Source organism: Cryobacterium glucosi (genome assembly GCF_004402235.1).
GTDB classification, from domain to species: Bacteria; Actinomycetota; Actinomycetes; order Actinomycetales; family Microbacteriaceae; genus Cryobacterium; species Cryobacterium glucosi.
The window spans coordinates 1-56644 of record NZ_SOFS01000017.1; the positions used below are offsets into that span (position 1 = coordinate 1).

General features: G+C 64.4%; 54 protein-coding genes and 1 pseudogene (1 of these 55 cut by a window edge). 37 read left to right on the forward strand and 18 right to left on the reverse strand.

The window, feature by feature from the left end; genetic code table 11:
- Positions 1–701 precede the first annotated feature (701 nt).
- Positions 702–1130: an SRPBCC domain-containing protein gene (locus tag E3O46_RS07350; protein ID WP_166788317.1), complete on the forward strand. Its 429-nt coding sequence runs from the start codon at positions 702–704 to the stop codon at positions 1128–1130.
- Between the two features lie 441 nt (positions 1131–1571).
- Positions 1572–1727, forward strand: a pseudogene (locus E3O46_RS07355) (IS110 family transposase); the annotation flags it as partial.
- Between the two features lie 21 nt (positions 1728–1748).
- On the opposite strand, the gene E3O46_RS07360 reads toward E3O46_RS07355, so the two are convergent.
- Positions 1749–2579 (reverse strand): aldo/keto reductase, encoded by an 831-nt coding sequence (locus E3O46_RS07360; protein ID WP_134446308.1) that lies wholly within the window; start codon positions 2577–2579, stop codon positions 1749–1751.
- Positions 2580–3007: 428 nt separating this feature from the next.
- Between E3O46_RS07360 and E3O46_RS07365 the strand changes: the two genes are divergently transcribed.
- The 4 genes from E3O46_RS07365 (at position 3008) to E3O46_RS07380 (ending at position 8886) form a co-directional block, all read left to right on the forward strand.
- Positions 3008–4330, forward strand: a complete 1323-nt coding sequence (locus tag E3O46_RS07365; protein WP_241987361.1) for an ABC transporter substrate-binding protein — start codon at positions 3008–3010, stop codon at positions 4328–4330.
- Between the two features lie 103 nt (positions 4331–4433).
- Positions 4434–5318: a carbohydrate ABC transporter permease gene (locus tag E3O46_RS07370; protein ID WP_134561431.1), complete on the forward strand. Its 885-nt coding sequence runs from the start codon at positions 4434–4436 to the stop codon at positions 5316–5318.
- 5 nt (positions 5319–5323) lie between these two features.
- On the forward strand, positions 5324–6232 hold the full coding sequence (locus tag E3O46_RS07375) for a carbohydrate ABC transporter permease (protein ID WP_134561432.1): 909 nt from the start codon (positions 5324–5326) through the stop codon (positions 6230–6232).
- 5 nt (positions 6233–6237) lie between these two features.
- Entirely contained in the window at positions 6238–8886 is a 2649-nt protein-coding gene (locus E3O46_RS07380) for an alpha-L-rhamnosidase (RefSeq protein WP_134561433.1), read from the forward strand.
- A 67-nt stretch (positions 8887–8953) separates the two neighbouring features.
- Here the strand turns inward: E3O46_RS07380 and E3O46_RS07385 are convergent, their stop codons facing one another.
- Complete coding sequence (locus E3O46_RS07385) at positions 8954–10006, reverse strand: LacI family DNA-binding transcriptional regulator (RefSeq protein WP_134561434.1); 1053 nt, start codon at positions 10004–10006, stop codon at positions 8954–8956.
- A gap of 103 nt (positions 10007–10109) precedes the next feature.
- Positions 10110–11108 carry a LacI family DNA-binding transcriptional regulator gene (locus E3O46_RS07390; protein ID WP_134561435.1) on the reverse strand — a complete coding sequence of 333 codons (999 nt, stop codon included), beginning with the start codon at positions 11106–11108 and terminating at the stop codon, positions 10110–10112.
- A gap of 127 nt (positions 11109–11235) precedes the next feature.
- Between E3O46_RS07390 and E3O46_RS07395 the strand changes: the two genes are divergently transcribed.
- The 6 genes from E3O46_RS07395 (at position 11236) to E3O46_RS07420 (ending at position 17770) form a co-directional block, all read left to right on the forward strand.
- Positions 11236–12288, forward strand: a complete 1053-nt coding sequence (locus E3O46_RS07395) for a family 43 glycosylhydrolase (protein ID WP_134561436.1) — start codon at positions 11236–11238, stop codon at positions 12286–12288.
- 400 nt (positions 12289–12688) lie between these two features.
- Entirely contained in the window at positions 12689–13372 is a 684-nt protein-coding gene (locus E3O46_RS07400; protein ID WP_134561437.1) for a TetR/AcrR family transcriptional regulator, read from the forward strand.
- 11 nt (positions 13373–13383) lie between these two features.
- The gene (locus tag E3O46_RS07405; protein WP_134561438.1) at positions 13384–15147 is read left to right on the forward strand and encodes an oleate hydratase; all 1764 of its coding nucleotides are present in this window, start codon (positions 13384–13386) and stop codon (positions 15145–15147) included.
- Positions 15148–15387: 240 nt separating this feature from the next.
- Positions 15388–16578 (forward strand): CE1758 family FMN-dependent luciferase-like monooxygenase, encoded by a 1191-nt coding sequence (locus E3O46_RS07410; RefSeq protein WP_134561439.1) that lies wholly within the window; start codon positions 15388–15390, stop codon positions 16576–16578.
- Entirely contained in the window at positions 16575–17051 is a 477-nt protein-coding gene (locus tag E3O46_RS07415) for a MarR family winged helix-turn-helix transcriptional regulator (RefSeq protein WP_241975547.1), read from the forward strand. The genes E3O46_RS07410 and E3O46_RS07415 overlap by 4 nt, the downstream gene beginning before the upstream one ends.
- Complete coding sequence (locus E3O46_RS07420) at positions 17048–17770, forward strand: CE1759 family FMN reductase (protein WP_134446313.1); 723 nt, start codon at positions 17048–17050, stop codon at positions 17768–17770. Before E3O46_RS07415 ends, E3O46_RS07420 begins: the two co-directional genes overlap by 4 nt.
- Positions 17771–17854: 84 nt before the next feature.
- Here the strand turns inward: E3O46_RS07420 and E3O46_RS07425 are convergent, their stop codons facing one another.
- From E3O46_RS07425 to E3O46_RS07435, 3 genes are all read right to left on the reverse strand, one after another.
- Positions 17855–19459 carry a M1 family metallopeptidase gene (locus E3O46_RS07425; RefSeq protein ID WP_134561440.1) on the reverse strand — a complete coding sequence of 535 codons (1605 nt, stop codon included), beginning with the start codon at positions 19457–19459 and terminating at the stop codon, positions 17855–17857.
- Positions 19460–19592: 133 nt separating this feature from the next.
- Positions 19593–20879 carry a DJ-1/PfpI family protein gene (locus E3O46_RS07430; RefSeq protein WP_166787251.1) on the reverse strand — a complete coding sequence of 429 codons (1287 nt, stop codon included), beginning with the start codon at positions 20877–20879 and terminating at the stop codon, positions 19593–19595.
- 23 nt (positions 20880–20902) lie between these two features.
- Positions 20903–21847 (reverse strand): alpha/beta fold hydrolase, encoded by a 945-nt coding sequence (locus tag E3O46_RS07435; RefSeq protein ID WP_166787252.1) that lies wholly within the window; start codon positions 21845–21847, stop codon positions 20903–20905.
- 145 nt (positions 21848–21992) lie between these two features.
- On the opposite strand from E3O46_RS07435, the gene E3O46_RS07440 reads away from it, so the two are divergent.
- The 3 genes from E3O46_RS07440 (at position 21993) to E3O46_RS07450 (ending at position 24089) form a co-directional block, all read left to right on the forward strand.
- The gene (locus E3O46_RS07440; protein WP_198413699.1) at positions 21993–22952 is read left to right on the forward strand and encodes a GlxA family transcriptional regulator; all 960 of its coding nucleotides are present in this window, start codon (positions 21993–21995) and stop codon (positions 22950–22952) included.
- Positions 22953–23054: 102 nt separating this feature from the next.
- Entirely contained in the window at positions 23055–23513 is a 459-nt protein-coding gene (locus E3O46_RS07445) for a DoxX family protein (RefSeq protein WP_134561449.1), read from the forward strand.
- A gap of 3 nt (positions 23514–23516) precedes the next feature.
- Positions 23517–24089 carry a TetR/AcrR family transcriptional regulator gene (locus E3O46_RS07450; protein ID WP_134561442.1) on the forward strand — a complete coding sequence of 191 codons (573 nt, stop codon included), beginning with the start codon at positions 23517–23519 and terminating at the stop codon, positions 24087–24089.
- 106 nt (positions 24090–24195) lie between these two features.
- Here E3O46_RS07450 and araA read toward each other — a convergent pair whose 3' ends face one another.
- The 3 genes from araA to E3O46_RS07465 all read right to left on the reverse strand — a co-directional run bounded on the left by araA (position 24196) and on the right by E3O46_RS07465 (position 28468).
- A complete protein-coding gene (gene araA / locus E3O46_RS07455; protein ID WP_134561443.1) occupies positions 24196–25716 on the reverse strand; it encodes an L-arabinose isomerase in 1521 nt (506 codons plus the stop codon).
- Positions 25713–27353, reverse strand: coding sequence for a xylulokinase (locus tag E3O46_RS07460; RefSeq protein ID WP_134446320.1), 1641 nt, complete (start codon positions 27351–27353; stop codon positions 25713–25715). The genes araA and E3O46_RS07460 overlap by 4 nt, the downstream gene beginning before the upstream one ends.
- Positions 27354–27436: 83 nt before the next feature.
- Positions 27437–28468: a LacI family DNA-binding transcriptional regulator gene (locus tag E3O46_RS07465; protein WP_134446321.1), complete on the reverse strand. Its 1032-nt coding sequence runs from the start codon at positions 28466–28468 to the stop codon at positions 27437–27439.
- Positions 28469–28603: 135 nt separating this feature from the next.
- Here E3O46_RS07465 and E3O46_RS07470 point away from each other — a divergent pair, with 135 nt between their 5' ends.
- Positions 28604–29449 carry a sugar phosphate isomerase/epimerase family protein gene (locus tag E3O46_RS07470; protein WP_134446322.1) on the forward strand — a complete coding sequence of 282 codons (846 nt, stop codon included), beginning with the start codon at positions 28604–28606 and terminating at the stop codon, positions 29447–29449.
- On the opposite strand, the gene E3O46_RS07475 is transcribed toward E3O46_RS07470, so the two are convergent.
- On the reverse strand, positions 29422–30306 hold the full coding sequence (locus tag E3O46_RS07475; protein WP_134446323.1) for an AraC family transcriptional regulator: 885 nt from the start codon (positions 30304–30306) through the stop codon (positions 29422–29424). The two genes, E3O46_RS07470 and E3O46_RS07475, sit on opposite strands and share 28 nt — an antisense overlap.
- A 165-nt stretch (positions 30307–30471) precedes the next feature.
- Between E3O46_RS07475 and bglB the strand changes: the two genes are divergently transcribed.
- The 8 genes from bglB to E3O46_RS07515 all read left to right on the forward strand — a co-directional run bounded on the left by bglB (position 30472) and on the right by E3O46_RS07515 (position 38481).
- Positions 30472–31572: a beta-galactosidase BglB gene (gene bglB / locus E3O46_RS07480; protein ID WP_134560816.1), complete on the forward strand. Its 1101-nt coding sequence runs from the start codon at positions 30472–30474 to the stop codon at positions 31570–31572.
- 33 nt (positions 31573–31605) lie between these two features.
- Positions 31606–32418 (forward strand): gluconate 5-dehydrogenase, encoded by an 813-nt coding sequence (locus E3O46_RS07485; protein ID WP_134446325.1) that lies wholly within the window; start codon positions 31606–31608, stop codon positions 32416–32418.
- Positions 32419–32475: 57 nt separating this feature from the next.
- Entirely contained in the window at positions 32476–33114 is a 639-nt protein-coding gene (locus E3O46_RS07490) for an RpiB/LacA/LacB family sugar-phosphate isomerase (protein WP_134446326.1), read from the forward strand.
- Between the two features lie 72 nt (positions 33115–33186).
- Complete coding sequence (locus E3O46_RS07495; RefSeq protein ID WP_134446327.1) at positions 33187–34521, forward strand: MFS transporter; 1335 nt, start codon at positions 33187–33189, stop codon at positions 34519–34521.
- Positions 34522–34738: 217 nt separating this feature from the next.
- Positions 34739–35575 carry a DUF1684 domain-containing protein gene (locus E3O46_RS07500; protein WP_134446328.1) on the forward strand — a complete coding sequence of 279 codons (837 nt, stop codon included), beginning with the start codon at positions 34739–34741 and terminating at the stop codon, positions 35573–35575.
- Between the two features lie 95 nt (positions 35576–35670).
- Positions 35671–36141: a MarR family winged helix-turn-helix transcriptional regulator gene (locus E3O46_RS07505; RefSeq protein ID WP_134446329.1), complete on the forward strand. Its 471-nt coding sequence runs from the start codon at positions 35671–35673 to the stop codon at positions 36139–36141.
- Positions 36142–36292: 151 nt separating this feature from the next.
- Positions 36293–36766, forward strand: coding sequence for a peroxiredoxin family protein (locus E3O46_RS07510; RefSeq protein WP_134446330.1), 474 nt, complete (start codon positions 36293–36295; stop codon positions 36764–36766).
- 254 nt (positions 36767–37020) lie between these two features.
- A complete protein-coding gene (locus E3O46_RS07515) occupies positions 37021–38481 on the forward strand; it encodes a glycoside-pentoside-hexuronide (GPH):cation symporter (RefSeq protein ID WP_134446331.1) in 1461 nt (486 codons plus the stop codon).
- 88 nt (positions 38482–38569) lie between these two features.
- Here the strand turns inward: E3O46_RS07515 and nrdG are convergent, their stop codons facing one another.
- Together nrdG and nrdD are read right to left on the reverse strand one after the other, a co-directional pair.
- Entirely contained in the window at positions 38570–39172 is a 603-nt protein-coding gene (gene nrdG / locus E3O46_RS07520; protein WP_134446332.1) for an anaerobic ribonucleoside-triphosphate reductase activating protein, read from the reverse strand.
- Positions 39165–41348, reverse strand: coding sequence for an anaerobic ribonucleoside-triphosphate reductase (nrdD, locus tag E3O46_RS07525; protein WP_241987362.1), 2184 nt, complete (start codon positions 41346–41348; stop codon positions 39165–39167). Before nrdD ends, nrdG begins: the two co-directional genes overlap by 8 nt.
- A 325-nt stretch (positions 41349–41673) precedes the next feature.
- Between nrdD and E3O46_RS07530 the strand changes: the two genes are divergently transcribed.
- The 5 genes from E3O46_RS07530 (at position 41674) to E3O46_RS07550 (ending at position 45128) form a co-directional block, all read left to right on the forward strand.
- Positions 41674–42177 carry an anthrone oxygenase family protein gene (locus tag E3O46_RS07530; protein WP_198413380.1) on the forward strand — a complete coding sequence of 168 codons (504 nt, stop codon included), beginning with the start codon at positions 41674–41676 and terminating at the stop codon, positions 42175–42177.
- 282 nt (positions 42178–42459) lie between these two features.
- The gene (locus E3O46_RS07535) at positions 42460–42954 is read left to right on the forward strand and encodes a hypothetical protein (RefSeq protein WP_134446333.1); all 495 of its coding nucleotides are present in this window, start codon (positions 42460–42462) and stop codon (positions 42952–42954) included.
- Positions 42954–43967, forward strand: a complete 1014-nt coding sequence (locus E3O46_RS07540; RefSeq protein WP_134446334.1) for an MAB_1171c family putative transporter — start codon at positions 42954–42956, stop codon at positions 43965–43967. The genes E3O46_RS07535 and E3O46_RS07540 overlap by 1 nt, the downstream gene beginning before the upstream one ends.
- 31 nt (positions 43968–43998) lie before the next feature.
- Positions 43999–44454, forward strand: coding sequence for a hypothetical protein (locus E3O46_RS07545; RefSeq protein WP_241975549.1), 456 nt, complete (start codon positions 43999–44001; stop codon positions 44452–44454).
- Positions 44451–45128 (forward strand): 5' nucleotidase, NT5C type, encoded by a 678-nt coding sequence (locus E3O46_RS07550; RefSeq protein WP_134446335.1) that lies wholly within the window; start codon positions 44451–44453, stop codon positions 45126–45128. The genes E3O46_RS07545 and E3O46_RS07550 overlap by 4 nt, the downstream gene beginning before the upstream one ends.
- Before the next feature lie 90 nt (positions 45129–45218).
- Here E3O46_RS07550 and E3O46_RS07555 read toward each other — a convergent pair whose 3' ends face one another.
- The gene (locus E3O46_RS07555; protein ID WP_134446336.1) at positions 45219–45605 is read right to left on the reverse strand and encodes a DUF1304 domain-containing protein; all 387 of its coding nucleotides are present in this window, start codon (positions 45603–45605) and stop codon (positions 45219–45221) included.
- Positions 45606–45767: 162 nt separating this feature from the next.
- On the opposite strand from E3O46_RS07555, the gene E3O46_RS07560 reads away from it, so the two are divergent.
- On the forward strand, positions 45768–46751 hold the full coding sequence (locus E3O46_RS07560) for a GGDEF domain-containing protein (protein ID WP_134446337.1): 984 nt from the start codon (positions 45768–45770) through the stop codon (positions 46749–46751).
- Positions 46752–46798: 47 nt separating this feature from the next.
- Here the strand turns inward: E3O46_RS07560 and E3O46_RS07565 are convergent, their stop codons facing one another.
- From E3O46_RS07565 to E3O46_RS07575, 3 genes are read right to left on the reverse strand one after another with little or no spacing between them, the layout of a single operon-like run.
- Positions 46799–47128, reverse strand: a complete 330-nt coding sequence (locus tag E3O46_RS07565) for a hypothetical protein (protein ID WP_134446338.1) — start codon at positions 47126–47128, stop codon at positions 46799–46801.
- Entirely contained in the window at positions 47121–47780 is a 660-nt protein-coding gene (locus E3O46_RS07570) for an Asp23/Gls24 family envelope stress response protein (protein WP_134446339.1), read from the reverse strand. The genes E3O46_RS07565 and E3O46_RS07570 overlap by 8 nt, the downstream gene beginning before the upstream one ends.
- Positions 47777–48352 (reverse strand): RNA polymerase sigma factor, encoded by a 576-nt coding sequence (locus E3O46_RS07575; RefSeq protein ID WP_134446340.1) that lies wholly within the window; start codon positions 48350–48352, stop codon positions 47777–47779. Before E3O46_RS07575 ends, E3O46_RS07570 begins: the two co-directional genes overlap by 4 nt.
- Positions 48353–48486: 134 nt before the next feature.
- Between E3O46_RS07575 and E3O46_RS18475 the strand changes: the two genes are divergently transcribed.
- The 3 genes from E3O46_RS18475 to E3O46_RS07590 all read left to right on the forward strand — a co-directional run bounded on the left by E3O46_RS18475 (position 48487) and on the right by E3O46_RS07590 (position 51564).
- Entirely contained in the window at positions 48487–49143 is a 657-nt protein-coding gene (locus tag E3O46_RS18475) for an Asp23/Gls24 family envelope stress response protein (protein ID WP_134446341.1), read from the forward strand.
- A gap of 107 nt (positions 49144–49250) precedes the next feature.
- Positions 49251–49517 (forward strand): GlsB/YeaQ/YmgE family stress response membrane protein, encoded by a 267-nt coding sequence (locus E3O46_RS07585; RefSeq protein ID WP_134446342.1) that lies wholly within the window; start codon positions 49251–49253, stop codon positions 49515–49517.
- A gap of 148 nt (positions 49518–49665) precedes the next feature.
- A complete protein-coding gene (locus tag E3O46_RS07590) occupies positions 49666–51564 on the forward strand; it encodes a polysaccharide deacetylase family protein (RefSeq protein WP_134561444.1) in 1899 nt (632 codons plus the stop codon).
- A gap of 78 nt (positions 51565–51642) precedes the next feature.
- Here the strand turns inward: E3O46_RS07590 and E3O46_RS07595 are convergent, their stop codons facing one another.
- Entirely contained in the window at positions 51643–52620 is a 978-nt protein-coding gene (locus E3O46_RS07595; protein WP_134446344.1) for a magnesium transporter CorA family protein, read from the reverse strand.
- 237 nt (positions 52621–52857) lie between these two features.
- Between E3O46_RS07595 and E3O46_RS07600 the strand changes: the two genes are divergently transcribed.
- Positions 52858–53958, forward strand: a complete 1101-nt coding sequence (locus tag E3O46_RS07600; protein WP_241975550.1) for an ABC transporter substrate-binding protein — start codon at positions 52858–52860, stop codon at positions 53956–53958.
- 90 nt (positions 53959–54048) lie between these two features.
- On the opposite strand, the gene E3O46_RS07605 is transcribed toward E3O46_RS07600, so the two are convergent.
- Positions 54049–54960, reverse strand: a complete 912-nt coding sequence (locus tag E3O46_RS07605; RefSeq protein WP_241987363.1) for a COG4705 family protein — start codon at positions 54958–54960, stop codon at positions 54049–54051.
- Between the two features lie 76 nt (positions 54961–55036).
- Here E3O46_RS07605 and E3O46_RS07610 point away from each other — a divergent pair, with 76 nt between their 5' ends.
- The 3 genes from E3O46_RS07610 to E3O46_RS07620 all read left to right on the forward strand — a co-directional run.
- Positions 55037–55219, forward strand: coding sequence for a hypothetical protein (locus E3O46_RS07610; protein WP_174774837.1), 183 nt, complete (start codon positions 55037–55039; stop codon positions 55217–55219).
- Positions 55220–55293: 74 nt separating this feature from the next.
- Positions 55294–56163, forward strand: coding sequence for a TetR/AcrR family transcriptional regulator (locus E3O46_RS07615; RefSeq protein WP_134561445.1), 870 nt, complete (start codon positions 55294–55296; stop codon positions 56161–56163).
- 62 nt (positions 56164–56225) lie between these two features.
- On the forward strand, positions 56226–56644 hold the beginning of the coding sequence (locus tag E3O46_RS07620; protein WP_134446346.1) for an acyl-CoA dehydrogenase family protein. 763 nt of this gene lie beyond the right edge of the window; only the first 419 of its 1182 coding nucleotides appear in the window; it begins with the start codon at positions 56226–56228; its stop codon lies off the right edge, out of view.

Sequence of the window (56644 nt, forward strand, 5' to 3'; positions counted from 1 at the left end):
ACCGCGCGGACGGCGACCGAAAACTATCTAACTGTCACCGATGTCCTGATACAGGAAGTGTTACCGATGTCCTGATACAGAACTGTCACCCATGTCCAGATACATCACAGAACCTGCTCCCCGCGCCCGTGGCAACATTTTGGCAACATCTGATGGAAATCCGGGTGGACTCGGGCACGTCACTGTGATCGAAAAACGTTGAAATTACGCGGAAGTTGACCTCGATCCGGGCGGCCATTGAGCGCGAGTTTGAGTTCAAATCCCACCGGTACCGCCACAGGGTTGCTCCTGGAACTGCGTGATTCTGTTCCAAGAAATGGTCCCAAAACGAATGGCCTCCGAGGTTTTGGAGGCCATTCGTCGTTTCCGAGGTGGGCTGGGCGCTGATTCGCTCTCGTGGCGGCCGGTGAGTGCGGGTTTGATGAGAACGCGCGGCCACGGATGCCTGAGCGGCCGGTCTTTTGCGCTCGCTACTTGATTCCCCGAGTTCCGGAGATCCCCACGGAGGGAACTCTGATGAGTTGCAGCTCGCGTTCACGCGGTTCTCCCGCCCGTGAACCGATACGCAATCATGGGTACGCTCGATGAGGTGCGTTTGCAGAACTCAGTGACGTGCCGCTCGGCGGCCAATGTCCCGTCGCGCTGGGCTCGAACGTGAAGGAAACACCGTGTCCGATCAAGCAAGAATCAAGGGCCACACTGTGACCCGCACCGTTCGCATCGAGGCTTCGCGCGCGAGCGTCTGGAAGGCGCTGACCGACCCCGAGGTAATGGTCAAGTGGTTCGGAGACGGTGTGGCGTTCGCAGCGCTCGAGCCCGGTGCTACCGGCAGCATCGACTGGGATGACTACGGCAGCTTCCCGATCGAAATCACCGAGGTGGTGCCCGACAGCGCGTTCAGCTTCCGGTGGTCGGGAATCCCTGCCGAAAAGCTCGACGAGTACTCGACGCACGTGCGCTTCACCATCGCCGATGCGGGGACCGGGACGGATGTCACGGTGATCGAATCGGGCTTCGACACACTCCCCGGCGGAACCCTCTACCGTCGCGAACGTCTTGAGCAGAACCGAGAGGGCTGGGACGTCGAACTCGACGAGCTCGCAAACCTACTCGAGGGCGTCACCCAGTAGTCCACGATTACGGGGGAGTCGCTTGACGAGTTGCCCACGTTGCTCGGTCGGTAGAGGATTATTTGGCAGAGCACAGAGGATGTGCCAGAAAACACCGCGAATCTGCCTAGTCATTCAGCAGTCTGTGGGTTGTAGGAACAACCCGCCACAGTCAAACCCTCTGAATCCCTTGGAAACGCTGGGAAGCAGGGTTTTCACTGCCCGGAAATGCTCCGAAATGGCCCCGTGCCCATATTTTGCTCGTTACTTTGTTTGGGTGCCATCAGGTGGGAGCCTGGTGGTGGTGGTGGCCTGCTGTGTCTGGCATGACTAATCTGCTCTGTCATCACTGATCGAATGTGTGTCGCCGCCAGGCACGGGTGGCAGTGTGTGATCGCTTGTAAGGACTAAATCCGGGCCTGTCGCGAGGTCGCCGTAACGTGGCCGTCGAGGCTTACCGCTATTGGTCAGGCCGCCCGCACACTCCCGCACGCGTTGCGGTCCGTTCAACTCGCCGATGAGAAAATCGCCGAGCTGTCGCTTCTCTGTGGCTTCGATGATGATCTGGCCACGCAGGTGAACGCAACCGTGAACCGGGTCCGCGGCCTCCTGACCCAGTCGATGTTGGCTCGACCGGCGCTAGTGGCCCTCAAAGTCAGAGTCAACTCCAGCGCCCTGACTTCCGTCCAGCGCTGAAATTGCGGCTACTTCAGCGAACTCAAGAACGAATTCGAAGACGTCTAGATTTTGCTGCAGCCGTCCAACATTGGCGGATTTCGGGATTGCGATTAGGCCGAGTTCAACATGCCACCGGAGCACGATTTGTGCGGTGGTCTTGTGATACTTTTCCGCCAGAGCCACAATGACGGATTCGGCGAGGAGCGAATTTCCTTGCCCGAGTGGGCTCCACGACGTTGTTGCGATCCCGTGGGTCGCATCATATCTGCGCTCTTCTATTCGGGCGATGTAGGGGTTGAGCTGGATCTGGTTCACCGCTGGGATGACATCAGTTTCCTGACGCAGACGCTCCAGGTGGCTCGCCTTGAAATTCGATACGCCGATGGAACGTGCTAATCCGGAAGCCATGATGTGCTCAAACGTCTTCCACGTCGAGACAAACAGGTCTTCTTCGGGACATGGCCAGTGGATGAGCAATAGGTCCACGTAGTCGGTACCGAGGCGACCAAGCGAATCAGAAATCCCTCTGAGGGCTCGATCGTCGCCCTGATACGTTCCGTCGAGTTTGGTCGTGATGAATAGTTGGTCGCGAGGAAGACCGCAGCTGCGCACGCCATCTCCAACTCCGGTCTCATTGCCGTACTTGAACGCGGTGTCGATGTGCCGATAGCCCAGCTCAACCGCAGCAACGATAACGGGAACGACAGACTCGTCGGTGAGGGGCCAGGTTCCGAGACCCAACTGCGGAATCGTGTGACCGCTGCTGAGCGTCAACAACGGCGCTGTCACGATGCAACCTCCCCTATCTCAATAGTCCTGACGGTATGAGTTCGGTGAGCCAGACGGTGGTGCGCGGTCCTAGCCGAGCAATGGATTGGATTCTCGGGTAAGGCAAGACCTTCGTCGCGATGGTCGAACGATTGTGCCAGCGAACTCGTTTCAATGGCGTCCATGGTTGCTCCTGTCCTGTCCTGATCAGATCTCGCCGAAGCGGGGGTCGAGTTCCCACTCATCATCGGCAGTGCACGCCCGCATTCACCACGAGGATTTGTTGGGGGAGAGTCAATATTGAATCGCTTCAATTTTCCTGTCGGGAGCAATGATGGACCAATCACATGCGGACTGCAATTCGCTCGAACATTGACTTGACGGGCGTTACGCCGGTGATCTAGAGTTCCGTGAAGCGCTTCAAAAGAGGCGTCGCACTTCAAGGAGGAATTGTGATCACAGCATCGATGCGAGCCAAACGGCTTGTGACAACCATTGCGATTGTCGGAGCGGGGGCGCTCGCGTTGAGTGCTTGCTCATCAGGCGGCACTACGGCTGCTGCCGGCGGCCCGGGAAGTGCGACGTTCTCGTACCTGTCCCAGGACACCAACACAACGATCTCGAGCATTCTCACCACCCTGTCCACGAGTGAATGCTCGGCCGCGAACAAGGCCGCCCCCTACTCATTTGAAACGACGCCCGGTGCGGCCATGGATCAGAAGCTTCAGCTCCTTGCCGGACAGGATGCGCTCCCGAGTGCTTTCATGGCTCCCGGAACGCCAGCCCTTGTCCAGCAGTTCATCAAGGGCGGGCAGCTTCAGGAGCTCGGCGCCACACTCAAGACGGCCGGCCTCGACGGCGACATTCTCCCCGCCGCTCGGTCTACGCTCCAGGCGCTGTACAGCACGGACGGGTTGTATGCCCTGCCCACTGAGTTCAACATCGAGGGCATCTGGTACAACAAGAAACTCTTCGCAGACAACAACATCACGGTGCCCGCCACCTGGGATGAGCTGCTGTCGGCGACGGAGACCCTCAAGAGCGCCGGCGTCATCCCGATCTCCGCCGACGGAAAGGACGGCTGGAACGTCAGTCGCTACATCGGTGACTACATCTTCCGCGATCTCGGACCGGACGCGCTGCAGAAGGTGGCCGACGGTACAGCGAAGCTGACCGACCCGGAATACGTGAAGGCCGCCGATGCAGTTGCAGCCCTCGGAAAGAGTGGTGCCTTCGGCGACTCCGTTGGCTCCATCGACTACGACAACTCGTTGAACCAGTTTCTCTCGGGCAAAGCGGCGATGCTCTATATGGGTAGCTGGGCGCTCGCCAATTTCAATGATCCGAAACAGAACACGATTGGAGTCGACAACGTCGGCTTCATGCCTTTCCCCGCTGTGGCAGGCGGGAAAGGAAGCATCGACCAGATCCCCTCAAATGTCGGGGTTCCACTGACTTTCGCGACCAAGGGCTTCGGCACCAACATCGAGGCCTGGCTGAACTGCATCGCTCCGAACTATGGCAACCAGGTACTCAAGGACAAGGGTGTCATCTCGGGGTTCAAGACGACCGAGACTCCAGCAGACCTCCCGGCGCTGACCAAGGGCGTGCAGGACACAATCGCCAACAGCCCCAGCAGCGTCCTCTGGTTTGAGGCTCTGTTCTCGGCTAAGGGCACTTCGGTAGCTCAGACCAACGCCGCCCAACTCGCGACCGGTGGAATGAGCGGTGCGGACTACATGAAGATCGTCCAGGCCGCAAACGAAACGAAGTAGTTTCACACCGGCAGTCACGCATCGGATGTTGCAGGGCCCGGTCGATCCGAGCCCTGCACATCTGCATTTCAACTTCGCCAGAAAGTAAGTTTAAGGACCTCCCATGAACTCCGTCCTCGGAGACAAACGGGCGATCGCCATCCTCTTGGGGCCGGCCTTGCTCGTGTACACCCTTGTCATGCTCGTGCCGATTATCTGGTCCACGGGGTACACCCTGTTCTCCGGCAATGCAGTCACAGGCTTCGAATTCGTCGGAATATCGAATTTCGTGACGTTCTTCACCGATCCCGCGGCTTTTGACGCCGTTGTTTTCACGCTCAAATACGCGATTGTCCTCACGATCGGCCAGATCGCGATCGGCTACCTCCTCTCGCTGCTCTACGTCTTCTGGCTGAAGCGCGCATCCGGCGTTATCCGAACCCTGGTGTTCTTTCCTGTTGTCTTGCCAACCGTGGCCGTCTCGCTGCTCTTCCAACGGCTCTTCGAATCGGCGCCGGCCATCGGACCTGTCAACACGTTTCTGGAAGCGGTGGGGTTGCATTCCGTGGACTGGTTCGGTTCCGCTGGAACCGCATTCTGGGTCATCGTCATGATGGACATCTGGCGCTCCGCCGGCTTCTACGCGGTCTTGTTGTACGCCGGAATCATCGACATCCCGGACGAAATCCTCGAGTCGGCGCGAATTGACGGGGCGACTGGCTGGCAGCTCGTGCGTCAGATCGTGCTCCCCCTGTCTCTCCCGGTCTTGCTGTCTTCGATCATCTTCAGTATCAACGGCACGCTCAAAGTCTTCGATTCCGTGCTCGCCCTGACCAATGGTGGACCCGGCAGTGGAACCACACCTCTCACTTTGTACATGTTTCGCACATCATTCACCTACGCCGACTACGGCTATGGCAGCACGATCGCTTTCATGCTCACGCTCATCTGCCTTGTGGTCACGATATTCATCTTCCGGTCCACGCGCCGCGACGTCACGAAAGGCTGATTGTAATGACCACTACTACAGTCGCACCGGCTCCGATCCGGCAACACGAACCTTCGCGCGTCCGGCGTTCCCCGTCACGTGGTGTCTCCCGTGCGCTCAGGCGTCTTCCCATCCAGATACTGATCGGCCTCCTTCTCGTCGTCGAGATCTACCCGATTGTCTGGCTCGCCATCGGCTCATTCCGCACCCAGTCCGAATTCCTCAATGAACCCTTCTGGGCGTTGCCGGCGAACTTCAACCTCGACAACTACGTGGCGGTGTTCACCACCGGCAACTTCGGGCAGTTCATCCTCAACAGCATCACCGCAGTGTTTCCCGCACTTGCACTCATCATCGTGTTCGGCGTGGCCGCAGGCTTTGCCCTTGAGGTGATGGTGTGGAAAGGACGCGGCGGGGTGCTCCTGCTCTTCCTCGCGGGCATCATGGTGCCGGCGCAGATGATCCTGCTCCCACTGTTCACCGTGTACTACCGCACCAATCTCATGGGCTCACTCTGGCCACTGATCATCACGTACACCGCTATCGGCTTGCCATTGACGGTGTTCATGATGGCAACGTATTTCCGGGCAATCCCACGGGAGATGTTCGAGGCGGCGACCCTTGACGGTGCCAGTGTCCTGCGTTCCTTCTGGTCCGTTGGTTTCCCGATGGTTCGCAATGCGATCTTCACGGTCGGCCTCGTCCAGTTCTTTTTCATCTGGAACGACCTGCTCATCGCGATTACCTTCACGAACAGCAGCAAGCTGCAGACAATCCAGGCAGGACTACTCAACTTCACCGGTGAATACGGTGCTGTCCAATACGGTCCAACTTTTGCGGCGATCTGTGTCAGCGTATTCGGCACACTCGTCATCTATTTGGTACTCAACCAGAGAATTATGCGCGGCCTGTCTGCCGGCAGTGTGAAGGGTTAGTCGACGTGTCAGCAACAATCAGCCAGTTCCGTGCCGAACACCAGCATCGTGCACTCTCACTCGGCACAGCCTCGCCTCGACTTTCCTGGCAGTTGAAGGCTCAGGACGGCGACGCTCAAGAGAGCTACGAAATCCTGATCGTTCGTGCCCACGGCGAGCAGTTCACTACAGGACGTGTCGAAAGCCCCGAGTCGGTCCTTATCGCGTGGCCGGGCGAACCGCTGGCGTCTCGCGAAACGGCTCAAGCCCGGGTGCGCGTATGGACCGAATCGGGTCAAGCCTCCGAGTGGAGCGAGGCGCTTCCTCTCGAAGCGTCCCTGCTCGATCCTCTCGACTGGCGGGTCGATTTCATCAGCCCCTCCGTGACTGCCGACGCCGGTATTCCTCGGCCGGCTTACCTGTTGAGGGCAGAATTCGACGCCCCAGAGGGTGTCGCGCGCGCCAGGATATACGCGACAGCGCATGGTGTCTACGAACTGGAGCTCAATGGCGCTGCGGTCGGCACGGAGCTCTTTGCGCCTGGCTGGACGAGCTACAACCATCGCCTCCGTTTCCAGACGTACGACGTGAGCGCATCAGTGGTGCCCGGTCGAAATGCTCTCGGAGCGTGGCTCGCCGACGGCTGGTACCGCGGTCGGCTGGGCTTCAACGGTGGGTTATGGGACAACTACGGGTCGGATGTTTCCCTCCTTGCGCAGGTAGAGCTCACACTCGAGGACGGCTCCGTGCAGATCGTCCCACTCCAAGAGGCATGGCGATTCACCGAGAGCCCCATCACGGCAGTTGGGCTGTATGAGGGGGAACACTACGATGCGCGCCGTGAGGCCAGCGGCTTCAGCGCGGCGGGATTTGTTGATGACGCCTGGGAACACCCGATCGTCCTCCCCTTGGCGCTCTTTGCAGCAACGCTCGAATCGCCGACCGGCCCACCCGTTCGCGTAACGGAAGAACTTGTTCCCGTATCGACCGACCAACGGACTGATGGTCGCTTGCGGTTCGATTTCGGCCAGAATATTGCCGGCCGGCTCGCGATCCGCGCGTCGGCGGCCCGGGGCACAACCATTACCCTTCACCATGCTGAGGTACTCGCGGACGATGAGCTCGCCACCCGGCCGCTCCGAACGGCGACCGCGGTCGACCGGTATACCTTCAAGGGCGACGGCGTTGAGGAATGGACTCCTCGCTTCACCTACCACGGCTTCCGATTTGCGGAGATCGGCGGATGGGTGGGCGATGCTGAGGGCATTGATGTCCGCGCGCAGGTGACGCATTCGGATATGGAGCGTCGTGGATGGTTTGACTCATCCCACGCGATGCTCAACAAGCTGCACGAGAACACGGTGTGGGGCATGCGCGACAATTTCGTCGACGTGCCAACCGATTGCCCGCAGCGCGATGAGCGGCTCGGGTGGACGGGAGACATTCAAGTCTTCGCTCCCGCGGCATCCTTCCTCTTTGAGACAACGGGTACCCTTTCTGGCTGGCTGAGAGACGTGTGGGCCGAACAAGGCGAAGGCGGTGCGGTCCCGAACTTCGTTCCCTGGATCGAATGTGGTTTCCCAGCGCCGCCCTCGGCGGCATGGGGCGACGCTGCAGTGATCGTCCCGTGGGTGCTCTATGAGCGCACCGGTGACACCAAAGTTCTCTGTGATCAATACCCGAGTATGAAGGCCTGGGTCGACATGATCGAGCGTCTCAGCGGCGGTACAGGACTCTGGAATACCGGATTCCAGCTCGGTGACTGGCTTGATCCTGCCGCGCCCCCGGAGAACCCCGGCGATTCCAAAACAGACAAGTACCTCGTCTCGACCGCGTATTTCGCGCGTTCGACCGATCTGCTCTCAAGGGTTGCCCTGGTGCTCGGTGACACGGACGGGCACCGGGTCTATTCGGCGCTGCACCGAAAGGTCAAGGCTGCTTTCCAAAGGGAATTTGTTTCGGCCTCAGGGCGTGTCGTCAGCGACACTCAAACCGCCATCTCGTTGGCCCTGGTGTTCGATCTGCTCGAGGACAGTGCCCAACGTGAACGGGCAGGAGATCGTCTGGCCGAGCTGGTCGTTGCGGGTGACCATCGAATCCAAACGGGATTCGTCGGTACTCCGATTGTCTGCGATGCGCTGGTGCAGACGGGATCTCTCGATACCGCCTACCATCTGCTGCTTCAGGACAAGTTCCCGTCGTGGCTGTATCCCGTGACAATGGGCGCAACGACTGTGTGGGAGCGCTGGGACAGCCTGCTGCCGTCCGGCGAGCTCAACCCGGGTGAGATGACGTCGTTCAATCACTATGCGCTGGGGGCCGTGATTGATTTCATGCATCGAGTTGTCGCCGGGCTGGCGCCGGCGGCGCCCGGCTATCGGAAGATACTCGTAGCGCCTCAACCTGGCGGCGGTCTGATGAATGCGTCGGCCGTGCACGACACTCCGTACGGGCGAGCGTCCGTGAGCTGGCGGCGCGATGACGGTCGTCTTGTCGTTGTCGCCGAAATACCCAATGGCGTCACAGCGGTCATCCGGTTGCCTCAAGCCGGGTGGATTGATCGTGAAGTCGGTGGCGGGACCCACGTGTTCGACATTGCGTTTCCGGAGCCCCAATTCGATGCCGAACAGCCACGCGTAATCAACCCGCATGCAAACGAAGCAGAGGCGGCCTGACCGAAATTCAGGACCGGTAGCAGGGCGGCGGCCGAGGGCCCGAGTCCCGCTACCGGTCGCTTGGGGGCTATCGACCGATTGTGCTCTCGCGGGCAATCAGCGACGGTTCGAGGATGATCCGTCGATGAGTGTGCGTCTCCGGAGAACGGATTTCCTCAAGCAGGAGCTGCGTCGCCACTCGTCCCATCTCGAATCCCGGCTGACTGAGCGTCGAGATCGGAATATGGCTGTCCCAGGCGGAACGGTTGTTGTCATAGCCGATGAGGGCGATCTGTTCGGGTACTCGAATGTCCGTCTCTGACAAGATCGATTGCATGATCCCGAGAGCGAGAAGGTCGGCCGCTGCAATGATCCCGTCAGGAATCCGAGCACGCGATCGGGAACTGATTGCGTGACCGATTCGACGTCCATCGACGACGGTGACTTCACGTGTCGGAAGGTACTCGAGCCGGACAGCCCCATTGGTTTCAGCGACAGCTCGCTTCGCACCCATGTGCCTGTCATGCACGGGCGTAAGGGTGTCCGGACCGCCCGCGAATACCAGGTTCCGGCGGCCGAGGTCGATCAGATGCTTCGCCGCAAGATAACCACCGTGCTCGTTGTTGGCCATCACGCAACATGAGTCAGCTGCCTCGAGAGAGTCGTTGAGGAGCACCACCCGTCGGTTGTGCGCCTTGGCCGAATCGATCACGAGGAAGCTGTTCGGGATCGGGGCGAGCAAGATGCCGGCGACCCGATCTTCGCTGAATAGGTTCATGTATACGGTCTGCTTCGAATCCTTCAGATCGGAATTGGCCAACAGGACAGTCATTCCCGCTTTCTCCGCTTCGTCCTCAGCGCCGCGGGCCATGTCCAGGAAGAAGGAGTTGCTGAGGTCGATGATGACGAAGCCAATAGTGTTGCTCGTCCCCGCAGCGAGGGCTCGAGCGGCTCGATTCCTGACGAACCCCAACTCATCGATCGCGGCCTGAACCTTGACCCTGGTAGCTTCAGTGACCTTATGCGGCTGGTTGAGCACGTTCGAGACGGTGCCGATAGCGACGCCCGCTCTCTCGGCGACATCACTGATATTCGGCACCGTCGAACGGCCGCCTGGGCCACGGGCATTCTCCGTTGACATGGTGCCCTTTCCGACTTGAGCGACTCCTGACTACAAATTTAGGCCATTGACCAGTCGGCTATATCGCTCGTTGGCCCGTGTCCGGGTGCGCGGCCGGCGAGCACTACGTGCTGGAGCGTCGGATGACCTGATGGGTGGTGGGGAGGCGCAGAACCATCGAAGGACCTCGACCGGCGATGATGCTCACTAGGTTGACAACGGTCTCTCGGACGAAATCACCTAGGTCGGCGTCTACGGACGTCAGCGCGGGGACGCTGAATTGACCCGCTCCTGCATTGTCTGCACCAATCACCGCTACACGAGCGGGTACCGGGACGTTGCGATCGTGAAGAGCCCCGAGCATTGCCAATGCCACATCGTCGTTGAACGCGCAAACCCCCACGCGAGAACTGGACAGAGCTAGGAGCTCATCGACAGCAGCGCGTCCCCCGCTTCGTTCGGCCGGCCATGTAATCGTTGTCGGGGTGCGCGCCCCGGCTGAGCGTGCCGCATGAAGTAAACGTTCCGATCGAAGATGCGAGATGCGCGAGAGCGCAAGCTCCGCGGGAGCTGCATAGACCAGCTCTGTGAAGCCCCGGGCCAGAAGGTGATTGACCTGCGCTGTAGCGACGGCGCTCAGATATTCGTCTCGACCCGGCAGAAGCGGAAGGACCGGAACCGAGAAACCGGATGCGAGAACGTCGAATTCCAGATCATCCACTGTCGGTGCCGTCAGGACGGCGGCGGGAGTGAGCTCACCGACGGGTCGGGCCGTTCCGGCGATCGCCAGCTGCCACACCAGGCTGAATCCTTGAAAAGCCAGTTCAACGGCCAAGTTCTCTACCAGGGTCGCCATTCGCGCATTGGAGCCGCTCGCAGCCGAGGAAAGCAACAGAATCGTCTTGCTCTTGCCGCCGCGGAGGCTACGCGCAGCGGCAGATGGTTGATACCCCAAGCGCTTCGACACCTGAATGACCAATTGCCGAGTGGCAGCAGCAACGGGCGCAGACGGATCCCCATTCAACGCCAGACTGACCGTAGCTCGTGACACGCCGGCCTCGCGTGCAACATCCACGGTGGTAACGCGCCCGCGAGACATGCGCCCGCCCCTGACCTCTTCCATAGCTCGAGGATACCGGCACAAGCCGAGACCGTTTGACACGTGTAGATCTTACCCTCTAGAGTACCAATTGAAACGCTTCACATATTGTGAAGCTGACTTGGCCGCGACAACGAAGGGCGCCCACGCAATGAAGTTCTCTGAGGATGTAATCCGGCCGGGCCGACCGTGGCTCGACACGTCCGGCAACCGGATCCAGGCTCACGGCGGCTCTGTCATTGCAGTCGACGGTGTGTTCTATTGGTACGGCGAGAACAAAGAGTTCACCGTCAATGGCGGCAGCATCTGGCACTGGGGCGTGCGCTGCTACTCGTCGACCGACTTGCATAACTGGGAAGATCGAGGGCTCATCATCCCTCCCGTCGAAGATGATGCAGACTCACCCCTGCATCCGTCGCAGTACCTGGACCGGCCCCACATCATTTACAACGAACAAACCAAGAAGTTCGTGTGCTGGGTCAAGGTAATGACCAAGGGATCAGTCCAGCGCTCCACTGTTCTCGTCGCCGACTCGATCCTCGGCCCCTACGAGATCGTTCGCACGTGGCTGCGCCCGCTGAGCATGAATGCCGGCGACTTCGACCTTGTCGTAGACCCTCACGACGGGAAGGCCTATTGCTACTTTGAGCGCGTGCACTCAGAAATGATTGTCGCCGATCTCACGGACGACTACACCGACGTCACCGGTTACTACTCCACGCATTTTCCTCAACCACAGCCCCCGTTCGTGCGTGAAGCCCCCTCCCACTTTCGGCGAGGGGGGAAGCACTACCTGATTACATCCGGGACGACCGGGTATTACCCGAATCCCTCGGAGGTGGCCGTTGCCCCGAGCTACCACGGGCCGTACTCGATTCTTGGCGATCCGCACCCGTCTGATGAGAGTCACACTTCGTTTCACGCCCAGATTTCGTCAGTCTTCAAGCATCCGGGGAAGAAGGATCTCTACATCGCGCTCGGAGACCGTTGGCTCCCGGGCTACCTGGACGACAGCTCGCGCGCGGTCACCGAATTCACGAAGCACTTCGCTCCTGGAAACGACGGCGACAAGCCAATGGACGAGTTTGCCATGGTCGATACCGCCATCGCCGATTACGTCTGGCTTCCGCTTCGATTCGAAGGCGAGAAGGCCTTCATCGACTGGCGGGATGAATGGAGCGTCGACGAGTTTGAGGACATGTAGTCGGAACGCGGTCTTCTCGTGCGGTCACGCGTGAAGCGTGTGTCGCTCGAATCGCGCAACCGATCGCGTCCACATCTGTCGTGACCGCCACAGTCAAACCCCCTGAATCCCTTGTAGCAACTGGGAATCAGGGGGTTTTTATTGCCTGGATTCGGGGTTTGCCCACATCTGAAGCCTTCTTTGCCTGATTGAGCGCGATTCCCTCATTCACATGAGGCGACGAGTTAAAGCCCACTCGGCCACCCTGATCACCCCCCCCTCGCGGTGTGCGAGTGCGGGGGCCGGGGAGCGTCTCGCGCCGGCTTCAGTGGGCGACGTCGGGGCGCTGGGGGTCCGGCGCGGAGTTGCGCCCGCGCATAAATGAGCGTAGTCATTAATGAGTCAACTCATTGGAGGCGTCATGGTCGGTCTGCCGGAGTACACGGACGCGAAACGTACCCCTTTCCGAGGCCGCCGCGAACGAAGCATGCAGGACAAGCAGTTGCGGATCTTCGCGGCCGCAGCCGCTCTCTTCGCCGAGCGCGGGTTCGACGCGGTGGGGACGCAGGAGATCGCCGAACGCGCCGACGTGGCTGTCGGCACGGTGTTCCGGTACGCCTCGTCCAAGGCTGAGCTGCTGCTCATGGTCTACAACGGCGAACTGCGCGATGCGATCAACACCGGCGTGCGGGCCGCGGCCGTGGCCGCAGACCCGGTCGAATCGGTGAACGCGCTCGTCCAGGCCGTGCTGGAGAGCTCGGCGTGCAACCCTGCCACCGTCGTCGCCTACCAGCGTGAGCTGCTGTTCGGTTCGGCCACCGACGAGCACCGGACCGCGGGCCTCGCGCTCGTCGGCGAGCTCGAGGACGCGATCGCGTCCCGCCTCGCTACGGCGGCCCGGTCAGCCGGGGTCGATGGCGAGCCGGTCCTGCGCGAGGGACAGCGCGCCGCCCGCACAGTCTTCGCGGCGCTGTCGCTCCTGCTCGCTGGGCCGTCCACGGGCGCGCATCCCGGAGCGGACCCCGTCGAAGAGCTTCGAGGGCAGGTCACGCAGATCGTGCGCGGCTTCCTCGCCACGTTGCCATCAACCATCGAAACATACTAAGGAGACTGACTATGTATTACAGCAGCGGCACTATGGAGGCGTTCGCGCGTCCCCGCAAGCCTGAAGGGGTCGAGAACAAGACCGCGTGGTTCGTCGGCGCCGGCCTGGCGTCGATGGCCTCGGCGGCGTTCATGATCCGCGACGGACAGATGGACGGGTCGAAGATCACCATCCTCGAACGGCTGAAGCTGCCCGGCGGGGCTCTGGACGGGATCGATGAGCCCAAGAAGGGCTTCGTGATCCGCGGCGGCCGTGAGGTGGACGACCACTACGAGTGCCTGTGGGACCTGTACCGCTCGATCCCCTCGATCGAGGTCGACGGCGCTTCTGTGCTCGACGAGTTCTACTGGCTGAACAAGGACGACCCGAACTTCTCGCTGCAGCGGGCCACCGTCGAGCAGGGCAAGGACGCCGGCACCGGCACCCTCTTCACTCTCTCGAAGCAGGCGCAGAAGGAGCTCACCGGGCTCTTCCTGGCCACCCGTGAGTCGCTGGAGAACAAGCGGATCAACGAGGTCTTCGGCACGGAGTTCTTCGCCAGCAACTTCTGGATGTACTGGCGCACCATGTTCGCCTTCGAGGAGTGGCACTCTGCGCTGGAGATGAAGTTGTACGTGCACCGCTTCGTCCACCACATCAGCGGCATGCCGGACTTCGCCAACGTGCGGTTCTTCAAGTACAACCAGTACGAGTCGATGGTGCTGCCGCTGTACCGATGGCTGCTCGACCAGGGAGTGACGTTCCAGTTCGACACCGAGGTCACCGACATCGACTTCGCGATCACGGCCGACCGAAAGCAGGCCACCGCGATCCACTGGATCCGCGAGGGTGTCGTCGGTGGCGTCGAGCTCGGCGAGAACGACCTGGTGCTCGCCACCATCGGCTCTCTCACCGAGAACTCCGACAACGGCGACCAGCACACCGCGGCGAAGCTCGACGAGGGACCGGCCCCGGCCTGGGACCTCTGGCGGCGGTTGGCCGCCAAGGACCCGTCATTCGGGCACCCGGACGTGTTCGGCGCACACATCCAGGAGAGCAAGTGGCAGTCGGCCACCGTCACCACGCTCGACACGCGCATCCCCGCCTACATCGAGAAGATCGCCAAGCGTTCGCCGTTCGGCGGCAAGACCGTCACCGGAGGGATCGTCACGGCCCAGGACTCCGCCTGGCTGCTCAGCTGGACAGTCAACCGCCAGCCGCACTTCAAGAAGCAACCCGAGGACCAGATTGTGGTCTGGGTGTACTCGCTATTGGTCGACGTCCCCGGCGACTACGTGAAGAAGTCGATGCAGGAATGCACCGGCGAGGAGATCACCCAGGAGTGGCTTTACCACATGGGTGTCCCCGTGGCCGACATCCCCGAGCTCGCGGCGAATGGTGCCACCTGCGTGCCGGTGATGATGCCCTACGTCACGGCGTTCTTCATGCCCCGGCAGGCGGGTGACCGGCCCGACGTGGTCCCGGCCGGCGCCGTCAACTTCGCGTTCCTCGGCCAGTTCGCCGAGACACCCTCCCGGGACACGATCTTCACCATCGAGTACTCGGTGCGCACCGCGATGGAGGCGACCTACCAACTGCTCGGCATCGACAGAGGCGTGCCGGAGGTCTTCAACTCCACCTACGACGTGCGTACGCTGCTCGCCGCCGCCAGCCTGCTGCGTGACGGCAAGGAGATCGAGGTGCCCGGCTCAGCCATGGTCCGTGATCTGCTGATGAAGCAGATCAAGAACACCGAGATCGGCGAGCTGCTGAAGGAGTACGGCCTGCTGACCTGACCGAGCCGGCGAACCATGCGCGGGGCCCGGGACACGACGTCCCGGGCCCCGTCGCGTTGGCCGATCTGGGGCTCATTGACGAGCACGAGTTCGTTGTTCAGCCGGTCCGTGCGCACCCAAGATACACAACTGGGAATGTATTTGGCGGATGAGCGGTTACAGTCATCGTTACGCAGAACATACATAACCAGTCATGCAGTCAAACCGCTCGGCTCCCCGGGCAGAGGAAAGGAACCGACGATGCAGTTCGGCATCTTCGCGGTCAGCGATATCACCCAGGATCCCACCACCGGATACACGCCCAGCGAGGCCGAGCGCATCGAAGCGTCGGTGAAGATCGCCGTCAAGGCTGAGGAAGTCGGCCTCGACGTCTTCGCGATGGGCGAGCACCACAACGCCCCGTTCTTCTCCTCATCGCCCGTGACCCTGCTCGCTCACATCGCGGCGCTCACCCACCGGATCATCCTGTCGACGTCGACGACCCTGATCACGACCAACGACCCGGTGCGCATCGCCGAGGAATACGCGATGGCCCAGCATCTGGCCAAGGGCCGTCTGGACATCACCCTCGGCCGCGGCAACACCGTCCCCGTCTACCCGTGGTTCGGCAAGGACATTCGTCAGGGATTGCCGCTTGCCCTGGAAAACTACAACCTGTTGCACCGCCTGTGGTCCGAGGACGTCGTCGACTGGGAGGGAACGTTCCGCACTCCGCTCCAGGGATTCACCTCGACCCCGCGGCCTCTGGATGACGTGGCCCCGTTCGTCTGGCACGGCTCCATTCGCACCCCCGAGATCGCGGAGCAGGCGGCGTACTACGGCAATGGCTTCTTCGCGAACAACCTGTTCGCGCCCAACGGCCATTTCAAGCCGCTCGTCGACTTCTACCGCAAGCGCTTCGCCCACTACGGCCACGGCACGGAGGAACAGGCCATCGTCGGTCTCGGCGGTCAGGCCTTCATCGCCCACCGCTCCCAGGACGCCTTCGACGCCTACCGTCCCTACTTCAACAGCGCTCCCGTCTACGATCACAGCAACTCCCTCGAGCAGTGGGCCGAGGCTTCACCGCTCAGTGTCGGCAGCCCGCAGCAGATCATCGACAAGACGCTCGAGTTCCGTGACATGTTCGGCGACTACCAGCGCCAGTTGTGGCTGATGGACCACGCCGGGCTCCCGTTGGGGATGGTGCTCGACCAGCTCGAACTCCTCGGTTCCGAAGTCGTCCCCGTGCTCCGCAAGGAAATGGCCGCACGCCGGTCTCCCGGCGCCGCAGAGGCGCCCACCCACGAGAGCCGGGTCCGGGCGAAGTACGGCGATGCCGAACCGCGCCAGCCCCGCCCGAACGCCAACCGCGGCGACAACGTCACCGGCACGTCGCCCTACCAGGACAGCGACCCCGAGCGTCCCGCCAACTACCCTGTGCTGCTGTGAGCAGCGAGACCCGGTTGGCCAACGAAGCCTGGGAAGCGATGTTTCGGGCCCAGGTGGCGCTCCTCCGCACATTCGGCGCAGACGACGTCTGGATCGAGGTCTCCCAGAACGAATACGACGTGCTCTATACCCTGTCCAAGTCGGCCAACGGGATGAGCATGGTCGAGATCAACCGCGGCATCCTGATGACCCAGGCCGGCATCTCCCGCCTCGTCGCCCGACTCGAGACACGCGGACTTCTCGAACGCTGCGCGGACGATCACGATCGCCGGGCCGTCCGGATGATCCTCACACCCGAAGGCGCCCGCATTCAGAAAGTCGTCGGCCGTCGCCACGCGTCGGCCATCACATCAACCATGACCCGAGCCCTCAGCCGCGAGCAGCTGGAGCAGCTGCGCGACATCTCGCGCACGATCACGTCCGTGATCCACCCCACGCACACCGACCACGAAAGCCCGCGAATCCACGCATGAGCACCACAGCCCAGAACCTCTCCGATACCCCTGATGAGCCGCGGCGCATCGTCATCGTCAACGCAGGCACCAGCGACCCTTCCTCGTCACGGATGCTCGCAGATCGGATTGCGCAGAAGACCATCGATCAACTTGGTGCCCAGGGCATCCCGGCATCGGTCAGGCTGATCGATCTCGGCCCACTCGCCGGGGAGGTCGCGCACGCCATCGTGTCCGGGTTTCCCGAGGGCAAGCTCCTCGACGCCGTGCACCAGCTCGCCGCTGCCGACGGAGTGATCGTGGCCACGCCTGTCTACAAGGCCGGGATGAGTGGCCTGCTCAAGTCGTTCGTTGACATCCTCGACAACGACCTCCTGATCGCCAAGCCCCTCGTGCTCTCCGCAACAGCGGGCACGGCGCGCCACGCCCTCGTCATCGACGACCAGCTGCGCTCCCTGTTCGCGTTCATGCGATCGCTCACGACGCCGACCTCGGTCTTCGCAGCACCGGAGGACTGGGCAGACCCCTCTCTGCTCGGCAGGATCGAACGGGCGGCGAACGAACTGTCCGCCATGATCGCGACCGGCATCAGCGCCGCCATCACCGGCAAGATCTGGGACAAGTATCAGCATTCCTTCGGCAGCAATGCCCGCCCCGATGGAGCTGCTGCCGAGTTCAATTTCGACACCGACCTGATGCGCCTCGCGACCGGCGGCAGCTCAATCGCGGCACGCAGCTGACGGCGTGGGCCCGTGACGCGCGCCGAGAGCACTACGCGGCACCGGCGCACGGATAGGGTCAGGGCGAGGAATCACTCTCGTTGGTCAACGAGCGTCTTTGTGACCATTCTTGAGGTCGGATGCGGCGGGCCCCTGGTACGCGTTGTTCGGGCCCGCCGAGGGCTCTGCCTGCAGTTGCGCCGTTGCCGGGCGGACGCCTTGACGCAGCCACTCGTTGAAGAAGGTGGTGAGCGATTGGCCTGACGTCTTCTCCATCACGGCTTCGAAGTCTGCCGTGGTCGCCGTGGAGCCCTTGTACCGGTTCAACCACAAGCGGGCGCCCGCGAAGAACGCCTTGTCGCCGACCTTCGCGCGCAACGCCTGCAGTGCGGCCGCTCCCCGCAGGTACACCGGTGCCGCGAAGAGTTCGTCGCGACCGGGGTCTGCGATGTTGAGCGTCCAGCCGTTGTTCGCGTCCAGGTATGACACCGCGTCGGCAAACTGCGCAGGAATCGTTGCGGTGCCTTGATGTTCAGCCCACAGCCATTCGATGTAGGTGGCCCAGCCTTCGTTGAGCCAGATGTCCTTCCAATCGGAGGGCGTCACCGAATCGCCGAACCATTGGTGTCCGAGTTCATGGACCACTGTGGATTCGTCCGCGACCTGTGAGTAGACGGGCCGGGTTTGAGTCTCCAGGGCGTAGTCGACTGAATCGTCGTCGACAATCGCGCCGAACGACTCGAACGGGTACCGCCCGAACGTGCCATCGAGGAAGGCGATCATCTGGGGCTGAAGCGCGAGTGACGCCTTCGTCTCCGCGAGGCCCGGGCCCGTTACGCCGGTGTCGATGGCATTGACGATCGGGAGTCCGTGTGGGCCCTTATCGGTGGCCAGGGTGAAGTCGCCGACCGTTGCCGTCGACAGGTAGCTGGACATCGGGTCCGTAGCTTCCCACGACCAGGTGGTCCACCCGGCTTTGGTCCGTGGCCGGCCGTCGGTCAGACCATTCGCAATGGCCGTCTTTCCGGCCGGCACCGTGATGTGGAACGAATACGTGGCCTTGTCTTGAGGGTCGTCGTTCACGGGATACCAGGTCGAGGCTCCATCGGGCTCGTTGACCACCATCGCGCCATCCGCAGTCGTGACCCACCCATAGAGGGCCCCGGTCGTGTCGAGCGGACGCCCCGTGCTTCCCCCGTACTCGACGATGATCGTTGTGGACTGTCCCTCCCTGAGCTTCGGCAGCAGACCGACGGTGAGCTCCCAGTACCGATTCGCGTCGTCCTGCTTCTGTGACCACTCGGCGCTGCCGGTGCCCGGCGATTTCCCGTGCGCCGCCGCCTTGCCGTCCACGCGGACCGACGTGACGTCGAGACCGCGCAAATCGAAGTTGAGCGACTGCAGGTTCTGCTTCGCGCGGAGTGTGATGGTCGCGACGCCACTGAGCTTTCCCACGAGTGCAGCGGGGTCCGTCGGCGGCGCATAGCGCAGGGCGAGGTCGTAGTGCAGCACGTCGTAGCCGCCGTTGCCGTCGTAAGGAAAGTACGGGTCGCCGCTCCCGGGAGCCCCGGCCGTGTAGGCGACGCCGTCTGTGCTTGCTGTGCCCGGGTGCGTACTGAGGGCCGCAGCGCTTCCCGCCCCGATGGAAGTGAGTGCCAGCACGGACAGCCCCGCGACGGCGGCGGTGTGGAGCCTTCTGAATGACTGCACGGAACATCTCCTTTGATGGACGGACCAGCGGCGCTCACGTGTCAACCTACTTCGGTCGCGCACAAGCGGCTAGCGTGATTCACCGGAATGGCCGGTCGCTCCGGCTGTGCATCGTCAGGCGCGCTGTGGAATATCAGGCGAGAGCCCTCCTGCGGCGTCGGACGAAGCCGAGGATGATGGCGGGCAGCATTCCGACGCCGAGCGCAAGCAGGAGGCCGAGAACCAGTAGCAGGGAAGTGCGTGCTTGCGCGATCAGCGGTGCCCTCTCCTGTCTGACCCGATCGAGGGGGTACTCGATCATCTTGGACACGGACTGGACGACCGACGAACTGCTGCTCCTCGACAGTTGTTCGAAGGCGGCGTCGAAGCCCTGCGGGCTTCCTGGTGCACCGAGTTCGCCGGCAACCACCGTGCTCGTCGCGCCATCGAGAACCGAGGTCTTCACGACGAGGCCGTGCTTGGTCGTGACGAACCCTTTCGCCGACAGGGCGGAGGTGGTGGCACCTTGCGAGTAGCCATAGACCTCGAAGAGTGCAGCAGCATCGATCTCCTCGACGCCGTCTTTCAGCTCGACGGCAACCCTCGGTCGCCCCCACGGGAAGGCCGTGTTCATGAGGAAGGCAGCGTCTTCGAACCCAAAATTCTTGACGGGCATCTCCGTCGGGCCACCCAATTTCCAGCCTGGGTAGCCGATGGATTCGCCGACCCGGTTGGCTTCCGTGTCACCTGCCATGTCGGCGATGACTTTGAGAGAGCCGGGGATGCCGGAGGTCACGCCACCGGTAGTGGTCACGCGGCCGTCCTGGACGTAGCGCTGTCCGGTGACCCAGGAAACTTCGGGGTTCGAAGTCCTGAGCGCGGCGATTCGGGACCAATGGGACGTCGCGCGAAGCCCATCGAGGACTCCGGAGGCGGCGAGCAGCCGGGAGCCCGCACAAATTCCGAGGATGCGGGCGCCCGCGTTGTACTGGTTGACGATGAACTCGCGCGCCGCGGCCTCCTCGGGCCCGGCAGGACTATTCACGGCCGGCACCACGACCAGGTCAGGCGTGGGTGCGGCACCCGCCGCCACCTCGCCAAAAGTGTGGGTCGGCACGACCCATATACCGCCGTCGACGACCGCCGGGGCGGCGGAGGCGGCAATCGTGTAGACGAAGAAGTCGGGTGAACTGGCCAGAACGTCATAGGGCGCGAGAACGTCGGCAGTGTCGGATCCGGACCGGCCGAGAACGACCGCAACGACGAACTGACCAGGGAGCGGCACGGCGCCAGGCCCAGGGGGTGGCGCCCCGATGCTTGCCGCGGAGGCCGTCTCAGCGCCCGATTGGGACAACCCGGTGACCGCGATGGCCGCGAAGGCGGTGATAGTGAGGGTGGTGGCGAGTGTGATGCTGCCGATTCGGCGGGCGATTCGTGACACGACGATCTCCTGGTGAGCGGGGGTTAGCGGCTGAGGTGGGAAAGGAACTCGGAGATGATCCGGGCAAGCGCCGGGGACTGTGTCCAATGCAAGTAGTGGCTTCCTTCGAGCACGGTGATTTCGTGTGTGGTGACGTTCTCGAGTTCGGCCTCGTGGTTCGGCAACCACTGGGGCATCGTCCGAACGCTGTCGCTCGAGAGGATCTCGAGCACCGGCAGGTCCGTGGCGAACGGCTGCATCGCGGCTTTGGTCGAGTTGGCGCCGATGCGGCTCCATTCGTCGGAGACCGACGCGTTGCCGTAGTTCCAGTTGGTCATCACGGCGATGCGGTGCCGCTCCTCCGCCGTATAGGCAGACCCTGGAGGCTGAACCAGGTCGGGGGCGATCGTCGTGACGAGGCGGAAGAGCCCGGTCGCGGCCTGCATGCTCTCGACGGTCGAGGGTGCACCCTCATCAAGAGACGACGACAGGGCGGGGGTGGGGTCGACGCCAACGATCGCCATCACCTCGTCCGGGTAGGCGTTCGCGTAGAAGCGGGCGTAGATGCCGCCGACTGAATGGCCGACCAGGATCACCGGCTCATCTACCCGAAGCTTGGCCAGGACCTCGTGCAGCTCGCGGGTGATGTTCTCGACGGTGCGATCGCTGACGTTGAGGTCGCTGTAGCCGTAGCCGAAGCCCTCGACCACGATGACGTTGAACGCGTTCAGCTGGCGGATGAGCGGGGCGAAGTCGATTGCCGGTGCCGGCGTCCCATACCCGCTGAGGAGCACCATCGTCGGCCCGGTCCCGCCGTTGCGGTAGACATTGATGTCGCCGGCGTCGATGGCGACCTTTTCCCCATACGGCACGAGGTCGGCGTGTTCCGAGGTATTGAGTGCCCCATTGACGGTCGTCGAGACGGCCGTGAGAGCCAGGACGACAGCGAGGCCGATGCCGGCGGCGCGTGCGATTCTGGGGAAGTTCATGTCAGGCTCCATTCGGATTCGGGAGGTAGGGGAGTCGCGGATTCGCCGCGCCCACGTCGTGTTTGTGGATATGACTTCACGGTAGGGTTCGGTTGTCGGCCCACCTAGGACACGCTGTTGACGATCTCGGCCACGGAGGAAGACAGTGAGCGAACCACGCATCGTGATCGTCGGGTTCCCGTCCGTACAGATCCTCGACGTGACCGGGCCTCTTGAGGTGTTTTCCACCGCCTCACGATTCCTGCCGATCGTTCGGTACGCCACGGAACTCGTGAGTACCGATGGCGGGCCGGTGCTATCGACGAGCGGCCTCGAATTCGCGACGGGACCGATCGATGCAGTGGCCGGAAACATCGACACTCTCGTGGTCGCCGGAGGCCGGGACATGGAGGAAGCCGCAGGCGATCCGAGGCTGGTCGACAGCATCCGGCGGCTGGCGTTGGTCTCGCGGCGGGTCGCATCCGTGTGCTCAGGCGCGTTTCTGCTCGGTGCCGCGGGCCTTCTGGACGGTCGCCGCGCGACCACCCACTGGGCCGAGTGCGAGGTGCTTGGGCGGGCCTACCCGGAGGTCACGGTCGACCCCGATGCCATCTATGTGCAGGACGGCAACGTCTGGACCTCGGCCGGCGTCACGGCCGGAATCGACCTGGCCTTGGCGTTGGTTGCCGACGACCATGGCCGCAAGGCCGCTGCGACCGTAGCGCGGCGCCTTGTCGTGTACCTCCGCCGCTCGGGCGGCCAGGCGCAGTTCTCAGCGCTGCTGGCCGCACAGTCCGCGAACGACGAGCCCATCCGTGACGTGTTGGCATGGCTCCCTGACAACCTCACCGCCGATCTCTCCATCTCCGGTATGGCCACTCGCGCCCACCTCTCGGAGCGCCAGTTCAGTCGTGTGTTCAAGTCCGAGGTAGGCGTCACGCCGGCCGAGCATGTCGAGGCGATACGGATGGAGGCAGCGTGCAGCCTCCTCGAGACGACGATGCTGACAGTGGAGGAGATCGCGCGAGCATGCGGATTCGGCACCCCTGAAACCATGAATCGAGCGTTCCGGCGCCGCCTCAACACCACCCCTACCAACCATCGAGATCACTTCGGGTCAGACTGACCGTGCCAGGTCGCTTACATTGACCGAGTGGTCATTGACCGCGCGATCAATGTAGAGTCGGAGCATCGCTTCTCCCTCGCACGTCCCCACGAAAGCCGCAGCATGAACCTCCTCGCACCTCAGAAGAAGCGCACGACCGTGCTTCGCACCGTCTTCAGGATGGCGCTGGGAGCCTTCCTCCTGCTCGCGGGCATCAGCCATCTCACCGTGAACCGGGAGGCCTTCCTCGCCCAGGTGCCCACCTGGCTGCCGATCGCAGGGGACTTCGTTGTCCTGGCTTCTGGCGTCGTCGAGATCGTCCTCGGCGCTTCCCTGCTGGCCCTCGGCCGGTACCGGGTGCAGGTCGGTTGGATCGTAGCGGCGTTCTTCGTCGTCATCTTCCCGGGAAACATCTCGCAGCTGGCGACGCACACCGATTCCTTCGGGCTGAACACCGATCTCGAGCGCAGCGTCCGGCTGCTGTTCCAGCCCGTGCTGGTGTTGTGGGCGCTCTGGTCCTCTGGATCCTGGCTGGCGTTGCGTCGGTATCGCGCCTCCCGGCGCACCGGGGAAGACGCCTGATCGATGGGCGGCCCCAAGAAGCCCGAACAGGAGCGCTGCGACGCGATCCTTGCCGCGGCGTATGAGATCGCCCTCGCCGAGGGTCTCGATGCCGTCACCGCACGTCGGGTGGCCACCGCGGCCGGCATCTCGACGGGCCTCGTGTTCTTCCACTTCCAGTCGAAAGACGGTCTGCTGGAGGCGTTGCTCGGCGTGCTGCTCGACGGCACGCTCGACGCCCTGTCCGACTCCGGCCTGGCCCGGCTGGAGCCGTGGGACCGCCTGGAGCGGATGATCCGGGTCGAGCTGGAGCGACTGGTGGAGTACCACGATGCGGTCGAACTGATCTTCGCTTTCTACTTCTCCCGACGTGACGACTTGTTCCGCGCCCGCATCGAATCAAGCTTCGGACGCTACCTCGCGGCGTTCTCGCCGGTCTGTCGTGAGGTCGCCGCCGGGACCCGTATCCAGGGTGACGAGCTCGCGGCGACGGTGGTCGCCCTGGTCCAGGGTGCCTTGATCCAGGCGATTCGCAACCCGGAGACCTTCAACCCGGAGTCGATCCTCGCGACGCTCCGCGCGGTGCGCCCGGCCTGATCGGACCGGCCAGAGCGCGTGGTCCGGGCTGGTGGGCTGCGCCGCCCTTAACGAACGGATCGCCTGACCGCAAGCGGCCAGGCGATCCGTTCTCAGGTTCCTAGGTTCAGAGGCCCTGGGCCAGACGGTAGTACGCCGCGTTCCAGCGGATCCCCTGTTCGAAGCTCCGCAGGTCGGTCGTCTCGTCGATGACGAGAAGCTCCGTCTTCGCGATGTCAGCGAAGTCAGTGAAGGCCTCGAGGCCGACCGCGGTCGACATCACGGTGTGGTGCGCCGCACCGGCGGTGAGCCAGGCGGCCGCCGAGACAGCGAAGGACGGTGCGGGCTTCCAGACGGCGCGGCCGACCGGCAGCTTCGGCAGCGGCTCTGTGGGCTCGACAACTTCGATGACGTTGGCGACGAGGCGGAACCGGTCGCGCATGTCGCTCATCGCGACCACGACGGCGGGTCCAGGATCGGCCGTGAACACGAGGCGCACGGGGTCTTCCCGGCCGCCGATGCCGAGCGGGTGGATCTCGAGCGTCGGCTTCGCGGTCGTCAGGGCGGGGTTGACCTCGAGCATGTGGGCACCCAGGATGACTTCCGCTCCGGGGGTCAGATCGTAGGTGTAGTCCTCCATCAGGGAGGCGCCTCCGGGGAGCCCTGAGCCCATGACGTTGGCGGCGTGCACGAGGATGGCCGTCTTCCAGTCGCCTTCGGCGCCGAAGCCGTAGCCGTCGGCCATCAGGCGCTGCACGGCGAGGCCGGGGAGCTGGCGGAGGGCTCCGAGGTCTTCGAAGCTCGTGGTGAACGCACCGAATCCGCCGGCTTCGAGGAAGGACCGGAGTCCGATCTCGATCGCTGCGCCGTAGCGCAGCGACTCGTGACGCTCGGCGCCCGCCCGCAGCTCCGGAGCGACGTCGTAGAGTTCCTCGTACTCGGCGACGAGGGCGTCGATCTGGTCCTCCGTGGCCGCGGCGACGGCCTCCGCGAGTTCGTTGACGCCCCACGTGTTGACCTGAACGCCGAACCGCAACTCTGCCTCGGTCTTGTCACCCTCGGTGACCGCGACGTAACGCATGTTGTCGCCGAACCGGGCGAGTTTGAGGCTCTTGGTCGCAGCCCAGCCGGCGGCGGCACGGGTCCAGGTGCCGATCTGCGCGGTGACGGCGGGGCTCGTGGCGTGGCCGACGACGGTCTTCCTGGCGACGCCCAGGCGGGTCTGGATGTAACCGAACTCCCGGTCGCCGTGTGCGGCCTGGTTGAGATTCATGAAGTCCATGTCGATGTCCGCCCACGGCAGTTCGACGTTCGCCTGGGTGTGGAAGTGCAGCAGGGGCTTCTGGAGGGCGTCGAGCCCGGAGATCCACATCTTCGCGGGAGAGAACGTGTGCATCCACGCGATCAGGCCGATCACGTTGTCGGCGGCGTTCGCGTCGAGGATCGCGCGCTTGATCGACTCCGAATCCTTCAGCACCGGCTTCCACACGATCGTGACCGGAATGTCGGATGCTGCTGCTAGCGTGTCCGAGATGGCGCGCGACTGCTCCGCCACCTGACGGAGGGTCTCCTCGCCGTACAGGTTCTGGCTTCCGGTGAGGAACCAGACCTCGTAGGAGCGAAGGTCGGGAGTGATGCGGTTGCTCATAGGGTGCTTTCCTTCAGTGAGAGTGCTTCAATGGCGATGCGTTCGACGGCGAGGCCGTCGGAATAGCGCGCAAGGTAGGTCGTGAATCCGGCGACGTCTGTCGGATCGGGCTGGGCAGTGTCGAACGCGGTGTTCGCGAAGACCCGTTCGGCGAGGTAGTCGTCGAGGTGCTGGCCGTGCTCGGCGGCCCGCAGGTAGGACGCCAGTACTGCGATGCCCCAGGCGCCGCCTTCCGATGCCGTTTCGGTCACGGTGACGGGGGTGCCGAGCGCCCCGGCGAGGAATCGCTGGGCGACCCCTGCGGTGCGGAACATGCCGCCGTGGGCGAACATCTCCTCCATCACGACGCCCTCGTCGGCAAGGACGCGCATCCCGAGGCTGAGCGTGCCGAAGACCCCGTAAAGCTGGGCCCGCATGAAGTTCGCGAGCGTCAGTCGGCTGTCCGGCGTGCGCACGACGAGGGGTCTGCCCTCGCTGAGGCCGGCGATCGGCTCGCCCGCGAGGTGGTTGTAGGCCAACAGCCCACCGGCGTCCGCCTCGCCCTCGAGTGCTTCGCGGAACAGCGCGCCGAAGACCGCGTCGCTGGCGAGCGGCTGGCCGGCGACCGTGGCGAACCGGGCGAAGAGGCCGACCCAGGTCGCGAGTTCGCTCGCACCGTTGTTGCAGTGGACCATCGCGACGGGGTCCCCGGCGGGAGTCGTGACAACGTCGAGCTCGTGGTGCACATTCTCGAGCGGCCGTTCGAGCACGACCATGGCGAAGATGCTCGTGCCCGCACTGACATTGCCCGAGCGGGGGGCGACGGACCGGGTCGCGACCATTCCCGTTCCGGCATCACCCTCGGGCGGGCAGAGGGCCGCGCCGGGCTTGAGCGTGCCGGTCGGGTCGAGAAGCCGGGCACCCTGTTCTGTCAGGGCCCCTGCGGGCTGCCCCGCCACGAGCACCTCCGGCAGCAGGTCGACGAGGCGGGAACCGGGGGTGCCGGCCGCGGAGAGCCCGTCGTATCGCGCCAGGAGCTCAGTGTCGTAGGTCTTCGTGAGCGCATCGATCGGGAACATGCCCGAAGCGTCGCCGACTCCCAGGACTTTCCGACCCGTGAGCCGCCAGTGCACATAACCGGCAAGGGTGGTGAGAAAAGCGATCTCGGGGACGTGCGGTTCGTCGTCGAGGACCGCCTGACGGAGATGTGCAATGGACCAGCGCAGCGGGATGTTCACGCCGAACAGGTCGGTGAGTTCCGCGGCAGCAGGGCCGGTCGTCGTGTTCCGCCAGGTTCTGAAGGGTGCGAGGAGGTCGCCGGCCGCATCGAACGCGAGGTATCCGTGCATCATGGCCGAGACGCCGATCGCCGCGAAGCTGTCCGGGCGTACGCCGTAGCGTGATTCGGCATTGTCGATGAGGTCGGCGTAGGCCGCCTGCAAGCCAGACCACACGTTCTCGAGCGAATAGGTCCAGACCTGTCCGACGAACTCGTTGTCCCACTCGTGACTGCCGACCGCGATCACCTCGGACGGGTCGTCGCCGATCAGGCACGCCTTGATCCGGGTCGACCCCAGTTCGATCCCGAGCGAGAGGCGCCCAGCACGGAGGTCGTCTCGTGCGGAATCACCGGGGGAAACGGTACTCGATGTCGACACAAGACTCCTTTGACTTACGCATGTGATCGATCACATTGACGATCGTATGAAGTCTACGACATCGGCATCCCGTATGTCGACCGTCAGTATTCGGGTCGCGGCCGCTCCGGCGGGGCTCCGGTGGACGCCCGCTCGATGAGCTCAGGGCCGACGGCAGGACGCACGTCCGCTTCTCCGAGGAGAAGGGCCACGGCGCGCCGCCCGGCTTCGGCCAGGTCCTGCCGAACGGTCGTCAGCGCGGGCTGGTAGTACGCGGCCTCGGGAACGTCATCGAAGCCGACGATGCTGAGATCCCCCGGCACGGTCAACCCCAGGGAGACCGCGGCGCTCAGGGCGCCGAGCGCCATCTGGTCGTTACCGGAGAAAATGGCCGTCACGCCGTGTTCGATCAGCGCACGGGCGGCACGATGACCTGACGCGGCGCTCCAGTCGCCGATCTCCACGAATCGCGGATCCAGCTGGCGCGATCGAAGCTCCTCCTGGAAGCCGGTCAGGCGCTGTTGCGCGTCGAGCCACTCTGGCGGGCCGGCGATGTGGCCCACGCGCTGATGGCCGAGATCCAGGAGATGTGAGGTCGCCAGCCGGGCCCCCCGGATCTGGTCCAGCATCCCGCCGTGCAGCCCGCTCGCCGCTGCCGTCTGCAGCGTCACATACGGCACCGGGATCGTCAGGCCTTCGAGAGCGACGAGCACCTGGGTCTGCGGGGCCACCACGATCAGCCCCTCTGCCGAGAGGTCGGCCAGATGGCTGAGAGCGTCATCCACTGATCTCCGGTCGAGTCCGTCCGCGTTCGCGATCGTCACGCTGTAGCCGCGACTTCGCGCTGCCGCCCCGATGGCGGCGACGATGGTCGCAGGGCCGTACTCTCCACTCGAGGTCGACAGAATTCCGATCAGTCGTGATCGGCTCGAGGACAACGCGCGGGCGGCGGCGTTCGGCCGGTAGTTCAACTCCCGCATGGCATCGAGCACCTTCTGGCGCGTGGCCGCGCGGAGGCTCGGGTGATCATTCAGGACGCGGGAAACCGTCTGGTGCGACACTCCAGCGACCCGGGCCACATCGAACACGCTGGCGGCACGCGGTCTGGCCTCCTCGTTGTCTCGATCTGCGTCCATGGTCTGATTATCGCCGTGCGTGGGGGTCGCGCTGGTCACGGGGCCGCTATCCTCCGCCCGGATGACTAGGTCGGGGCCCGCCCGGGCAGAGGTGTACAGTTCGGCGAGTCGGCCACCGCGGTGAAAGGTTGGGACATGACGATCAATTTCGGCGCTCGCGGACACGACGTGACGTGGGCGTCAACGCCCGAGGAGCTGGCGCGTGGCCTGGCGGGATACGGGGTGCACAACGTGCAACTGGCCCTGGGCCGGTCCTTCCCCGAACTGAGCGGCGCCCGCGCCATCAACCCCGGCCTGGGCGCATACTTCCGCCGCGTGATGGCCGCCCAGGGCGTGGATATCGCCGTGCTCGGCTGCTACGACAACATCATTCATCCGGATGCCGATCGCCGGGAGGCGATCCTGCGGAAGTTCGAGGCCTACCTGCGCAACGCCCGGCATTTCGGTGCCCCGATGGTGGCGACCGAGACGGGGAGTGTCAATGCGGACGGTTTTGCCTATACCCGGGCGAACTTCACGGATGAGGCGTACCGGGAGGCCGCAACGGTGATTCGGCGGCTCGCGGAATTCGGCGAACGCGTGGGGACCATCGTCGCCATTGAGCCGGGCATCAACCACCCGATCTACAACCTCGATCGGGTCGAGCAGCTCCTCGACGACGTCGACTCACCCTTCCTCGGCATCGTGTTCGACGCCACGGCGCTGCTCGACCCGAACGAACCCGTCGACCTTGCGGCATTGACGAACGACGCCTTCGAACGGTTCGGGGGACGCATCGTCGCGGCCCACCTCGACGACTACCGCCTCTCGGACGGTCGCGTCGTCCGCTGCGACATCGACGACGGGGTCCTCCCGGTCGCCCGGATTCTGGCCACGATCGGCGCGCACGCTCCCGGTCTCGCCGTCATCATGGAGGAAACCGTCAACGACGCGATTGCCAGGACCGTGGATCGCTACACGGAATCGGGATTCTCGAAGTGAATGCCTTCGGGGTTGCGACTCCGGCGGATGAATTCCTTGGTCGTCATGCCGAACTCATCCTTGAAGCAGCGGAGGAAGTGCGTGTACGACGAGAACCCGGCGATCCGATAGACGTCCAGGGCGTTCCCGTGCGTGCTCAGGAGGTCCTTGCTGTGCAGTAGCCGCTTCTTCAGCGTGTACTGGTGGAAATTGAGTCCGGTGTTCGTCTTGAACTGGCGCGACAGATAGTACTTACTGATGAAGAACCTGCCCGCGACGGCATCGAGTGACAGATCCTCGTCCAGGTTGTCGGCGACGTAGCCCATGACCGCCGAGATGAGGGCTGACACGGGAAGGTCGTGGGGAACGACGGCGTTCTCGGAGCCGAAGACCGCCTTGTTGAGTTCGATCAGGAACTCGATCAGCCGGTTCTCCCGCACGAGGTCCGCGCCGAAGCCCTCCTGATCGGGCTCGTCCAGGCGAGAGATCTGTGCGCGCAACCAGTCGGCATCCACCCGGATGACCTGGCTGGTCGGGGTGCCGTCCTTGGCGAACAGGAGGTTGAGGTTGGTGCTCTCAGAGGAACGGCTCGTGAGGAATTCCTCGCGAATGTGGATGTACGCACGTTCGTAGTACTCGCTGGACTGCCTGACGATGTTGTGCAGGTCGTTCCTCCGCACGAAGGTCACGGTTCCCGGTTCCGTGGAGTACTCGGTTCCGCCGAGCCGGAAGACACCCGTGCCGCTCAGTACGCAATTGATTTCGTGGAAGTCGTGATAGTGCAGGTTTGCGTGCTCACGGACGGCATTGTCGACGTGGTAGAGCTCGAAATGCCCGGACACCATCGTGTTCACGATCACTGCGCGGCGAGGCTCCATAGGCGCCTCCTCTCCGTGAGCTCAGGCGACAGTCTGGCACGCAGCCTCCCCTGCAAGAAACGGCAGTTTTTGAGCAACGGTCGACAACGCGGGGCCTATATGGACGGATTCCTGGGTTGTAACGTTTCAAATACAAGGAATCAAAGAAGATTGTGAAGAGAAACCATGCATCTAGACACTGCCGTCAGCAGAGAGCAGATCGTTCAAAAGATCGATGCCATGATCTCCAACCTGACCACAATCAGGGACGAGTCAGGTAAGTTTTTACTCCATTTCAGTGATGTCGTCGTCGACGACAAGAGCTGGAATGTCTGGAATTGGCCCCAGGGTGTCGGTCTCTACGGGATCTACAAGAACTACCGGATCACCGGAAACCCCCTGGCAGCGGATGTCGTCCGCGAGTGGTTCGACACCGCGCTCGCCGCGGGCGCTCCGCCGAAAAACGTCAACACGATGGCACCGCTGCTCGCCATGGCCTGCCTGTATGAGGACACCAAGGACAGCAGGTACATCCCGTACCTCAACCAGTGGGCGCAATGGGCCATGCACGACATGCCGCGCACGCACGGTGGTGGCATGCAGCACATGACCTATGCCGGGCCGAACTCCCAGCAGCTCTGGGACGACACCTTGATGATGACGGTGCTGCCCCTCGCGAAGATCGGTCGCCTCCTGGACCGGCCGGAATACATCGAGGAAGCCAAGTACCAGTTCCTCATCCACGCCCAGTACCTCATGGACAAGAAGACGGGCCTCTGGTTCCACGGCTGGTCGTTCGAGCGCCGTGACAACTACGCAGACGCGCTCTGGGCTCGTGGCAACTGCTGGATCACCATCGCCATTCCGGAACTCATCGGCACCCTGGGACTCAAGCCCGGAGACCCGATCCGGGAGTGGTTGCTCGAAATTCTGAACAGCCAGGTCTCCGCACTCGCGGAGCTGCAGGACGAGTCCGGCATGTGGCACACGCTGCTCGATGACCCGACCTCCTACCTCGAGTCGTCCGCGACCGCCGGTATCGCCTACGGGCTGCTCAAAGCGGTGCATGAGCGTTACATCGACAAGAGTTATGCGGCCGTGGCAGAGAAGGCCGTCGCCGCACTGTACGACCGGATCACCGACGAGGGCGAAGTCCAGAACGTCTCGGTCGGAACCGGGATGGGTGACGACCTGGACTTCTACAAGAACATCGACCAGACGGCGATGCCGTACGGCCAATCGCTCACGGTGCTGTGCTTCGCCGAATATCTCGTCTCCTTCTGCTGAGACGACCATGCCTTCCACGAAAAGAGTAAGAAAATGACCGAAAAGTTTGACACGGAGAGCTTCTCCCTGAGCGGAAAAGTCGCCCTGATCACCGGCGCGAGCTACGGCATCGGGCTCGCAATCGCCTCGGCGTATGCCGCAGCCGGCGCCCGGATCGCCTTCAACGATCGCGACCAGGCTGCCGTGGACCGGGGGCTCGCCGCCTACAAGGAAGCCGGGATCGAGGCTCACGGATATGTCGCGGACGTCACAGACGAAGACGCGATCGTCGCGATGGTCAAGCAGATCGAGGACGAGGTCGGCACCATCGACATCCTCGTCAACAACGCCGGCATCATCAAGCGCGTCCCGATGCTCGAGATGAGCGTCGCCGACTTCCGCCAGGTGATCGACGTCGACCTGAACGGGCCGTTCATCGTCGCCAAGGCCGTGCTGCCGGGAATGATCAAGAGCGGCCACGGAAAGATCATCAACATGTGCTCGATGATGTCCGAGCTCGGCCGCGAAACCGTGTCGGCCTATGCCGCAGCCAAGGGTGGCCTGAAGATGCTCACCCGCAACATCTGCTCCGAATTCGCCGAGGCCAACATCCAGTGCAACGCCATCGGCCCTGGCTACATCGCGACGCCGCAGACGGCCCCGCTCCGTGAGCTCCAGGACGATGGCTCCCGGCATCCCTTCGACCAGTTCATCATCGCAAGGACCCCGGCCGCGCGCTGGGGAACCCCCAAGGACCTGATGGGGCCGGCCGTGTTCCTGGCCTCCGGCGCGAGCGACTTCGTCAACGGGCTGGTCCTCTATGTCGACGGCGGCATCCTCGCCTACATCGGCAAAACCCCTCAGTAACGCGGGACTGCCCGCACCATTTCGTGAGCACCATCAATGAAAAAGGTCGAAGAACCAATGAAGATTGCTTTGATAAACGAGAACTCCCAGGCTTCCAAGAACGCCGTCATCTACACGGCGCTCAAGGATGTGGCCGACGAGAAAGGCTACGAGTCCTTTAACTACGGGATGACCGGGAAAGAGGGCGAGAGCCAGCTGACCTACGTTCAGAACGGTCTCCTCGCCTCGATCCTGTTGGGCACAAAGGCCGTGGACTTCGTCGTCACCGGCTGCGGCACCGGCGTGGGGGCCATGCTCGCCTGTAACAGCTTCCCCGGCGTGGTCTGCGGCATCGCCATCGAACCGACGGATGCCTACCTCTTCTCCCAGATCAACGGAGGCAACGCGCTCTCCATCCCTTATGCGAAGGGCTTCGGCTGGGGAGCCGAGCTCAACCTCACGCTCATCTTCGAGCGCCTGTTCGCCGAGCCGATGGGTGGCGGGTACCCCAAGGAGCGGGTGGTCCCTGAGCAGCGCAATGCACGCATCCTCAACGAGGTGAAGGCGGTCGTGTACAAGCCCCTCATCCAGGTGCTCAAGGAAATCGATCAGGACTTCCTGAAGGAGACCATCGCCACCGAGAACTTCACGGAGTATTTCACCGCAAACGCCGAGCCGGGGGAGGTGCGGGACTACATCCTCGCGTCACTCGCCTGACCGGCGAACTGCACTCTGCACCACGAACGATCACACTAGAACCACTTATCAAGGAAGATCAAGGGTTTCGTCATGAGCGAAAACACGGCAACGTCACAGAGGACGCCGTCGAACGACAAACAGGTTTCATCCCGCAATCTCAAGCGCGCCGCCTTCAGTGGGTGGATCGGAAGCGCACTGGAGTACTACGACTTCACGTTGTACTCCCAGGCAGCAGCACTCGTTTTCCCGACGGTGTTCTTCCCCACCTCGAGCCCGGCCGTCGCCATCGTCGCCTCGCTGGCCACGTACGGCGTCGGCTATGTCGCGCGGCCCATCGGCGCCATCGTCCTGGGCAACCTGGCCGACCGCCACGGGCGGAAGCACGTCCTCGTCATCGCGATGATGATGATGGGCCTGGCCACGCTCCTCGTGGGCGTTCTGCCGACGTACTCCCAGGTCGGCATTCTCGCGCCGATCCTGCTGGTGGTGCTCCGGCTCGTCCAGGGCTTCGCCGTCGCCGGCGAGCTGGGCGCCTCGAACGCCCTCATCGTCGAGCACTCGCCCGACTCGAAGCGCGGCTTCTTCGCGAGCTTCAGCCTGCAGGGATCCCAGATCGGCAGCATCCTCGCCCTCGCGTTCATGCTTCCGCTGGCATCCGCGCTTCCCGCCGAGGCCTTCCAGACCTGGGGCTGGAGAATTCCGTTCCTGCTCAGCGCGGTCGTCATCCTCGCCGGCTACCTGATCCGCCGCAACATCGAAGAGCCGCCCGCCTACCTGAAGCAGTCCCAGGTCAAGGAGTTCAAGACCCCGGCGATCGAACTGTTCCGTCGCTACCCGCGCATGCTCCTCATCTGCGTGATCAGCACCCTCGCCAACGTGATCGGCACGGCGACCCTGGTCTTCGGTGTCACCTACGGAAAGCAGGAGAGTTACGGTGTCGGCTTCACGACGAGTGAGTTCCTCTGGATCATCCTCATCATCAACACGGTCTCGGCCCTGACGATCCCGCTGTTCGGGAAACTGTCCGACGTCTTCGGCAGGAAGGCGCTCATGATCACGGGAGCCCTCGGCGGTGGCCTCACCTCGATCCCGTTCCTCTTCGCGGTGCAGGAGAAGAATTTCGCCCTGGTGCTCATCCTCGGAGTGCTCGCCATGTCGATCTTCTTCCAGATGTGGAACGCCACCTTCGCTACGGCCTACCAGGAACAGTTCCCCACCCGGCTGCGCGTCACCGGCTTCGCCGTCTCGCAGAACGTCGGCCTGATGCTTGCCGCGTTCGCGCCGGCGATCTTCACCCTGATGGCTCCTCCCGGAACGAGCAACATCCCGATCGTGATCGGCATCACCACCCTGGTGGTCACCGTGATCGCAGCGGGCGCCACCCTGCTCCTCCGCAACGGAGCCGGCGAGAGCCTGGCTGAGTAACGGGCACGACAAAGCCCCCTGCCTCCCGTATTTGACCGGGAGGCAGGGGGTTTTGTCGTGAGCCGCCCCGGCACCCGCCCGGCCGGCCGAGAGCCGAGCGGACGGATGATGGCGGTTGCGAGAGCAGGGCGCAAGCGGGATGAACGCGTGTTGCGCACATGACCGTTCGTGTCGACATCCGCTCGTCCACGAGCACATCGAAACTAGCCTCAGGGACATGACGACAGACACGATTTCCCCGGCCATCGATCCCACAGGCTTCGTTTCGGACTGGGAGGACTGGCATGCGGCGCACGAGACCCAGCGCGCGGCCGCGGACGGTTTCCTGGCCATCACGGGCCTGCACTTCCTGACGACCGAACCGGAGCGCTTCGGAGACGCACCCGGCGCCTGGTCGGTCGACGAGGTCGGCCCGGTCGTTGAACTCGCCGCCGACGAACAGCTGAGCCTCGACGGCGTCGAGCTGACGGGTCGGCACTCCTTCGGCGCGATCGCTGAACGCGACGGCGTGAACGCGCGGGCCGGTGACGCGGTCATTGAGATCGCCCGGCGCGGCGGCGAGCTGATCGTGCGCCCGCGGCACCCGGACACCCAGTTCCGTGCTGCCTACTCCGGCACGCCGACGTACCTGCCGAACCCGGGCTGGCGCGTCGAGGCGCGCTTCCTGCCCTTCGATCCGCCGCGCGACGTCACGGTCGGTGCCGCAGTCGAAGGATTGCAGCATGTCTACTCCGCGCCCGGCGAACTGGAATTCGCCCACGATGGCGCGCCCTACCACCTGACTGCGTTCAGCGGCCACGCGCCGGGCTCCCTCCTGGTGGTCTTCACGGATGCGACGAGCGGCCTCACGACCTACGCCGCGAACCGGGCGCTGACGGTCGCCGCCCCTGACGCTGAGGGACGCACAACCCTCGACTTCACCCGCGCCGTCAACCTGCCCTGCGCGTACACCGACTACGCGACCTGCCCGCTTCCGCCCGCGGAAAACCGGATTCCATTCGCCGTCGAAGCCGGCGAGAAGATTCCCGTGGCCCGCGTGGCCGTCACCCTCTAGCCTCGCCGTCCCTGGCCGCCGCCGAATCGGTTCGGGGCATGCGGCAGGCTGCCGCACGTGTTGTGCACAAAGAGTTTGTGTGCAAAGGTTATGAGATGACCAGTCCTCTGAGTGAGATGCCGTGCTTCGCCCTGTACGCGGCCTCCCGCGCCGTGACCCAGGCGTACCGTGCCGTGCTGGCCGACGAGGACCTCACCTACCCCCAGTTCCTGGTGCTCGTCGTGCTGGCGTCCGAGGGCGAGTCCTCGGTGAGTGCGCTCGCGAGCGCCATGTTCCTCGACTCGGGCACCCTGTCCCCGCTCCTGCAGCGGCTCGAGGCGCGCCAGATCCTGACCCGGGAACGTCGGAAGGGTGACGAGCGCACGGTGATCGTGGCGCTGACCCCCGAGGGTCGGCTACTGCACGACCGGGTCACCTCAGTCGTACGCTGCCTGGATCCTGCCTACGGGATCACGACCGTCGAGGAACTGCGCGACCTGCTCGGGAGCCTGCACGGCATCACCTCGGGTATGTCCGCCCTCACCGACACCCTGCGCTCGTCGTCGCGAAGCGAGCTCACGCGCTAGCTGCGCTCGTCACCGAGCGGTCGTGCTACTTCTGGCCGGGCAGCCGCCATCCGCGACCCACCGTTCCGCCACCAACGTTCCGTCACCCACTGTCCCTTCACCCACTGTCCCGTCACCCAGCATCCGCGTACGACCCAACCGGAGGAATCACATGCCAATCGAAATCGGCTCCACCCTGAACTTGCAGCTTCGGGAGGCTGGCGGGGGAGACCTGAACCTCGCCGACTACCGAGGAACCTCGAATGTCTTCGTCTACTTCATGCGCGCACTGTCCTGCGCCCAGTGCAACGCAGCAGTTCGCACCCTCACCACGCAGCAGGATGAGCTGGCGGCAACGGGCGTTCAGGTCATCGTGGCTGTGCCGGAAGACGAGGCCTCGGCGACAGCGTGGAAGGCGAAGCGCGGTGTGCCGTTCCCAGTCGTGATCGGCAGGGACGGAACGGCACACGCCGAGGCGGGATTGCTCCGCAAGGTCTTCGGCGCCATCCAGCAGTCCGGCGGCGTTCTGCTCGACAAGGAGGGCACGGTCCGCTACTCCCACATATCGACCAATCCCGGCGCCAGCTACAACAAGGCCGACCTGGCTGCGGCGATCGCTGCGCTGACGGCGAGTACGTCCGCCTAGTACTTCTTGTTTGCGGGGGTCGTGGCCACGTGGTCACGGCCCCTTTTTTTCATGTCTCTGCGGACTCAATTTCAGAATGGTATTCCGTGGAACGGAATCAAACGGTCACAGTGAGCCTCGGCAGACCTGAAGAATGCTTGCGATTGGCTGAGAATTCCCACTAGTATGGCAGTGACTGATGGAAGTCTGTTCCGCCACGCGGACACTCCCCACAAATCAGCAATGACGCTCAGAGTGGAAAGAGGAAAGCGACCATGACCATCCAAGAGAACGCGGAGGTTGTCTCCGCCGAGGAGCCCACCCCGGCCATCTTCGGTTCCGAAGCCCGGCTCAATTCCAAGGAGAAGGTCGCCTACGGATTCGGCGACCTGGGCAACGGGTTCATGTTCGACCTCGGCCAGGCCTACCTGACCAAGTTCTGGATCGACACCGCGGGCATCGGCCCGGCAGTCGTCGCCCTGATCTTCGTGCTCGTCAAACTTTTCGACGCCGTGATGGACCCGCTCGCCGCGATCTTCATCGACAGCCGCAAGATCGGCAAGCGCGGCAAGTTCCGCCCGGTGATGATGGTTAGTGCGTTCCTCCTCGCGATCATGACCGTCGTCACCTTCACCATGCCCGACGTGGAAATGGGCTGGAAAATCGCTTTCGCCGCCGGGTCCTACGCGATCTGGGGCGGGGTCTACTCCTTCGTCAACGGCCCGTACGGTTCGCTCGCCTCCGTGATGACACGCAACATCAAGGAACGCGCCCAGCTGGCCACCTCTCGCCAGGCGGGTTCGCTCGGCGCCCAGTGGATCTGCGGATTCGCCTTCATCCCGATCATGATGATGCTCGGCGGAATGACCGCAGAGAACTACATGTGGGCCTCCCTCGCGATGGCACTCCTCGGCATGGTCTCATTCGTGCTCTGCTACCGGGGCACGAAAGAGAACGTCGTCATCAACCGGGCAGCCAGCTCGAGCAAGAACGGCATCAAGGACTACGCCAGGGCAGTTCTCACCAACCGCCCGCTGCTCGGACTCGTGTTGATGTCCCTCTTCACGATCTCGTCGATGAACGTCAACAACATGATGATGATCTTCTTCGCCCAGTACAACCTCGGCAACATCGCCCTCCAGGCCGTACTGAACCTCGTCATGATCGGTGCGTCCATCGTCGGCATCATGTTCATCCCGAAGCTCGTCATGCGCTTCGGTAAGAAGCGCACCGTGATGGGCAGCTTCATTATCGCGATCGTCGCCAACGGGCTGAACTTCATCATCCCGACCAACCTGTGGACGTTCATGATCCTCGTCACCATCGGCTACGCCGCACTGGCCATCCCGAACGGCATCACCTGGGCGTTCGTCTCCGACACGATCGACTACGGCGAATGGCACACCGGGGTGCGCAAGGAAGGCATGACCTATGCCGCCTTCAGCTTCTCCCGCAAGCTCGCCCAGTCCCTCGCCGCGGTCGTCGGTGCCGGCATGCTCGCCGTCACCGGATACGTGGCCAAGGCCACCAGCCAGTCTGGTGAGACCCTCGAAGGAATCAAGGCGGTCATGACGCTGTACCCGGCCCTCGCGCTGGCCATCGCCGCCATCATCATCTACTTCATCTACAACGTGTCCGACGACAAGTACCGCAGGATCGCCAACGACCTCGACGAGGGGCGTTGGGAGCACGGCATTATCGGCGAGAGCACGAACGCAACCCTCCGCAAGCAGTAACGGGGCCCTCGGGGCGTCCGCAGGCATCCGCCGGCGGGCGCCCTTCGGAGTTTCGGCAGTCGCGAAGAGGGTGCGGGACGACGGGTGACTAGATCAGCTGGCGCTTCTCGATCTGTTCGAAGGTGCTCGTCGCATCCCGGAGTCCACCCCACAGGACCACCTCTCCGGCGGTCAGGGACGCGGGGACGTCGATGATCCGCTGGTTGCTGCTGCCCCGGAACTGCAGTTTCAGGTCACGTTTCGCGAGCTCGAACCGACCGTCGACCAGAACGTCGATTCCGCGGAGCATGGCGAGCTTGTCCGGGCTCTCGAGCAACAGCTCCTCGAAGGTGTATCCGGTCCAGGACCACACGTCCTTCGACGAGCCGAACTCCCGGCGCACCCGGTCGATCAGCCCGAGGCAGACCCCGGTGTTGAGGAACGGTTCGCCGCCGAGCAGGGTCAGGCCCTGGACGTACTCCTGGCCGAGGTCGGCCAGGATCTGGTCTTCGAGCTCCTGGCTGTATTCCTGGCCGTAGCGGAAGCTCCAGGTGGCTTCGTTGAAACAGCCCTCGCAGGCGAACAGGCATCCGGACAGGTACAGGCTGCACCGCACGCCTTCGCCGTCAACGAAGACGAAGGGCTTGTAGTCCCCGACGTAGTGCTGGCTCAGCTTCTCAGACAGCCACTCGCCGGGCCGGGGGTTACGCATCCTCGGAGACCGGTGCTGGGGCATCCTCCCCGCTGATGCCGGTGGCGCCCGCCATGTGCTTGACCCGGGAGGTGATCTCCATATGCCGGCCGTGCACCATCGGACGGGCCTGCGGGTTGCCGAGGTAGCCGCACGTGCGCTTGACGACGTCGCAGGTCATCGGGTCGGCGTTGCCGCACTCGGGGCACTCGAAGCCGCGCTCCGTCGCGTCGAAGTCGCCCGAGAAGCCGCAGGCGTAACAACGATCGATCGGGGTGTTGGTTCCGAGGTAGCCGATCCGGTCGTAGGAGTAGTCCCAGACCGCCTCGAGTGCCTTGGGGTTCTGCTGCAGGATCGGGTATTCGCAGTAGTGGATGAACCCACCGGAGGCGAACTGGGGATAGACCGTCTCGAAGTCGAGCTTCTCGAACGGCGTCGGGCTCTTGCGAACGTCGTAGTGGAAGCTGTTGGTGCAATAGTCCTTGTCGGTGATGTTGGCGACCGAACCGAACTTCGCGGTGTCGAGCCGGCAGAACCGGTCGGTCAGGCTCTCGCTCGGGGTCGAATACACGCTGAACTGGTAGCCGTACTCATTGCTCCACTCCTGGGTGCGGTCGTGGAGCGTGCGGAGGATGTCGACGGTGAAGTCTTTCGCCTCGGGGTTCGATTCCCAGGCTCCGCCGTAGAAAGCCGCGGCCACCTCGTAGAGGCCGATGAAGCCGAGCGACACGGTGGCGCGCTTGTTCTTGAACAGGGTGTCGACGGACTGGCCGGCCTCCAGGTGCTGGCCGAAGGCGCCGTAGACATAGAGGATCGGTGCGTTCTCCGGGGTCGCTTCCTTGCAGCGCTCGATCCGGAAGAGCAGGGCGTCGCGGGCGATGCTCACACGTTCGGCGAGGATGCTCCAGAACTTGTCCTTATCGCCGGCGGCCTCGAGGGCGATCCGCGGCAGGTTGAGCGTCACGACTCCGAGGTTCATCCTGCCCTCTGAGACATCGTTGCCGTCTTCGTCCCTCCAGCCCTGGAGGAAGGACCTGCAGCCCATCGGCACCTTGAAACTGCCGGTGAGTTCCACGATCTTGTCGTAGTTCAGGATGTCGGGGTACATGCGCTTGGTGGAACACTCGAGCGCGAGCTGCTTGATGTCGTAGTTCGGGTCGGTCGGGTCGAGGTTGAGACCGCGCTTGACCGTGAAGATCAGCTTCGGGAAGATCGCGGTGCGCTTCTCGCGGCCCAGACCCTCGATGCGGATCTGCAGGATCGCCTTCTGGATCTCGCGTTCGAACCAGCTGGTGCCGAGGCCGAAGCCGAGCGAGGTGAACGGGGTCTGCCCGTTCGAGGTGAACAGGGTGTTGATCTCGTATTCGAGGCTCTGCATCGCGTCGTAGATGTCCTTGAGGGTCTTCTCCTCCGCGAACTGCTGGTGCTGGGACTCGTCCGCTATCCACGTCCGGGCGTCGGCGAGGTGCTTCTGGAGGTTCTTCTCCGCGTAGGGGGCGAGCACCTCGTCGATCCGGTTGCCCGAGCATCCGCCGTACTGGCTCGACGACACGTTCGCGATGATCTGCGAGATCTGCGCGGTGGCCGTCTGGATCGAGCGGGGCGGGTCGACGTCGGCGTTGCCGATCCGGAAACCGGTGCTGAGCATCGTCTTGAAGTCGATGAGGCAGCAGTTCGTCATCGGGGCATAGGGGTGATAGTCGAGGTCGTGGTAGTGCAGGTCGCCCTTCTGGTGGGCGTTGGCGACGTGCGGCGGCAGCATCTTCAGGCCGATCGCCTTGCCCACCGCGCCGGCGGTCAGGTCGCGCTGGGTGTTGAAGACATCGCTGTCCTTGTTGGCGTTCTCGTTGACGACCGTTTCGTCTTTGCTGATCAGTTTGATGATCGAGTGGTTGATATCGGTGGACTTGCTGCGCGCGAAGTCGCGCTGGATCCGGTAATTGATGTACGCCTCTGCGGCGTCGTATTCCTTGCTGTCCAGCAGGGCGTGTTCCACGATGTTCTGGACCTCGTAGATCTTGATGTCGACCGCGAAGCGCGAGGCTATCTCGCGATCGACACGAGCGACCAGGTCGCGGATGATCCGGTGCGTGAGCGGGGTCAGTTCGCCGTTCACTTCCGTGAAGCTCTTGGCCAGCGCGGCATAGATCCGGGCATCGTCGAAGGCGAGTCGTCGACCGTCGCGTTTTGCGACCATAAGCGTGCTGAGACTGCTGCCAGCCGTAAGCGTTCCTGTGCCGGGGGTTTCCATCTTCAACACGCGCTGCCGTCTCCTTGATTAATACTCCCCACGACAATCGAGCGGGACAGTAAGTCGGGCGAAAGACCATATCTAGTGGTTGGGGCGTGAGATTGATACTACCTGTTGTGGTCAGACCACAGGGGCATATTTTGCTCCGCGCCACGCGAATGGTGTCGGAATTGGCCAGATTCTGGATCGAAATCTGGATCGGAATCTGGATGAGCGGGCAGTGCGGTGCTTGACTGTCCGCCATGACGACACCTCACAATCGTAGCCACACGTGATTGCCGACATCGTGGCCGGGGTGGCGCTTCTCGGGGCCACGATCACGACCGGGTTGACGGCCGGCGTCTTCGCGCTGTACGCGCACACGATCATGCCCGGCCTGAAGACCGCGGACGACCGCACCTTTGTGGTCGCGTTCCAGTCGCTGGACCGTGGGATCATCAATCCCTGGTTCATGCTCGGCGCATTCTTCGGGTCCCTGGTGCTGGCCGGCGCCGCCGTGTTGAAGAATCTGGGACGTCCGGGCGCGCCCTGGATCATTGCCGCCTTTCTCCTTATCCTGAGTGACGTTGTGGTCACGATCGCGATTCACCTGCCCCTCAATAACGCGATCAAAGCGGCCGGGGTGCCCGATGGCATTCAGGATCTGGCTCAAGTGCGGAGGCAATTCAACGAGGCCAGATGGGCGACCTGGAATCGGGTGCGGACGGCGACGGCGACGGCAGCATTCGTCTCCCTGGCCTGGTCGCTGATCCTCTACGGCCAGGCAACGGCCTGATTCGGGTCAGCGCGCGGGTCAGCACGGTTCGGCAGGACGGGCCTGCGACGAGGCGGCTGCGCGGTGCGGAGGCCTGTGGGCAGCTCCGCACCACGCGCACGGCGACGCCCCACTGTCGCCCATGAATCCGCGTCGTGCCTGGTTCGAACATGCCGGTTACGGCGTTCCCCCCGGAACTGTAACCTAGACATGTCCAACCGAAGGCAAGCGTAGCAGACGTTAGACATGTCCAAAGTTACGTTCCAGAATCGGTCGAACGTGGCATCGACCGGGGGAAAGACTATGGATCACCAAGAACGCCAGAAGCGCGCGCACGAGCTTGTCGCGGCACTCGATCTGCCGCGGCCGCTCACGCCCGAGCGGCTCCACGCGCATATGGAGAGCGTCCGGAAAAAGCAGATTGTGATCCGTGAGGGCAGCGAAACGATGCTGCACGCTGGTGTCTGCGGACTCTGGATCGAGGTCGCCGGCGAAGCCTTCGAGCGCATCCACCATGCCCCGACGATCTCGGCGGTGCATCGGCAGCAGCTCATCAACCATGAATACGGCCATATGATCCTCAGCGACGACAAGGAATTGCTCTCGGCCGATCAAGTTGCGCGATTCGCGCCCCTGATCCCCTACGACGCCATCGTGCACGCACTTTTGCGAAGCAGTTTGACCGACGAGCTGGAAGCACTCGCCGAAGCGATCGGCGACCGGCTCGCCTTGACTATGCTGAGTGACCGCGCGGAGGCCCGGGACGGTGCCCGGACCGGATTCGGGCGGGTGCTGTAATGGCCTCCCTCATCGCTGGTGGCGTGAGCGCGCTCCTCTGGCTGGCCACCCTGTTCTGCCTCCCATCCGTCGTGCGGGGCCGTCGGCGCCTGCTGTTCTCGTTTCTTGCGGTGTTCGCGCTGACGATGTCGCTGCAGACCGATCTTGTCTTCGACGTGCTCGATGCCGCTCTCGGCGGCGTGAACGTGACGTATTACCTTTTCCACGTCACTGCGGTCATCGCTGTAGCGCTTCTCAACGAACTCGTGCGGGCCGCATCGTCGGTGCAACCCGGTGGGTGGCGGATCAAACCGATCTCTGCGATCTTCCCGGGGGTGGTCATTCTCATTCAGTCAGTGTTGTTCTTCGGGGCCGATTGGCGACTGATGCCGGACATCCGCTTTCTTGATCGGTGGGACTACACGGCGTATGCGGCGACCACTTGGGTAGCCCTGGCGTATTTCTCGGTCACGGTGGCGGCAGCATGTCTCTCGGACCGGCGAAGGCAGCGACGACGACTGACCCGGGTCTCACTCGGCTTCGTCGTTGTCGGCTGCGCCGGTGTGATCGTGTACGCCGTCGTCAGCCTCCTCAATGCGGTCATGGCGAACGTCAGCCACAATGCTGACTTCGCGACCGGGACTGGCGGCGTCTACTATGCGGCGCTATTGATCGCGCCCTCGTGCCTGGCCGTTGGATTCGGCCTCACGGCGGCGGTTGACGGCGTCATGCGAGTCCAACGGGAAGTCCAGGTTCGCGTACTCCTGGTGCGGCTCGCACCTCTCTGGGAGCGGCTGTTATCCGAGTCGCCTGAACTCAGCCTCGACGTTCCTGAAACGAAGATCCACTTGGTTCTGACCCGCGGCGCCGCTGCGCGACTCTACCGTCGCTATGTCGAGGTCCGTGATTGCCTCCTGCTGTATCCTCAGGAAATATCGCAGTCGGACCAGGCGCTGTTGGCTACGGCGGAGCACCTCGCTTCCCCGGCTGGTCCTCGAGTGTTGCCCATTGTGACTGTGGAGGGTCAGCCGTGATGCGACGAGACGTAGCAGGGGCGGCGCGCCGATGAAGAGGGGAACGCCTGACGTGAACGGCAAGACTCCCCCGACCGCCCAGCGTCTCAGTGCGCAAATGGAACTGGCGAGGAAGCTCAACCTCTTGCTCGACGTCGTCGTCGCCGAGGGGAATACCCCGTATACCTACCGCGAGATAGCCGAGGGCCTGCGGGACAGGTCGCTTTCCCTCTCCCGAGCCCGGTGGGCATATATGATCGCGGGGACCGGCCCGCTCGTGACCGACGAGAAACTCCTGACCGGAATTGCCGAATTCTTCCGGATCCCACCGGCCTACCTCCTGGGTTCCGACGACGATATCCCCGTCCGCGTGGACGCCCAACTCGCCTTTGTCAAGAGGCTCCGCGCACAACGCGTCGTGAATTTCGCCGCGAGGACTCTGGGCGATGTCTCCCCGGAAACTCTGCGCACCATCACCCAACTTCTGGAAGAGGACACACTCGAATGATTCCGAACGCACTTGTGGCTCCCGCCGATCTGACTGCAGCGCTTGATCGGTTCCGGGCCGCGCACGGCCGCGCCCCGCGTCTCGGGGTTGACCTTGATGCGACGACCGCTGACACGGTCGGTGGTCTCCGAACCTGGATGGGGGAGAAGCTCTCGATCCCCCTGGCTGAACGGTCCACGCGATTCCCCGACCTCGACCAGTACGCCATGTGGATCGGCGACGACGCGTGGTTCGTCGATATGCCGGACTTCCTCAGTCATTTTGGTCATGCCGAACGCCACGGCTTCTACCTGGGCCTCGCCGTGTTCGACGAGGCTCTCGTGACGCTTCTCGCCCTTGAGGCTGCCGGATGCGAGCTTGTCGCCGTCACGGCCAGGAGCGACGAGTTCAACTCCGATACGCGGGAGTGGATCGCGTCGAACGGACTGCCCCTGGCCACGGTCGTGCATTCGGGCTTCGACAAGCACGCGCTCGAGGGGATCGACCTGTTCGTCGACGACGCCCCGCCCGTCGTGACCGGTCTGCTGAAGGCCGGACGTAGCGTTGTCGTTTTCGACCAGAGTTATAACCGTGCGATTCCGGAGCACGACCGCGGAACCCGGGCGACCGGCTGGGGCGCACCCATGCTCGCGGCCGTGACCCGCCTGCTGACCGCGCAGGCCGCGGTCGACTAGCATCCATCCGGCCCGGCCGATCGGTACCGGCGCCGGAGGTCGGCGTGCGCGCCGAGCGTGGTCGCCACGCGGGAGGCGGTGTTCGTGGGCTCAGCTGAGGCTGGCCAGGACGAGGGCGAGGGCGGCGGGGAAGAACTGGAGTGCGGCCGCGCGTCGGTAGGAGGGTCCCGTTGAAGCGAGGACGACGCCGGCAACCGACATGCAGGCGGTTCCGAAGATGACGGCCGTCTTGCCCGCGGTGAACGCGGAACCGGACTGCGCGAGCAGCACGACGCCGACGAGCACCCCGACCGCGAGGGCGAGGTTGTAGAAGCCCTGGTTGTACGCCATCGTGCGGATCGTCGCCGCTTCGTCCCTGGATGCGATCCCGAACCGCCCGTAGACAGAGGGGCGCATCCAGAGCACGCTCTCGAAGAGGAAGAAGACCACGTGCAGGAGTGCGGCGATGGTGGCGACGATTTGGGCGGCGATGAGCATGGGTTCCTCCGGAATATTGTGAACCAATCGGTACGGAATCCATCTTGCCGTATCCGGGGCTCGGGCGCGACCACAGCAAACGACGGCCACCGGGGCGCTGAACAGACGGCAAACAGCGCCAGTTTTGACGTCCACGAGCCGTCGACGCCGTCATGATCAATCATGCGATCACTTTTCGACTCCTGGACCGGCCCCCATGCGGGTGATCGTGTGGTCTGCCTCACCGACCTCGCCACGGATGCGCAGCTCGTCTCCGCGAGCACCCCGGTGTCCGAGATCGACAGGATCTTCCGGTCCGAACGGCAGCTTCGATCCGTCGTCGTCCAGGAGGGTGAGCTCTTCTCTCTGCTCTCCCGCGATCAGGTCGAGTACACCCTGACCGGTCGGCTGGGTTACGGCCGCGGGCTGCACAGCAGGTCGACAGCGGCCCAGCTCGTTCCGGAGCGGTCGCTTGCACTCGACGGGGGCATGAACCTCGCCCAGGCGGCTCAACGCATCCTGGCCCTGCCCGAAGACGTCCGCTACCGCGACGTGCTCGTGCTCACCGACAACGGCCCGAGGGTCGTGTCGGTGTCCCAGATCTTTCAGCAGCTCTCCGCCGACTTCCGTTACGCCGCCCTGCACGATTCCCTGACCGGGCTGCCCAATCGCCGCCAGCTCGAGGAACGCGCGGGTGCGATCCTCGAGGGCAACGGGGACGTCGCCGGCGTGGCCGCGCTGTACATCGACCTTGACGGTTTCAAGGCCGTCAATGACAGTTATGGCCACCGGGTGGGCGACCAGGTGCTCGTCGGCTTCGCCGCTCGCCTGCGGGAGCATTCTCGTCCCGAAGACATCCTCGGTCGCCTGGGCGGGGATGAATTCGTCGTGCTCCTCGACAGCGTCACGAAGGCCCAGGCCGCTTCGTTCGCTGAACGCATCCAATTGAGTGCAGCCAGTCCCTTCGTGTGCGAGGGGCGGCGCCTGCGCGTCTCCGCGACGATCGGGATCGCGATGGCGGAGGACACGGGGGAGTCCAGCGATCTGACCCGCCTCGAGGTGCTCCTCAGGAATGCCGACGACGCCATGCGGGCACAGAAACAGGCGGGCACCCGGCCGGCGAGGTCAGCCATTCGCGGTGGTCCGGCCTCGCCGAAGAGGTCCTGACCGCGCAAACAACCCTGACCACGCAAACAACGGGGGATCGCCGGCAGTCAGCCGATGCGGGCGACCGTGACCGCGATCTCGGAGATGACCGGGTCTCCGGCGTGACGGAAGTGCTCGGCGATGGCATCGTGAACGCGGCGGCAGACATCCGGTGCCGCATGATCGGGGGCGACGCCGATGTTCGCGGCGATCGAGAGTCCGCCGGACCGCTCGACGACGACGATCGGATTCGGCGCAGCCACGCTCGGGATCAGCGCGGCGACGACTGAGGCCACGACCGTGGTCAGGAGCGGGCCGGCCGGGTAGAGGGCGTCGACGCCCGGGACCGCGAGAATGTAGTCGTCGAGTTCTCCGGCAGCGACAGCGGACTCACTCATCGGCTTCTCCTTCGGAGCTCGGCGGGGGTGTCGTGAGGTACAGGTCGGTGACCGTGATGTCGACGGCGGCGATCGACAGTTCCGTCTGCTGCACGAGCACGGCGTGGACCGCCGCGCGCAGGCGTGAGGTGAGGGCCGTGATGCTCTCGCCGGTATTCATCCCGTCGGCCCCGACCGACACCTCGAGGCGCACCGTGATCTGCGCTCCCGGCTCGGTGACGTCGCCGTCGAGACGGCAGCGACTGATCAGGATGCCGTCTATCCCGTCCCCCGCCGTGCGCAGGACACCGATGACCGCGCCTTCGGTCAGCGCCAGCCGGGCGACCGGCGAGTCGGACGTGAGCGGGATCCGCCGACCCGCCCGGGTCTCGAGCCGGATGCTGTCGATGATGGTCGCGACCCAGCCGTCAGTCCCAGCCGACTCCCGGTCCACGGCGGCCGAGTCGACCCGGCGCAACGCCGCACGGAGCCGCTCGAGGCGGGTGAGTGCCGTTGTGCACGCCGGGGAGTCGTCGATGCTCGAGTCGCTCGGGGTGCGGCCGCGGTCGAGGTAGTCGTTGAGGTCCTCGATCGTGTGCCCGGACAGGCGGGCCTGCTCCTCGGCCAGCTCTTCGGGGTCGAAAGCCACAAAGGGGATGTCTGGGGCGTTCATCGCCAGTCCTCCAATTCCCGCAGCAGGGTTTTTCGGGCGCGTGCCAACAAGCCTCGCACGGTCGACACGGGCAGGTCGAGTTCTTCGGCGATATCGGTGTAGCTGTATTCGCCGAGTTCCCGCAGGGTCCAGCAGCGCCGCTGGTCGTCCGGCAGCTCCGCGAGGCACCGCGCGAGCGCCTCGGCTTGTTCCTGCGTCTCGGCGACGTGGTGCGGTGTGAGCGCCGCCGGAGCTGCGGCATCCGTTTCGGTGATGTCGGCGTGGTCGCGGCGGGCGCGAACCCGGTCGATGCTCTTGCGACCGCAGATCCGCATCAGCCAGCTCTTCACCGCGGCGCCGTTTTCGAGGGTCGGCAGTTGCCGCCAGGCCGTGATGAACGACTCCTGCACCACATCGTCGGTCTCGTCGTTCGAACCCAGGATCCGGGTCGCGTGCACGCGCATCAGCGGGCCGTGGCGACGGACGAGAACCTCGAAGGCGCGAACATCTCCGTCGGCCGCGCGGTCGGCGAGCAGGGCGTCGGATGCCGCGTCGAGAGCGGACGGGACGGCGAGCCTCGTAACGGTGGTCATCACGTCCTTCCCGAATCGCCCGGTGGTGCGCCAAATAAATTTTCGATCTCCGCGTGACGAACCTGTGGCGGCCTACGTCATATCAGTGACGATCATCACGATCATCGCCCATCGACAACGAAAGAATACCCATCATGCCGCTTTCCCGTGCTCTCCGCGGTATTTCCGATCGCGACTCGTCCGGCGGTGTCTCCGGCGGCGATTCGCCCGGCGGACAGACCGTCATCAGCGACAGCGTTGTCGCCAAGGTCGCGGGCGTCGCCGCCCGTGGCGTGACCGGGGTGCACTCCCTCGGCAGCGCTCCCGTCCGGGCCTTCGGCGCCATTCGCGAGGCCCTGAGCGGAACGGACCTGAGCCAAGGCGTGAGCGTCACGGTGGGTGACACGGACGTGGTCGTCGACATCGTGATAGTGGCCGAGTACCCGGTTCCGGTGCACCAGATCGCCGCCGAGGTGCGGGCGAGCATCACGCGGGCGATCGAGGACTTCGTCGGCCTCGGCGTGTCGGCGGTGAACGTCACGATCAATGACGTGTATCACCCCTCAGAAGACGACCAGACTTCCCGCGCAACCGCGTCGGGCATCCCCAGAGAAACACCGACAGAAAGTGAAAACACGATGAGCGCATCGGACAAGATCAAGAACGCGGCCGAAGACCTCAAGGGCAAGGCCAACGAGGCCGTCGGCAAGGCTACCAACGACGACTCCAAGGTCGCGGAGGGGCGTGCGGAGCAGGCATCCGCGAGCGCCAAGAAGGCCGGCGAGAACATCAAGGACGTCTTCAAGGACTAGACCTCTCCCGGCGCGGCGGGCCCCGGCCTGCCGCGCCGACGTCGTTTCACCGCCAGACCGTTTCAAAATCCGCAACCACGCGTGACCAATACAGAAAAGAGCACCCCATGGGCTTCTTCGGCTTCCTTCTCCTCGGCCTGATCGCCGGGGCCATCGCCAAACTCATCCTCCCCGGCCAGCAGGGCGGCGGATGGTTCGTGACACTGCTCCTCGGCGTCGTCGGCGCACTCCTCGGTGGGTTCCTCGGCGGCATCCTGTTCAACGCTCCGCTGCAGGACTTCTTCTCACTGCAGACCTGGCTTCTCGCCATCGGCGGCTCCATCGTCGTCCTCCTGATCTACGGACTCGCAACGGGTCGCCGCCGCGCAGCCTAGGCATCCGGTCTACCCCCCATTCTGGTGGGGCGCCGCGCATTGACAGGGCCGAGAGGTCACCCCTTAATGGGATTCCGGCGCCCTAACCCGACTGTCTTCCGCGCCATCCCGGCGCGGAAGACAGGGGCCCAGAATGGAGCTCAGCGACATGGACGTTCAGCCAGGCAATCCTGAGGCCGCCAAACACCGGCTGACCGGTGCTTACCGTCGGAACCGCCCGCGCTGGCTCGCCTGGGTCTCGACCTTTGTGCTCGCACTCGTCTCCGTCGGAGTCGCCGACGGATTCGCTGCCTTTCCTGCAAGCGCTGCCGTTTCCGCCGTCATCACGCTCACCTTCGACGACGCGAACGCGGACCAGCTGACCGCAGCCTCGATCCTCAAGGCGAACGGGCTGCACGGCACCTTCTACACGCCGTCCGGGTATATCAACCAGCCGGGCTACATGACGCTTGCCCAGGTGCAGAGCCTTGCCGCGGATGGCAACGAGATCGGCGGCCACACCGTGACGCACCCCGACCTCGCCACCCTCCCGACGGACGAGGCGACGCGCCAGGTCTGCAACGACCGAGTCAACCTCACCAACTGGGGATTCCGGGTGACGAGTTTCGCCTATCCCTTCGCCTCGCTGCTGACCCCTGCGACCGAAACCATCGTCAAGAACTGCGGGTTCAACAGCGCCCGTGGCCTCGGAGACATCCAAACCCGGTTCGGCTGCACGGGATGCGCGCTCACCGAGAGCATCCCGCCGGCCGACCCGTACCTGACCCAGGCTGCCGACGAGGTCGACAACACCTGGAGCCTGACCGACCTCCAGAACACCGTCACCCAGGCCGAGACTGCGGGCGGCTGGCAGCAGCTGACCTTCCACCACATCGCGACGGGGCTCACCGACCCGCTCACGATCAGCCCGACCCTGTTCACCCAGTTCGTGCAGTGGCTGAAGACCCGCCCCGCGACGACGACGGTCAAGACGGTCGACCAGGTCATCGGCGGCACCGTCAAAGCCGTCGTCTCCGGCCCGGCCGTCACACCGAAGCCCGCCGGCAGCAACCTGGTTTCCAACCCCGGCTTCGAAACCCTCACCGCAGGGGTGCCGCAGTGCTGGCAGGGCGCCTCATACGGCACGAACACCCCCGCCTTCACCACGGTCACTCCGGGCCACAGCGGCAACCGGGCGGCCCGCCTGACGATGACGGGCTACTCCAACGGCGACGCGAAATGGCTGCCGACCCCCGACCTGGGCGGATGCGCCCCCGCGGCCACCCCGGGCACGGCGTACGCGCTCTCGGCCTGGTACAAGTCCACGGCAGCGACCCAGATCGAGGTCTACTACCGGACCGGACTCGGCTCCTGGGCCTACTGGACCGCGAGCCCGCTCTTCGCCGCGTCCGCGACCTACCAGAAGGCGAGCTGGACGACCCCGGCACTGCCCGCCGGGGCGAGCTCGATCACCTTCGGCCTCAACCTCCTGAGCAACGGCACCCTGACCACGGACGACTACACGGCCTTCGACGCCGCAACCCTGCCCGTACCCCCGCCGCCTGCCCCCGGCACCAACTTGGTCCAGAACTCGGGCCTGGAAGCCGCCGGAGTCGCCGCCCTTCCGCAGTGCTACCAGATCGGCGGTTACGGCACCAACACCGCCGCGTTCACGACCGTCGCGACGGCGCACACCGGCACCAAGGCGGAGAAGCTCGTCGTGACGAACTACGCCAACGGCGACGCGAAGCTGCTGCCGAGCCTGGACAGCGGGGCCTGCGCGCCGCCCGCGATCGCCGGGCACACCTATTCGCTCCGGACCTGGTACACGTCGACGACGTCCACCCAGTTCGCGATCTACTACCGGGATGCGAGCGGGACCTGGCAGTACTGGACGTCGAGCCCGTGGCTCGCGACGGCATCCGCATACACCCAGGCGAGCTTCACGACCCCGGCGCTCCCGGCCGGTGCCACCGCGATCAGTTTCGGGCTGAACCTGTTCAGTAACGGAACCCTCGTGACCGACGACTACGCGATGTTCGACACGGTCGGGGCACCGGCCTTGTAGTGGCAGGGGATGCCGGGCGCGCCTCCCTGGGCCGCGCCAGGCATCCCCTGTCGCGCCTGTCGTGCGTGTCTGCCGGTCTCAGATCCAGTCGTTGCGCTTGAAGAGCAGGTAGAGCAGGGCGGACAGGCCGACGATGAGCGCGATGGAGCTGTAGAAGCCGCCCAGTTCGCTGAAGCCCGGGTACGGAACATTCTGGCCGTAGAAACCGGTGATCGCCGTGGGCACCGCGATGATCGCCGCGTAGCCGGTGACCTTCTTCGTGATCACGTTGAGCCGGTTGCCCTGGATCGCGAGGTTCGCCTCGAGCACGCTCGTGGCGAGGTCCCTGAGGCTCTCCGTCCACTCCATCGCGCGCAGCACGTGGTCGTAGACGTCCTGGAAGTACGGCGCCATGTCGTTCTGCAGAAGGTGCACGTCGCGGCGTAACAGGGTGTTGACGACCTCACGCATCGGCAGGATCACCCGGCGCATCAGCACGAGGCTCTTCCGGAGATCGAAGGAGCGGCGCTGCACAGCCTCCTGGTCGCTCCTCGGTTCGAAGAGCTGGCTCTCGAGCTCCTCGACTTGTTCATCAAGGGCCTCGACGGCCTCGAAGTAGCCGTCGACGAGGAAGTCGAGGAGGCCGTGCAGGAGGAACGCGACACCGTTCGAGGCGAGGTCGGGGGAGGAATCCCAGCGGGCGACGACGGCATCGACGTCGAAGTCAGGGTCCTTGTGCACGGTGACGAAGGCCCGCTCGGTGATGAATGCTGCGATCTCCGAGGTCTCCACCGAGGCGGACTCGGGCGAAAACGTGATCGAATACGCCGACAGGAACAGATGGTCGGAGTATCGGTCGAGTTTGGGACGCTGGTGCAGCTTCATGGCGTCCTCGACGGCGAGGGCATGCAGGCCGAGTTCCTCGGCGAGCAGGTCGAGGTCGGCTTCCTCGGGCGAACACAGGTCGACCCAGACAACACAACCCGCGTCGGCGAGGTGTTCGGAGACGTCGGCGAGCGGGAAGCCCTCGTCGACGAGGTCCCCGTTCCGGTAGCAGCGGGTTTTCGGTGTGCGCACACCTCAGTCAAGCAGCATCCGCGGAGCAGCGGGGTCAATGCCCTTGCCGAGTCTCATCGACGCCGTGCCGGGCTCGTCGATGCTGTGTGACGTTGCGCTACGTTTCGTGACCGGGCGTGACCGGCCGGAATGTCGCTCAGGTCGTTCGGTGAATAACGTCGTCTCGAGACCATCCCAGGTCTCGTGACCAGCCCGGGTGCCGCAGCGTACGCCGTCCACCGAATGGAAGTGAAGCCCATGTCCGCCAAGACCCACACCACTGCTCGTCGCACGGGGATGCGCCTCGCCCTCGGCGCGGCATCCGTCGCCTTGCTCGCCACCACCCTGAGCGGATGCGCCGCCTCGGCCGATGCCGCCTCCGGCGCCACCGCGGCCGGACCGGCCGCAGAGCTCCGGCTCGGCTACTTCGACAACGTCACGCACGCCCCCGCCCTCGTCGGACTCGAGAACGGCCTGCTGCAGGATTCCCTCGGCAGCACCAAGCTCAGCACCCAGATCTTCAACGCAGGCCCCGCGACGATCGAGGCGCTCAGCGCCGGCGCGATCGACGCGGCATACATCGGCCCGAGCCCGGCCGTGAACAGCTACATCAAGAGCAAGGGCGAGTCGGTCAAGATCGTCGCAGGCGCGACGAGCGGCGGAGCAGCCCTCGTCGTGCGCGACGGGATCAACTCCGCCGCCGACCTGAAGGGCAAGACCCTCGCCTCCCCGCAGCTCGGCAACACCCAGGACGTCGCCCTGCGCGCCTGGCTCAGCAGCAAAGGCTTCACGACGGATACCTCCGGCGGTGGCGAGGTGAAGATCACGCCGACCGAGAACGCGCAGACCCTCACCCTGTTCCAGAGCGGCGCCATCGACGGCGCCTGGCTGCCGGAGCCCTGGGTCTCCCGCCTCGTCGTCGACGCCGGCGCCAAGGTGCTCGTCGACGAGTCCTCGCTGTGGCCGGACGGCGCCTTCCCGACGACCGTACTCCTGGTGCGGAAGGGATTCCTGGCCGAGCACCCTGAGACGGTCGAGGCCCTCGTGGCCGGCAACGCGGCATCCGTCGACTGGCTCACGAAGAACCCGACGGACGCGGCAACCGTGATCAACAAGAAGCTCACGGCCGACAGCGGGAAGGCGCTCTCCGATGCCGTGATCACGCGAGCATTGACCAAGGTGACGTTCTCGACCGACCCGCTCGCCTCGACGTTCGCGGTGAGCCTCGAGAACGGCGTGACGGCCGGCACCACCAAGACCGGCGACCTGAACGGCCTGTTCGACCTGACCGCGCTCAACAAGGTGCGCACGGCGGCCGGCGAGAAGCCGGTTTCGGCCTCCGGTCTCGGCACCGAATAGCCCCGCCGCAGCCGCCGCGCGAGTCCCCGATCCCCGTGAGGTGTCGCAGATCGACGTTCCGGACTTCCGTGAACAGCGATCTGCGACACCTCACGGCCGTGATGCGGCTGCGGGACCCTGCGGGCGCGGGGCGAGCGATTCGACGTCGCGGCGAGTGATCGCGAGGTAGGCGACGAACGCGAGAATCGCCACGCCGAGCACGAGGCTCACCGGCCCCGTGCCGAGGTCGAGGCCGCCGCGTTCGGTCGAGACGGCGGCCCAGTCGGCGAAGGATGCCCCGAGCGGCCGGGTCAGGATGTACGCGAACCAGAATGCGAGCGTCGCATTCATGCCGAAGCGGCGATACGCCAGCGCGGGGATCGCGATGAGCACAGCGAAGACGATTCCGGACGCGAGGTAGCCGAGGCCGAAGGTCATGGCGGTGAGGTCGCCGGCGGCCGTGCCGAGCGCGAAGGTCGTGAGCACCGTCGCCCAGTAGAAGAACTCGCGGCGCGGGGTCACGATGCTGTGGATGGAGAGCGACTTCTCGGTCGTCCGCCACGCCAGGAAGATCGCAGCGAGTGCGAGGACGAAAGCGACCGTGGACACGAGGTAGGGGATTCCGAGTCCGACGTGCAGGGCATCCGCGGCCATCGTGCCGAAGATGCTCACCATGACGACGGCGAGCCAGTAGACCCACGCGACGTAACGGCGGACGCCGAACTGCAGGAGCAGGGCGGCGACCAGGCCGAGTCCCGCGAGGCCGACGGCGACAGGCGGATCGATCTGGTGCACGAGGTAGTCGGCGGTCGTCTCGCCCATCCCGGTCGTGAGCACCTTGGTGACCCAGAACGCTGCCGTGACCTTGGGGACCTTGCTGAGCATCGGCCGGGCGCGGAACCACGGGGCACGCAACCGGGGGCTGCGCGGAGTCGTCTCCGCGGCCGTGCCCCGAACCGACGCCGGCCCAGCAGCCGGTGCCCGGTCAGTCATCGGGAGGGGATTCTGATCGATCTCTGCCACGTGTGCTCCGCTCATCCGCTCCTCAACCTACGGAGAGGAGGTCCAGGAACGATGACGGATCGGGTGCGCGGTCAGGTTGCGGTCAGGCGCGCTCGACCTGATCCTCGCCGCGGGCCGCGAACAGGTCAGGGAGGCCCAGGGCCTCCAGCGTCTCCTGTTCGGCGATGCCATCGGCCGCCCGCTTCCGGTCACTGTGCTCCGGGGCGCTGCGATGGTCGACGTGATCGCCGAGCCGGAGGAGCTCGCCGCGCTGCGCTGAGCCGCTGAACCCGCCATGCGCCAGGCGTTCGGGTGCGCAGGAGACCGCGCGATTCCGTGCTATTTTCACGACTGATGTCCGTTTCCGCAGCAGAGGCCTCCGGCCAGCCCCGTCCGGCCCGCACCCGCTCCCGCTCCCGCGTCGAGGTGGCCGACATCGCCGTGCGCCTGTTCCGCACCGACGGCTACGAGGCCACGACCGCGACCGACATCGCCAGGGCCGCCGGCGTCTCGCGCAGCACCTTCTTCCGTCAGTTCCGATCCAAGGAAGACGTGATCTTCGCCGACCACGACGAACTCGCCGTGCAGATCGCCGCGTACTTCGCCGTGCAGCACGACGACCCCTGGCGCGCGATCCGTGATGCCGCGACGATGGTCTTCGAACGATTCCGCGAACGGCTCGACAGCGTCCGGGTGCGCGATCTCATCGTGCGCGACACCCCGACCCTCCGGGACCGCGAGACCATCATGGCCATCCGTTACGAGCAGATGTTCGCCGCCTACCTCCGCTCCGTCCGTCCCGACGTGCCGCCGCTCACGGCCATCCGCTACGCCGCCGCGATCACCGCAACGCACAACTACGAACTCCGCCGCCTGATCCGCGGACCGGTCCCGTCCCCGTCCGAAACGGATGCCGCGTCGAACGCCGAGCCGGTCTCAGCGACCGGCGCCGACCTGGATGCCGCGCGGGACGCCGAGCATGCCGCGCAGCTCTCAGAGGAACTCGCCGCGGAGCTCCGCAAAGTGGGGCGCCTCTTTCACCCCGACGCGGCACCTGACCACGCGGGGCAGCCTGCGGACGGGCACCAGCCGGCGGGGGAGGCCTCAGCCGAGCTCGTCGTAGCGGTGTTCCCCGGAACGATTTCCCCGGACGAGCTCTCCCGAGAGGTCGCACGCGCCCTCGGCGGACGCCGCGCCGTGAGCACGTCGGGGCCCGCAACTTGACACTCAGTGTCATTTGACCCGACACTGAGTGTCACACCAGCCGAACCCAATGAAGGGGAACCGTGCCCGACTACGACGTATCCGTGCCGCTCGACACCGACTACTACGAACTCTTCCGGGATGTGCCCGCCGCCGACCGCGCCTTCTGGGACCGGGCCCGCGCCTTTGCGATCGAGACGCTCGACGAGGTCACCGAGGCCTGGGACAAGGCCGAGTATCCGCTGCACCTCGTCCGCAGGCTCGGCGAACTCGACCTGCTCACCGATGGCGTCGTCGGCCCCGGCCTCACCCCGATGTCCCCGCTCGCCGCCGGCCTCGTCAACATGGAGATCTCCCGCGGCGACGGCTCGATGGGCACCGTGGTGGCTGTGCAGGGCGGGCTCGCGCTCCGCAGCATCGCCCTCTACGGGAGCGACGCCCAGAAGGCCGAGTGGCTCATCCCCCTTGCCCGCGCCGAGAAGCTCGGCGCCTTCGCCCTCAC

Bases quoted from the DNA above. Each gene is read 5' to 3' on its own strand.
- E3O46_RS07490 (WP_134446326.1), top strand. From the start codon at position 32,476: ATGAAGATTGCTTTGATAAACGAGAACTCCCAGGCTTCCAAGAACGCC.
- E3O46_RS07395 (WP_134561436.1), top strand. From the start codon at position 11,236: ATGAAGTTCTCTGAGGATGTAATCCGGCCGGGCCGACCGTGGCTCGAC.
- E3O46_RS07385 (WP_134561434.1), bottom strand. From the start codon at position 10,006: ATGTCAACGGAGAATGCCCGTGGCCCAGGCGGCCGTTCGACGGTGCCG.
- E3O46_RS07445 (WP_134561449.1), top strand. From the start codon at position 23,055: ATGAACCTCCTCGCACCTCAGAAGAAGCGCACGACCGTGCTTCGCACC.
- E3O46_RS07600 (WP_241975550.1), top strand. From the start codon at position 52,858: ATGTCCGCCAAGACCCACACCACTGCTCGTCGCACGGGGATGCGCCTC.
- E3O46_RS07410 (WP_134561439.1), top strand. From the start codon at position 15,388: ATGCAGTTCGGCATCTTCGCGGTCAGCGATATCACCCAGGATCCCACC.
- E3O46_RS07565 (WP_134446338.1), bottom strand. From the start codon at position 47,128: ATGAGTGAGTCCGCTGTCGCTGCCGGAGAACTCGACGACTACATTCTC.
- E3O46_RS18475 (WP_134446341.1), top strand. From the start codon at position 48,487: ATGCCGCTTTCCCGTGCTCTCCGCGGTATTTCCGATCGCGACTCGTCC.
- E3O46_RS07405 (WP_134561438.1), top strand. From the start codon at position 13,384: ATGTATTACAGCAGCGGCACTATGGAGGCGTTCGCGCGTCCCCGCAAG.
- E3O46_RS07390 (WP_134561435.1), bottom strand. From the start codon at position 11,108: ATGGAAGAGGTCAGGGGCGGGCGCATGTCTCGCGGGCGCGTTACCACC.
- E3O46_RS07555 (WP_134446336.1), bottom strand. From the start codon at position 45,605: ATGCTCATCGCCGCCCAAATCGTCGCCACCATCGCCGCACTCCTGCAC.
- nrdG (WP_134446332.1), bottom strand. From the start codon at position 39,172: ATGCGTAACCCCCGGCCCGGCGAGTGGCTGTCTGAGAAGCTGAGCCAG.
- E3O46_RS07550 (WP_134446335.1), top strand. From the start codon at position 44,451: ATGATTCCGAACGCACTTGTGGCTCCCGCCGATCTGACTGCAGCGCTT.
- E3O46_RS07510 (WP_134446330.1), top strand. From the start codon at position 36,293: ATGCCAATCGAAATCGGCTCCACCCTGAACTTGCAGCTTCGGGAGGCT.
- E3O46_RS07545 (WP_241975549.1), top strand. From the start codon at position 43,999: ATGAAGAGGGGAACGCCTGACGTGAACGGCAAGACTCCCCCGACCGCC.
- E3O46_RS07465 (WP_134446321.1), bottom strand. From the start codon at position 28,468: ATGGACGCAGATCGAGACAACGAGGAGGCCAGACCGCGTGCCGCCAGC.
- E3O46_RS07420 (WP_134446313.1), top strand. From the start codon at position 17,048: ATGAGCACCACAGCCCAGAACCTCTCCGATACCCCTGATGAGCCGCGG.
- E3O46_RS07615 (WP_134561445.1), top strand. From the start codon at position 55,294: ATGTCCGTTTCCGCAGCAGAGGCCTCCGGCCAGCCCCGTCCGGCCCGC.
- E3O46_RS07470 (WP_134446322.1), top strand. From the start codon at position 28,604: ATGACGATCAATTTCGGCGCTCGCGGACACGACGTGACGTGGGCGTCA.
- E3O46_RS07540 (WP_134446334.1), top strand. From the start codon at position 42,954: ATGGCCTCCCTCATCGCTGGTGGCGTGAGCGCGCTCCTCTGGCTGGCC.
- E3O46_RS07585 (WP_134446342.1), top strand. From the start codon at position 49,251: ATGGGCTTCTTCGGCTTCCTTCTCCTCGGCCTGATCGCCGGGGCCATC.
- nrdD (WP_241987362.1), bottom strand. From the start codon at position 41,348: ATGGTCGCAAAACGCGACGGTCGACGACTCGCCTTCGACGATGCCCGG.
- E3O46_RS07370 (WP_134561431.1), top strand. From the start codon at position 4,434: ATGAACTCCGTCCTCGGAGACAAACGGGCGATCGCCATCCTCTTGGGG.
- E3O46_RS07500 (WP_134446328.1), top strand. From the start codon at position 34,739: ATGACGACAGACACGATTTCCCCGGCCATCGATCCCACAGGCTTCGTT.
- E3O46_RS07475 (WP_134446323.1), bottom strand. From the start codon at position 30,306: ATGGAGCCTCGCCGCGCAGTGATCGTGAACACGATGGTGTCCGGGCAT.
- E3O46_RS07590 (WP_134561444.1), top strand. From the start codon at position 49,666: ATGGACGTTCAGCCAGGCAATCCTGAGGCCGCCAAACACCGGCTGACC.
- E3O46_RS07560 (WP_134446337.1), top strand. From the start codon at position 45,768: ATGCGATCACTTTTCGACTCCTGGACCGGCCCCCATGCGGGTGATCGT.
- E3O46_RS07575 (WP_134446340.1), bottom strand. From the start codon at position 48,352: ATGACCACCGTTACGAGGCTCGCCGTCCCGTCCGCTCTCGACGCGGCA.
- E3O46_RS07495 (WP_134446327.1), top strand. From the start codon at position 33,187: ATGAGCGAAAACACGGCAACGTCACAGAGGACGCCGTCGAACGACAAA.
- araA (WP_134561443.1), bottom strand. From the start codon at position 25,716: ATGAGCAACCGCATCACTCCCGACCTTCGCTCCTACGAGGTCTGGTTC.
- E3O46_RS07535 (WP_134446333.1), top strand. From the start codon at position 42,460: ATGGATCACCAAGAACGCCAGAAGCGCGCGCACGAGCTTGTCGCGGCA.
- E3O46_RS07485 (WP_134446325.1), top strand. From the start codon at position 31,606: ATGACCGAAAAGTTTGACACGGAGAGCTTCTCCCTGAGCGGAAAAGTC.
- bglB (WP_134560816.1), top strand. From the start codon at position 30,472: ATGCATCTAGACACTGCCGTCAGCAGAGAGCAGATCGTTCAAAAGATC.
- E3O46_RS07435 (WP_166787252.1), bottom strand. From the start codon at position 21,847: ATGAACTTCCCCAGAATCGCACGCGCCGCCGGCATCGGCCTCGCTGTC.
- E3O46_RS07450 (WP_134561442.1), top strand. From the start codon at position 23,517: ATGGGCGGCCCCAAGAAGCCCGAACAGGAGCGCTGCGACGCGATCCTT.
- E3O46_RS07515 (WP_134446331.1), top strand. From the start codon at position 37,021: ATGACCATCCAAGAGAACGCGGAGGTTGTCTCCGCCGAGGAGCCCACC.
- E3O46_RS07375 (WP_134561432.1), top strand. From the start codon at position 5,324: ATGACCACTACTACAGTCGCACCGGCTCCGATCCGGCAACACGAACCT.
- E3O46_RS07505 (WP_134446329.1), top strand. From the start codon at position 35,671: ATGACCAGTCCTCTGAGTGAGATGCCGTGCTTCGCCCTGTACGCGGCC.
- E3O46_RS07570 (WP_134446339.1), bottom strand. From the start codon at position 47,780: ATGAACGCCCCAGACATCCCCTTTGTGGCTTTCGACCCCGAAGAGCTG.
- E3O46_RS07400 (WP_134561437.1), top strand. From the start codon at position 12,689: ATGGTCGGTCTGCCGGAGTACACGGACGCGAAACGTACCCCTTTCCGA.